We start from the raw sequence: 47,312 nt of genomic DNA, 5'->3' as shown, positions 1-47,312 counted from the left end.
TTAATCAAGTATCTTAACAATAAAACCAACATGATTAAAAATTAAAAGGTCGCCTAAATTGTTTTTAGACGACCTCTCTTATTACTAAATATTGATGCAGAGTGAAATGATTTTTAATTAGATCATTTCAATTCTACTTTAAATAAATTAAAGAGTTTAAGAATTGCTATTTTACCATTTCATTATAGGTTCGTCTTTCCAGAAAATCAGGCGAAAATCTTCATAATGGTTACCGGTTCCTATAGAATGGCTATCTCTAAAACCTTTATCTAATTGTAGTTTATGAAGCATGCCTGAAGCAGAACCCACCCACAAAGTATTTTCGTCTTCAGAGATAGTAATACTTGTAATTGTAGATCCTAAAAAGTATTTCCAAATGCAATGGCCTTGCTTGTCAATCGCTTTTATATACCCAAAGGCATCACCTAAAATATAATATTTTGAAGTTGCTACACCACAATACACACGCATGCCATCATCTATAGTTGTATAATCGTCACTTTCTTCGTAAGCCACTATATTAATGTCTTTTACATTTGAAGTATCTACTCCAATGGTTACTCCATTATAAAAATGACACGAATTGGTAATTAACTGTGTATCGTCTATAGAAAACAAACAAAAATCTGGATAAGAAGATTGTGGACCAACTTCACCAATTTCATTACCATTATGATCTAAAATTCTATGATCGCAACACTGATCGCCAACAACGATATATTTATTATCGTTAGACAGCGTGGCATTTTCCATATCCAAGTAAGGTTCCCATTCGTCATCTTCTAAATCTGGCAAAGGATGAATCCTATTTTCAGCATCGCTAGAAATAATAAAAATTCCATCAGAGGACACTAATAGAACTTTTAAGCCATCGTTAAAAGGAATCATTTCTGTAATCCCTATATTCTTTGACTTATCTAAATTAAAAGTTGCAATAATATCACCCTCCCAACCTTGTGTCGTTATAATGGTATTGTTTGAAGCTATAGCAAAAACATTCTGTTGTTTAGATTTACCTATAGCTGTAATAGATTCATCTAACTTAAGCGTTATATCCTCTGTTAATACATAGGCTTGTCGTTTTTGATAAGCAGTGCCTAAAACAAAGACTATTTTCTGTGCATCAATAAACTGTAATTGCTCAATACTTTGCCCGTGATCTTGCATAAACTTGATAAATGGCGTGTGTGCAGGTGGAAAATCGTTTCTAAATTGGTCAACGGTATGGTTTGTATTGGCTGCTTTTAAAAGTTGATATACAGCATCTGCCAAATGATTTCTTTCATCTTTAGGCTCCTCCCCTTTCCAGTTTTCCCAACCGTAAGCATCACCAAATTTCACCATGGTATTAACTTCAGTAGCATAGGTGCTTCCCAACGCATTCCATTCTTGTTTAATGCTTTCTATATTGTTATCTGTTAATTTCATGAGTGCTATTTAAAGGTTTGTATTGGGAAGAATTTGAAACTAAAAAAGGACTCAGTTTTAATTAAAAAGAATAGCGGTATGGTTATTAATACTAAATTTTGCAGCATCTATAAGCGTAACACACACTAATATTTCTATCCAAAAATCACTTTCATTTTTAATAATTGTGTTCAATTCATCGACATTAGTAATGCTGTTATTTTCGTCTAATCCGATACCTAAATGTGGTGTCAAACTTTTTAACTCTTTTAAAAGACTATAAGACGATCCAATCATGGCACCAGGAACAGGATTTTCATCGGTATCAAAAAGCACCTCTGGTAATTCTATAGGAAGATAAAAGCCTTCGGCATCTGAATGCGTTAACAGGTGACTAGACATATAAGAGTAATGATCTTCTAAAATAGCATCACCTTCTGGCTCTTCCTCAGGAGAAAAAGGTGTTGGTACCCAATTGTCATTATCTTCATTCTCCCAAGCATGTGCTAAAAAACGTCTTAAATGATGTAGAAAACGATAAGGAAAACCACCAAATTGCAAGGGCTCTGTTTCCATTGCATCTGGTTCTTGGTAAGGTTCTATATTATTTTCTGTCAATATTATATTTATATTATCAAAAATCACTTTATAAGCTTCGTAACCTTCTGGTTCGTTGTCTTTAAAATCTGCTAAAATTCCTGTTGAAATAGTTAATCCCATGATATCGTTGTTTTATTTTTACACGACAAAATTAGAATCTAGCTTTCATAATTTTATCCCTGAAACTAGTGAAAATTTAGAACCCTATCTTTTTTGTTTTTATAGAACACTTCAATTTAACTCATAAAAAAAACACGCTCATCTAGCGTGTTTAATTGTGTTTTTGTCTTTTATTTCAAAGCCATTCCGTTTCAATGCCCATTTCTTCAAATTCATCATAAGCTTTATCTGTAGCATAACATAAAGTTACTTTTTTTAGGTTCGGAAATTGTTTGGCATCAATAGCGGTTTCAATATCCCAATAGTCGACAGCACCACCCGAAAATGGAGATAAATTCATATAAATATCGTTTCCGCCATCTTGGTAAAAGTCGGTGATTTCGGAAGCCAAGCGTTTTGGTATGGGTAGGTCTTTAAAATATTGGGTGACTTCAGCAATAGTTTCGTAACCTTCATCATCAATATCAATCTCACGACCTTGATACCAATCTGCAAATTCATACAAATCAAATACGGGTTCCATTAGGCCTTTCGTATACATCAACTCTTCAATCACCGATAATTTAAATCCGAAATCTATAAATTCAATAACCTCCTCGTCCAACGATGTAATGCTGTATTTATCTTTAGGAATCCCTGATCCACGTACATAAGGTGTGTATTCACTAATTTCAATAGCGTTAATATTTTCTCTTCTTACAGAAAACCAAGCACTTATGTCATTGACCACCAAGGCACCACTTTTATCTCCTTTAAATAATTTAACGTGTTGCTGTTTATGCGACTTATAATAACGTACAATATCCTGATTGTTAAAATAAAATATACTGTCAAAAGTTTGCTTCGGACTAAATTCATAAGCTTCCAATTCTAAAGCGACCGTTAACGACTCTACCACCTCTCCATTTTTAGAGTAGGCTAATATTCCTAAATCGTCCCAAGTAAAAACCGTCGTGTTTTTTCCTTCTATAGTTCTGTAATTTTCATTCAGACATGCTTTTAACTGTGTTAAAGATGCTGGAAATGTGATGGTTTCTGAATTAATTTGAAATCCTTTAGACGATAAATGCAATACAATCATAAACTTGGTTTTAAGCGTTTTCAAAAGTAAGTCGCTTACTGAAATAAGTAGTGCCTGTATTCCGTGATTTTTTCTTCAGAAGTATTGCTCACAAATTAATATCACTGTTATCAGGGATAAAAACCAAGCCCTCGCCCACTAACTTTGTAAAAAACCTTTTTTATGGAAGATAACACAAAAACTGCTGCGTTTTTAGAATCTTTAAAACGCAACAACGATAAAATAAGAGACGACCGCGCTCACGCTATTGCAGAAGATGCACAATTGATGTACAAACGTGAAACGGAAGATTTAGCCTTGGCATTAAAACGTTTAAAACGCGAACAAGACAATATGCTAGATATGAGTCCTACAGACGCGAATAGTTTGGTATTGGCATCCGATTTTGACGCCAAAGAGTATGTGGCCAAAGATTTAGATATGTCTGTAAAGATTAGAAACTTAGAAATTAAATTAGAATTAGCCAAAAAGCGTTATACGCACTTATTTGGAGGAACTATAAACGAACTGTAATTATGGGAGGAGGAAGATTTAGTCATGATGCGTATGCAAAATTACGTCGATCTAAAGGCTACAGTAATAAGTCTAGAGAAGAAATATTTACATCTAGAGCAATAGATTCTGAAATGGATCCGTCTGAGGTGATTGTAAGAGAATCTAGAGATTCTGAAGAACATCCAGAAACCGTATCTATAATTGTAGCTTTAGATGTTACCGGTAGTATGGGTTTTGTACCCGAACATATCGTTAAAGAAGCCTTACCAGATTTAATTGGCTCTTTAATGGAAGCCGGAATTGAAGATCCGCAAGTGTTGTTTTTAGGTATTGGCGATTTTATATACGACAGAGCGCCTTTACAAGTAGGACAATTTGAATCGTCTGCAGAATTACTAGACCGTTGGTTAACCCGTGTATATCTTGAAGGTGGCGGTGGCGGAAACAATCAAGAAGGGTACAACTTAGCGCATTTATTTGCGGCGAGACATACAGCGATTGATTGTTGGGAAAAGCGACAACAAAAAGGCTTTTTATTCACCATTGGAGATGAACCTATGTTCCCTACCATTCCTGCAGAAATCATTAAACGTTATACCAGTGTCGATGAAGCTGCAACCATTACTACGGAAGCGATTATTGAAGAAGCGCAAGAAAAATACAACGTCTTTCATATGCATTTAGAACATAACGAATGGTCTAAACAAGAAAGTCGTAAAGGAAATTGGAAAGCACTTTTAGGAGATAACTTCCTAGAAATTGCAGATTATAAAACCGTTGCCAAACGTATTGCAGACGTGGTGATTCAAAACCATAAACCTAATGCAACACCATCTACAAATACAACTACAGGAAGTGCTTCTGTAGATGTAGAAAATATGTTATAAATGCCAAAGTGTAGCTTAGTTATAGATTTAGGATTTGGTGATGCTGGAAAAGGATTAACGACCGATTTTTTGGCATCGCAACATCCTGAACAGAGTCTTGTAGTTCGGTTTTCTGGAGGCCATCAAATTGGGCATACCGTTAGTACGGAAGCGCAAACCCACACCTTTAGTAATTTTGGTTCGGGAACGTTTTTGGGCGTGCCTACTTATTATTCGGAGTACACCACGCTTTTTCCTCCTGCTATTTTAAATGAAGGGGAATTTCTAAAAAACTATGAACCTAGACTGTATTGTCATCCTTTAGCGATGATTACTACCATTTACGATATTGCCTATAATCGGGCTTTAGAAAAGCTACAGCATCACGGCTCTTGCGGTTTGGGTTTCGGAACGACCATTGCGAGAAATAAAGCTGAAATTTTCTTTTACGCCAACGATTTACAGTTTAAGTGGGTGGTAAAACAACGTTTAAAAAGTATTAAAAACTACTACGAAACTTGTTTAAAAAGTCAACCAACAGAAATACAAGATTATTATAAAAACGAGCTCAAAGACTATAACGAAGATTATTTTATAGACAGTTGTTTGGCAATTCAGAAATTCTATAGTGTAGCCTCATTATCTGATTTAGAAGACAAATTCGAGCATTTTATTTTTGAAGGCAGTCAGGGGATTTTATTAGACACCCAACACGGTTTTCATCCGCATACCACCTGGAGTTATACCTCTTCAAAAAATGCGATTCAGCTAATAAAAACACATTTAAAAACGATTTCAGATATTGATATTTTTTATGTCATCCGTTGTTATCAAACCCGTCACGGCAACGGCCCGATGGCTGAAACGGAACCTGTAACCCTTCAGAATAATGAAAATGAAGCGAATGTGACTAACGAGTTTCAAGGCGTATTTAGAACACAAGCTTTAGATCTCGAATTACTGAATTATGCTTTAAGTTGTGATGCCATTCATCATCAAGATTTGCACAGCCACAAACATCTTGTAATAACGTGTTTAGATCAATTGCCTCATTTTTCTTATGCTAATTTGCTTCAAAAATTAGATTTTAAATTCAACACGGTGTATGGAAGTTATGGCCCTAGACGCGAATGTATACAGAAGCTGTTAGACTAAAGGGTTTAAAGAATTCAGCACAACGTTAAATGATTTCAGGAAAAAACACTAAAATTTATTATGACCAAAACAGACAACGACTCTGGGATTGAATTAAGTTCCAAAGCAAAATATAAACCTTTAGTTTTTGCACTATTTATGATAGGGCTTTGCCTAATTTCCCTACAAGATATATCTATAGAATCAGTGATTCCTTTAGTCGGTGCTATCCTATTTTTTGGTCTCTATGCCTTTAATAAAAAGCTTAAAGTTTTCATTTTTTTTGAGACCCATTTTGTGTTTCAACCAGGAGTTATAGGTAAAACAACGGTGCCTTATAGCGCACTTAAATCTTTTGCGGTTGAAAAAAAAGTCATCGTGATTACGTATGAGAATCCAGACGGAAAAGAAAAGAAAATTAAATGTCTTGTTAGTCAGATTGAAGCTAAGCAATTTCCGTTATTAGAACGTACTTTAAATAACAAGATTAACGATTAAACAGGTATTTCCTTTTACAAAATCACTAGTTTCAGTGATAAAAACCACGATGTTCCAAAGTACCTTAGCATTCTAAATTTACACGCGTAAAATGACCAATTATACAGCATATTCAGACGAGTTTAAAGATTTACAATGGACAGATTTTATTTTTGAAACCATTCAAATCGATACCTTTCCAGTCCTTGAAAATCCAAAACATCATAGTAACTCTTTTACGTTTAGAGATACACTTTTAGACGCTGTAGCCAAATTGTCTGGAAAGCCATTATTAAAGCTCATTTTTATTACACCAGATTATGAAACCATCCATAAATTCTATGCCGTTGGGTATTTAGAAGACAAAACGGTTTTTACTGTTGAAATAGAACATACTGCCGAATTTAAGGCTTGGTTTACCGTTATTCATGATGAACATTACAAAAGCGCCACAGTTTATAATTTTAGTGAGAATGGTTTTAGTTCGCACCCCACTTCAAACTTAAAAGACATTAGGTTTTTGGAACACACAGGAGCTTTTATAAATTACTTTATTCCGAATACATTTATAGCGGAACAATTGGCCAAAGAGAAATCAGATTTTCTAGCGCCATATATCCAACTTGAAGCGGAAATAGATATGAAAGCCTTGGTCGCCTCTTTTATCGGTTTAATTTCAGAAAAAAGATTAACGTTTCATCCGCCTACAAATAACGAGGCCATTTATGAAACATTTGAAAAAGAAGCAGGATACCCGTTTCCACAAATCATTAAAGATTATTTAAGCCTTCATAATGGTATAGACCGTTGTGCTATTATGGGAGCAGAAGCTATTTATAACGAATGGAAACAGTGGAAAGATATCTATGACGATTGGACGCAAGAAGACTTGTTAGACACCTACTCTACCAATCAAGGGAAAGCCATATTAATGTACACCACACCGTATTGGATTCCATTTTTCGATTTAAAAAACGGGAACTTTATAGCTTGCGATTTTGCGCCGAATACGAAAGGAAAAGCCGGACAAATTATTCGTTTTGGTGCCGACCAAGAAATAGGCTATATCGAAGCCGACGACCTTGTTTCCTTTTTTGAAAGTTTAAGAGGACCAGAAAGCGAAATTGAAGATAACGAATGGTTTTATATCGCTCAATAACATTCGTATAAACCTATAAATTTAGAATACCACCCAGCATATGTCTGCCATTTTTAAAACACATATTATCCCAAATCTAAAGCTCGATACTTTAGAAGCTTCAGAAACAAAAGGCCTACATCAGGTTTTAGAAATATTAGAAGCTACAGACACGGATATTTATAAAAACATACAAAACAACCGTGATTTCAGCGGAATTACTGCTGAGTTCTCAACGCAAATTGCACAACAAATTTACTTTCATCCTCAAGGCTATGCCAACACGACAGAAGGTATTGCTTTTGTAATCGCTTGGTTGCCTTTATTGAAAGAAGGGATTTATCTAGATGAAAAAAGCACAAGAAAACTAGTCGAATTTTTGACTTTTAACCTAGGGTATTTTCAGTCGGAAGCCTTTTCTGAAACCATAGAACAGCAACTTTTTCAAGTTATAAAGATTTTGGTTGAAAGTCCATCGGAAGCCGCACTGCCTATCGTTCAGTTTTTAATGCAACGTATTTTTGACATTCGTGATGTGTTGAGTTCTGAGTATCTCATTCAGAATTGCTTAAAATACGATTTACTTTCCGGAACATATGCCGTAAAACAAGACGACGAGACTATAAGTACGTTTCCTTACACTATAGATTCCAATTTTATTAATTACTTTTTTGAAGGGAATTGGGAACTGTTTATTCATAAATTCCATCAATTATTACCGGTTGGCCGTGTGTATGAGAAATCAGCTTACGATATTATAACACCTTGGTTAAGTAACGATTTGGCCGCTTTTTACGAAGCCAACCCAAACAGTGCTTTGACAGCAATTGAAGCTATAAAAGAGCGTTTAATTTGGGCAGATGCTCAAAGTGACGCCCTGTTACACTTAACAACTACGGAAGGCAACTACCCGTTAATGCAAGCATTGGCGAACAAGAAATGGGATTCTGGAGATGTGTTATTATTCAATACACGAGATACAAACCTTCCGAAGGAACAACTAGATGCAGGCTATATTAATTTTTTAGACTGGTTAATTGCCGATGGTGGCGCCAATTTAAACTCCGAAGCCTTTAAAGATTACGGTATTAAAATTTTAAGCGAAAATACCGCCAACAACTTACCTTTAGAATGCATTCCGTTTTGGTTTCAAATTGCACATCCGCAAACGGGATTTAAAAATCATTCTGAAACCTTCAACACCCTTTTTTCTAAATTATTTTTAGAAGATGACAGTTTCGAATTACTACCCACAATGCGATTGAAAGGAAAAGATGTTCAAGTTACAGGACCGTTTGTAATTCGCAGCATAGCACAATCGCATTCAAACGTATTGCTTTGGTTTGAACGATTACAAATGGAAGGTCTAAAAAACCCTTTAAATCAGTTTTTAATTAGAGCCTTTTGCGATGCTGGCGAAGCTTTATTAGAATTATTTACTGCGGAAGAACAAGAAAACTTACAACGCTTATTATTAAACTTAGCTTACGCTACACGTGATGCGAGCGCTATTGTTAAAGCAAAAAATATTCCGCTTATTGCAGAAACTTTAGGTTTTTTATGTGTAGAATCTGGAAATTTTACGCGCGTTAACGAAATTTGGGCACTTAAAGATTTAGATGCTAATGCGACTGATATTTGTAATCAATTTGCACGCAAGCATTACATCAACGAAAATCGTCCGCTAACCCTAAATACCATTCAAGCCTTGTTTAATTATTTAGGCGATTATTATTACAGTTTAACAAAAGAAGCCGTTTGGGTTCCTGAAGCCTTAACTACGCAAGGTACACGCATAGCGCAGTACTTTAACCTTCAGAATGAAGATGTTGGTTTCTTTATACACCGCTTGGTAGACCGTGTACTTAGTTTTCATAAACGTTGTAAAAGTAAGGAAGCCACCAATCCAATTTTTAAAACGATTTCCGCAGATATTGAAGTCTTTTTAATAGATTTCTTAGGCAAATTGAAAAACGAGAAACTTCACCTGAACACTATCACGCAACTATACGAATACAGTAATAGCGATGATTCTCGTTTTAGTAGTAATGATGCTTTATACGACCAAATTGAAAGTTATAGTCAGTATATTTTAGAAACCGAAATAGCTGAATCTAAAGTTGCAACAGAACAAGACGCTGAGGACACTCAAGAATCAGAATCCGAAAAAGATTCGATAGACACTGTTTCGACTTCAAAAATTGATATAAATGCTATTGAAGTGAATCAGCATTATGTGGAGGCGCTACTTATCAATTTAGAAACTTATAAAACGGCAGGTTACGAAATCGAATTGTTAGACTATTTCAACACGCATATCGAAGATTTAAAAATCTGGTTAACAAATGATGAAACAGGTTTAGAAATGCGATTTAGTCAAACGCTATATATGACTTTATTAGATACCGATTTAGCATTAGGAACCCCGTTAGAAACTTACGGTAACCTTAGCAAAAACATATTTGTACACTTGGTAAAAGACAGCAATTTAGCCACCTCTTACGCTATGGGATTAAAAGCGATTTCAAAATCTGGAGCGTATGCAGATCCACTAGCCAACGCATTATTACAAGTGGCGGACCAATTAAATGCTTAAAATAATGACACAAGATATCACACCCGAAATTCAAGACCAATTAAATTTATCGGCCTTGATTTTAAAGAAAAACCATAAGCAAGCCAACTTAAGCAGTTGGTCTGGCTTTAATTTAGAAGATAAAATGCACGTGAAGCAAGCCGAAAGATTATTAACCATTTTAGGTTTAAAATCAGGCTTACATTTGCGCAATAGTTTACAGCGTTACGAAAGTGGATTAATGGTCTCTCAAGCTTTTGAAAAACTAGCAGCTGAGTTTAGAACCGACACCACAAAAACTTTTGAAGCCAAATACCAAGCGTTAAATAATCCTCAAACCCAAAACACTTATAAAATGGTGTGGAAATACCGTTTTAGTTTAAAAAACCAAAAACTAATAGGGTATGAAATAGCAATGTATATTTTTCAAATGCGATTAGGCCTAGTGTTAGGGTTTATCACTACCGAAGAAATAATTTTACGCTTAGAAGAAGTCAATGCCACCGTAAAATCTACATTTTCAAGTTGGGGAGAATTTCATAGAAATGTGTGTATTGGAGATGAATACGTTTTAGGAGTTACAGAACAAGATGTTAGTACATTTCCTAATATGACCACCTTATGGGACCATTATCAACGCTTACATATAGAACACGCCGATTGGTTTAAAAACTGGAACAAATGATTATATCATCAAACGACATCATCACCTACATAGAACAAGCAGAAGCGCATTATAGAAATAATCAGTACCAGGCATTACAGTCGGTAATTGGTGACATTCAAGAATATGTAACTTTACTGAGTGAACCCGAAGATTTTGCTAGATATTACCGCATTTATATGTTGTATCTTGGAGTATATGAAGAAATGAATATGCCTGTATTAAAGTCGTATTTACAAGCTTTAATAGATTGCGGACAAGTACAAGCATCAGATTTTGAATATGTTTGTAGCTTTTTCAAAGACTGTGAGCAAAGTGTCTACGAGGATGCTTTAGTTCGTTATCCGTACAACGACACTTTACAATTACATTATGTTTTAAAATTACAAAATGAAAAGCGCTACCAAGAAGCCATTTTGGTTTTAAAGTATCTTTTAGAGTGCTATCCAGCCTTAACAGAAGCACGTTTTTTACTTTGGGATATCCAAGCCGCACAATTAGAACATATTTGTGATGCTGATGAAGAGGCAGACTGTAACGAATTGTTAGATTTAGCTTCAGCAACACACAATAAATCCGTTTTAAGAGGCTTACAACTCGATGAACGTTTAGATTTACCCAGCCAAACCTTGGCCCATATGCAAGTAGCGATGTGGGAAAATAAATCTATTGACAATAAAGGCTTGTGGAATTCAGAATGGAAACATTTAGAGATTACCGAAAGAACACGTATGCTGTTGGTAGATTACTTTCAGTCTTTTATGCGGAACGATATGGTGTCTCTAATTATAGCAAATCCTGGAGAACCTCAGTTTCCCGAAGAAGATTTTAGTAATTTTGAGGGGTTTAAAATCTATATGCAAGATTTTGCAAAGTCTGGATGGCAATTGGAGCAGCACTATTACCTACGCTATGGGGATTCAGCTTATTATCACTCTAAAAACAGAGATGTACTAAACCAATGTGTACAACAAGGTTTAGCGTTAAACCCTAAAAACCCGAACCTACTCGTTTTAAAAGCGAGGTCTTTTTTCTTTATTCAAAATTACAACGAGACCGGAGCAGCTTATCACGAAGCCTTTAAAAATGGGCTTAGAATGAGTGAGTATCTATTTTATTTACTAGAAGTGAATGGAAGAATAGAAAGCTGGCAAGGCATTTTAGATATTGTAGAACAGTTTCATAGAAGACAACCACCAACGCTTAAAACTTTATTTTTTAAAGCCCGTGCTTTGGTAAAATTAGCCCGTTTTGATGAAGCGTTAGTTGTTATAAATGAAGCCCTTGAAGATTTTCCTTTACCACCACATTCTTACGCGCCTTGGTTGTATAATTTAAGGATGATCGTCCATATGAATAACCAAAACTACACCGCATTTTTTGAGGATATGCAATCTGAAATCAATTATTACAAGATTGGTGATTCAGATTACTGCAGCACTATGAACTTATGTGTGGAAGCTCTTTTAGAAATGGAGGATTATAAAGAATGCCATAAATATGCCATTTATAATCACGAACAAGGCCAATTATCACCAGAATTGTATCCTGTATTTAAGTGGATTTGTTATTATGATTATTTAACCAAACCTGATGATTTAGCACCAGCCTCTGAAGCGGATTTGGTTAAAATGCCAACAACTTTTGTAGACTTTAGAAACAATGGTTTAATCCACTGGATTTTAAAGAATTTTGATGCCGCAATAGGCAATCTTAGTCAAGCTGCACATATGGCTAATAATAAAGCATTTTATCTTAAACTGGTAGCGAGTTGTGCAGAAGATAGTTTTAATAGTGCAGAAGCGTTATCGGCTTACAAAACCGTAAAAGAACAAGCCCCAGAAGCGAGCGATTACAAAACATTTTTTAAGCTTTATAATTTTTATAATGAAGAAAATGAGCCGAAAAAAGCCTTAGAAACACTTCAGCATTCCATGCAAAGTTATCCGGATTACACCTTTTTCGATTTTCCGAAAGATGAATATAATATGATGTTGAGGAGCCATAAATTACTCTCTCAACAATTAGAAGATATCGAAGGTTATATCAAATACAGCGCTATGTTTTTAAGTAAAGACCAACCATCAGTTCAGGCCTTATATGATCAACTAACACATATAAAAACCCATTTCTCGTCGGACGATTTTTTGCTACACAATGTATTAGAACAACTTTTACAATACGATGAAGATTTTGGTGAAGAGGAATTGGAATTGTTAAAAAATGTCAAATCTAGCATTATCACGTCTTATTTCACCTAAAGGTATTTAAGTTTACACCATTTAATGACGTTGTTCCCTAAATCTTTTATTGTCTCTGTCTGCCTTGTTTTAGGCATAACTTTGTCGACCTCTGCTCAAAATACAGATAGCATTATATTAGACTCATTATCTAATGTCTATGGTGCCCATGTGCATACTAAACCGCAAATAGCAAAGGAAGCAGCACTCCAATGGCTTAAAGAAAGTAGACGTTTAAATGAAAACCTTCAAGAAGCTAGAGCACTATATGCCTTAGGTAATTTGGGTAATATTACTGGCGATTACAAAAGCACAATAAAGTATACCTATGAAACCATTGCGCTACTTAAAGAATTACGTATCGAAAAAGGCTTAGCCGCTTGTTATAATATACTAGCCTCTGCCTATAAAAGTTTAGGAGATTACCCAAAATCCATCGACAACTATATGGAGTGTTTGCGGTATGCAAGACGAACTAGTAATCAAGTACAAGAGGCTAACGCTTATCAAAATATTGCGACTTTATATTTACTTCAAAAGGATTATAAAAAATCTGCCGAAAATTTAGATAGAGCTGCAGATTTGTACCGAACTATTGGCGATGATGATGGTGTACTCACTACCCTATTCAACTTTGCAAATATCCTCAAAGAAGAAGGTAAATTTGATCAGGCACGAAAACATTATCAAACTGTTTTAGAGTACAGATTAAAAGAAGGAAATAAAGCGGTTGTTGCCTATGTAAATATTAATCTATCCCAAATGTTAGTGGTAGAAGGTAAATGTAAAGAAGCCATAATGGCTTTAAAGAAAACATTGGGGCTATTAGAAGACGTTAAATTCAACTCAGACATTGCTATTGTATTAAACGATTTGGGGCTTTGTGAAAGTAAATTAGGGAATACCAAATCAGCTATAAATTATTTTCAACGCGCCTTAGCCATTGGAGAAGAACAATCATTATTACAATATAAATCTGATATTTATAAAAATTTAGCGCAACTCTATCAAAAAGAAAACAATTACAAAAAAGCATTAGAATTTTATAAAAAAGGAATTACAAGTGTTGCTGATCAGAATTCCTTAGATAAGGAGAAATACGTCGTAACAATTCAAGAACGTTATGAAGCAGAGTTAAAAGAAGCCCGAATTCAACTTTTAGAAAAAGAACAAAAATTAAGTGAAGCCGAATTACAAAAAGTAGAACTTACTGTAAAACGACAAAAACTCATTAGAAATGCACTTATTGCTGGATTTATATTTGTACTACTTACCTTAATAATACTAAGACTTTTCTACATTCAGCGCTTACGTGTGCAAAAAGAATTGAGTTTGCAACAAGAAGAAAATGCCAAACAGCAGCTAAAAAAAATGATAAATGATCATAAATTATCTGTTATAGAGCGGTACCAAGAAGGACAAGAAGAGGAACGATCGCGCTTAGCTCGCGAAATTCATGATGGCATTGGAAGTGATTTGGCAAGTATAAAAATTGCTTATGAGCATTATACAGAGCACCAGAAAGAAGATCCTAAATCTAAACGTATTGCAGCAGCCATAAACAATGCATGTATCGATGTGCGTAGTCTGTCGCACCAATTACACCCACTGCCCTTTTCAAAAATAGGTTTTACGAGTTTCTTAAGTGATTTTATTGATCAGATCACAAAAAGATCAGATATTAAAATTCAAACGTTTTTCTTTCCTGAAGAAGACATCGATTTGTTATCAGAAGAACTTTTGGCGGATGCTTATCGCATTGTTCAAGAATTAATTAATAATATTTTAAAACATGCAGAAGCCTCGCATGTAGATGTGCAACTCACCAAGCATAAAGATCATTTAAATATTGTAGTTAATGATGATGGTATAGGATTTCAAAAAAATAAAAAACAAGGCATAGGACTCCGAAATATTAAGGAACGTTTACAAAAAGTAAAGGGCACTTTAGATATTGATAGTAATTCTGGACATGGCACCTCAATAACTATAGACATTCCCATAAACTAATACATTGTGAAAAAAGCAAATATAATAATAGCAGACGACCACTTAATGTTCCTTGAAGGTATAAATACCATTTTAAGCGATATGCAAGAAATAGGTGACGTGCATTTAGCAACCGAAGGAAAGCAAGTACTTAGATTACTCAATCAGTTTGAAATTGATTTAATTATTAGCGATATAAGTATGCCAAAAATGGATGGCATACAGCTACTTACAGAATTAAAGAAAAAACATAGTAATGTGAAAATTATAATGTTGAGTATGTTAGACAATCATAGAACCGTGCATAAAGTGATACAAAAAGGCGCGGATGGTTTTGTCCCGAAATTTACCAGTAAAGAAGAATTACAAAAAGCGGTTAGGACAGTATTAAATGATGAACAGTATTTTTCGGAAATTATAAAACAACGCTATTTGGAAAGTGTGTTTGAGCGAAAAAAGTATAAAAACATAGAATTATCTCCGCGTGAAAAAGAAGTTTTAACCCTTTTAGGAGATGAACTGACCTCAAAGGAAATTTCAGAAAAATTATTTATTTCTGTCAATACGGTAGAAACACATCGGAAAAATATTCTCTTAAAAACAGGCTCTAAAACCACAACAGGTGCTGTAAAATATGCCATTGAATCTGGCCTATTTGATTAATGGAAGCATTGGCTTGTATACTAAAATTCAAGCCGATGTGATGTACTCTTAAAAACGTTTATTAGAACCCTGTTATTTTATTCTAATCCCTTCCGCTTCAACGGTGTCCAAGATTTGTCTTAATTCTTCACGGTAAGACATGGTATCATTCTCATCAGTTAATAATTCACCACGATAGATAAATTTAGTATCTAAATCAAAATACACAACATAAAGTCCTGTTTGTGGATTTCTCCATTTACCTTTTCCACTATTTACAATCCGTTTATCTTCTAAATACTGTACCCAAGCCCCTCTAGACAAAGTCGATTTATCCATATATATTTTACTGTGTTCCGTTGTTTTATAATAAGGATATGGTGTTTCTAATTTAGCCTGTATATTTTTTAGAATCATTGTTTTTAAAGTTTCAAAACCAACTGCTTTTTCGGACAATAACATTGGCTTAGCATGCCATTTACTGTCATCTACTTCTAACGGAATAATCATAAAACCTTCTGGATGACTAGTTGTTCTAATTCGTAAACTAAATTGATAGGCCGATTCTAACTCTTCAATAGATTGACTTAACCTATCTATAAAACGTGCCACGATAGCTTCCAGTTCATTTGGTTTTATATCTGTCTTAAAATTTAAATCAATAATTTCTGTAGAAAACTTTATTTCAGGGATTTCTTCTTTAAAATCGGCAATCACAGCTTGTTTGGTTTCATAGCGTGTTAGGGCACGTTTATATAAATCGTCCACAGTCATTGCGTCTGCAATAGGATACATGGGTAAAGTGTCGTTTTCTAATATATTTTTAAGATTAAGATGCGTATAAAATTCTATTTCCGGAATGTCCTTATCATAAATTAGCATCCCGTACATATTAGGATCCATAGTTGCGGCATTAAAAAATAGACTTAAATCACTATAAGCCAATTTTCCTTTGTATTTGTTTTGTAAATATGCTTCTAAATTACGTGCTGCTTTTTTTTTAGGAATTCCAATATATTTGGAGCATCCGGCTAAAATGAGTACTAATACTAGAAGACAAATAATAGATATAATTGTAATTTTCATTGTTTTTAAGTTTGAAACTTAAATGTAGAGCAATCTATTAGCAAAGCACTCACGGAATTCAGTGAGTTTTTTTATTCCCTTATTCAGGGTGTTTTTCAACCTATTACTTCCAATACCTTTGAAGTATTAATTAAATTAAAATAACGATTATGGGATTACAAGAAAAAAGAGCAGCAAAATCTATAGAAGATCAATATTTAGCTGATTACCAACAAGAGATTAATGAAATCGTGGGTAAAGAATTGCCAATACATATTAATTGGGACACCTTTGAATTAGACTTTATAAAATTTGTGCCAAGCGTATGTTTACAGCGTCTTACAGATGGTATAAAATTGGTTTGCAAAGACGATATGGGAAAAGAAGCGATGGCAGAAAGTGTTAACTCTATTGAAGTATACTGCATCCCAAATGAAGGTGCTGAAGCTAAAAAAGAATTAAAATTGGAGGATGGCGTATTTTCTTTAACAGCATGTTGGGGTGGTCACCACAGTGGTTATTTTATAGACTTAACAATCCGTGAATATTTAGAAAATAATTTATAGTTTTAAAGCTATGATCAGAAAACAAGGAGAAGCTAAGATTGGTTTTCTCCTTTTTTTATGAGATAATAAATGACTCTTGGTAGAATACATAAAAGCCTTTAAGTTAATTTCTTAAAGGCTTTTATGTATTTATATATGGGGAAACTTTTTACTAGTTTAATTTCACTGTATTAAACGTTACCCCCTTCATAACCATACTAAAGTACGCATCGCTATGCGCATTATATTCAGAAAAAGACTGACTAAAACTGACTACAGTCGCCTTATCAAACTCTATAACTACAGAAGCTGTTTCTTGATCTCTATGATAAACCTTAGCGCTACCAGACCATTCTCCAGGTTGGTTAGAAATCCATGCCATAAATAAAGGATCATTAACCATTTTTGTTGTCCCTGAAAAATTTACGTCTATCGGTTTTTTTTCTTCAGTATAATAATCATTATTAAAACTATAGTCACAATGACTTAAGACAAAAGCTTTTTCTGTATTATTATCTTTTCTTATTAATAATTCTATTCGGCTAACCACGTTAGAGTCTTGCATATTGATTTGTTTTAGTGTTATAAAAATTTTTCGATTTGATCTTGTAGCTGTTTCGCTTTAATAAAACTCTTTAAACCTTTAGAAGTATCTATTGTGACAGTAACAACCTCTTTATCTCTTATTAAGTTATTCTCGCTCCCCAAACAGAAATTGATAGTGGAAATGGCCTCTGCAAACGCAGCTTTTGCTAAGTGATCTGTTGCTATTTTAGAAAGTGTTTCTTTTAATAACGGTACAACTTTTGAAGCATAAAACTTATCCAAATCTTTTGGAGTTCCATCATGCACATAAACTATAGAAATTTCTTTATCTAAAGCGACTTTAATTTCTAATTCTAAATTTTTAATATCTTTTTTAAGCTGAAGTACCGTTGGTATATCATCAGCATCTGGAGTAAAAGGAATGCTTCCATCCGATAAAAGGTAGGCATGCTTATTTATGTTGCTCAAAGAAATAGAAGAAATAGAATGGACTTCTATATATTGAAATTGTGCATCGCGATCATAAATATCACATAATAAAACTACTTTTTTTCTGCATTATAGTTTACAAAAAATCCAGAAGCAGTATCAGAATGTGTAGAGATTGCAACCTTAGGCATGCGCGGTCTTTCTTCTTTTCTTTCTATATCTGCTATTTCTTGTACTATTGCTAAAACCTCATTAGTATCTAATACAGGTAACTGTAACATTGTTTTAAAATCCATAATTGTAAATTTTTATTCCTTACAAAATTGAACATTTAAACACATACTTTTCTAACCGTATTCAGGGATATTGTATCATTATCATTTTTTTTACAAACCATATCACACCAAGTAACATCTACAAAATTGGGTTTAGACGCTTTAAAGGATCGTAGTGTAAAGGTTAAGCGAAATTAAATGTTGAAATTTTTTAAAGCTTACTTTAGAACGAATAATTGAATGAGTAATGAAGCAAATAAAAGAACCATAAGCCTAATTAACATACGGATACATAATTTCAATGCTGTTCGGTTAACAATAGACTTGCTTTTTTTTTGCCTTCTAAGCAGGCGGACCTAAGTTCTAATCCTGGTGCGATCACAAAAAGCCTTAATGGCAATGTTGAGGCTTTTGTGTATTTAACAAATAGTTCCATATACCTTAATAATAAAGAGCTACGCTTTTTTAATACGCGTTAAAAACAGATCTCTCCCACCCACAAACTATGATCAAATATTAGTTAATAATTAAAATTATTTCATGCAAGTTTTCAGAATCACACACACTTTACACACACAAATTGTTTTTTTAATAAAATTTGATGCTCGTTATTAATGATCCATACTACTTCTTGTTTTTAAACAAAAATTGTATTTGATAATAATCTCGTTTTCCCTACATAATCAGCGGAGGAGAGTAAATAGATTTATTGTATAATTAATATTATCCTTACATTTATCTTTTACTAATGTTGGTCTATCCTAAATCCTATGCGTTTTTTTAGCAACTATTTTATATTATTTTTTTGCCCTTTACTATTCGCCCAAAACACTGCACAATTAGACAGCTTATTAAGGAAAGGGATTGAGGCTCGCATTGAAATGCAATATCCGTTATCGCTAGAGATACTAACTAATGTAAGAACTGTTGCCGAGGAAAATCAATGGTATAAACAGCAATTTTTGGCATTAAATAATATTGGTACCAACTATTATGCTATGTTGGATTACGGCGAAGCGCTAGACAATTATCTCGAAGCATATACCATTGCGTTGAAACATTTGGATAATAATGAAGAGATGATAGTTTTAAACAATATTGCCATCCTTTACAGTAAAGAAGGTGATTTGCCTAAGGCTCAAGAATATTTTTTAAAAGCATATGTACAAGCAAAAGAACATAATGAAAGTATTAAAATTGGTATTTATGCCATTAACTTAGGTATTGTTGCCAATCAACTTAACAGATTGGATGAGGCAACGAATTATTTGAAGGAAGCAAATGAAATGCTACAACATAAGCCATCAATCGCTATTATTGGTGACATTGCACTGGCTGAAAATAAATATAAAAGAGGAGAGTTTCTAGTGGCACAATCCTTAGCACAACAAATATTACCAAAACTAGACCCAATTGCCAATATTGAAGAACGCGTGTTGCTTATTATTCTACTATCCAACATTGCAAAAGATATTGATGAAGGCGAAAATTCAATTTTATATGCCCAACAAGCGCTGCATGCAGCAGAAAATTATGAAAATAAAATAATGGCATACGAGCAACTTGCCACTGTTTATGAAAAAAGCAAGTTGTACAGTAAAGCATTGCGAGCCAAAGACTCTCTGATTTCGTTGAGCGCATCGGTTAATAATATGAAGAACGGCAAACTATTTGAAACCAATAGGGTTAAATTTGAAATTGCAGATTACCAACGAGAATTAAAACTTAATAAGGAGCTAAACCAAAGGGAAACAACGACGCTTTACGGTCTGTTGGGTGCTGCTATATTGGTCATTTTTCTAATTGCTTGGGCATTAAGGAATATGTATTTAAAAAATAAGCAACGCAAAATACTTAATAAACGTAGCAAAGAAATAATAAATTTGGAACTTCAAAAAAAGGAGAGTGACAATTTACTTTTGGAAAAACAGTTAGTTGCAAAAGAAACTATGGCACTACTAGAGCAAGAACGGTTACGAAATGAAATTGAAAATCGGAACCGGAAACTTGCAACAAAAGCATTACAAATTTCAAGCAGAAATGAGTTATTAAAAGAAGTAATCAATAGTCTTTCAGGGCAAACAGAAGTGACCAAAAATGCATTGCTATCAAAAAAAGTAAAAGAGTTGAAAATGCTTTTGAAAGGTGATGCAGAATGGGAGAGTTTTCTAACACATTTTGAAGAGGTGAATCATGGTTTTCTTTCAACCCTTAAAAAAAATCATCCTGAACTCACTGTTAACGATATCCGTTATTTAAGTAATCTTTACATGGACCTCTCTAGTAAAGAAATTGCGTCACTTTTTAATATTACCGTAGAAGCTTCTCGTAAACGTAAAGAAAGAATAAGTAGTAAAATTGGCCTAAAGGACAGTCAGCAACTATACAGCTACATATCAAGTATTTAGCATTAGATGTCACACTTTTTATTTGAGCTGTCACAGTAATTATGTGGTAATTTCTAAGATTAAGAATTTTTGTGCATAGTATTGAATTCTAATCAAAATTAAAACCATGAAAAAATTAATTACTGCTTACCTTTTCTTTTTAAGCTTTTGTATTCAACCTATTTTTGCTCAATTCGGAGTATTAGGTTCTGAAGATTATGGGAGAATTTTTTCTCTCACTTATGATGCCAATGAACCTAATAAGGTTTACGCTCATACTTTAAAAAATCATATATTAGTATCTACAGATAATGGAGGAAGCTGGGATATTCTCTACTCTTTGCCTATTGGTGAATCTGCCTCAATTGAAGAGATGAAACTAACTGCAGATGGTACAGGCTTAAGTTTTATAGCTATAACACCAAACCGTCCATATGGTGCTATAATGATTTATAATATTACATCGAATGAAGTTTCAAAAACTTTTAATTTGCCTAATCAAAATTTAAACGGTAATGCAGTATCATATTCTTTTTACGAAGGAGATTCCGATATATTATTAGTAGACACTAATTTAGGTCAAACGTTTTACACCGCAGATAGCGGATTAAGCTGGGAAACAGTTTACGATGCTCAAGACTATGATGCCGTGTCTATATTTAATGTTGCTATAAGCCCTAATAATCCTGAAAAATTATTTCTTGCTAGAGGTATGGAAGCTGGCTTACTTATTTCAGAAGATGCAGGACAAACATGGGAGGTTAAGCTTGACGGTGTTAGTTTAGAAGCTATAGCTTTTGACCCTTCTAATACAGAAACCCTTTTAATTGGAACAGCTGGAACTTTTGATTCTACAATTGAAAATCTATATAAATCTACAGATGGAGGCGAGACTTTCAATATTGTACCAATAACATGGACTACGGGAGTTTTAGATGGTATAAATACAATTCATTACAATCCTCTTAATCCTTCACAGATTATTATTTTGGAAGAAAACGAAATTGTAATTTCTAGAGATTCTGGTGCTACTTGGCAAAATATAGTGTATTTGGAGGATAATCCTTTAAGTTATAGTTTCGGGAAACATGCTAGTTTCAACCCACAGAACTCTGAAGAAGTACTTATAACGAGTAATTATGTCCCATTATTTTCAACAGATGGAGGTGAGACCGTTACATGGTTAAAAAGTCCAAATTATGCAAGTGAAGGCAATTTGGAATTGTACTTGGACGATGAAAATGCTAATTTATATTATGGTGTGCGATTTGGTTTTGTGCATCGCGATTTGAATACAGAGTTAGAATTAGAATACAATGTTTTGCCATTTAATTATTCGTCATCTAACCCAGGCCCAACTATTTTAGCAGATAAAATAACAGCGAATAGAATATTTACTTTAACCCCAAGTTTCATGGGTTCTAATTTTGAAGTGAGCCATGACAATGGTGTTACAAAGCATTTTTTGACCTCCTTGTATATGAATGGGTTTACGGCGTTAGGCACCTACCCTCAAGCTAATGAAACGGTAATGGTTGCTTTTTCAGGCTTTTCGCCAAGTGATACTGTATTGAAAAAGTTTGATTTTACAGATATTAATAGTGTAGTGCAAACAGATATTACACTACCCTTTCTAGATATAATAAACGGTATCTTAATAGACAGTTCTGGTAAAATTACTTTATCTGTAGGGGTAGAAATATACTCTTCTACCGATGATGGTAACACATGGAGTAACGATAGTAACGGACTAGAAGTTATGACGTCAGATGATCTTATTTTCGATTTGCAAAGGGATCCTTTTAATGTTAATACATTAGCTATAGCAACTTCAAAGGGAATATTTATTTCTACAGATAGTGGAGAAAACTGGGTACAGAAATCTACCGATTTGGTTTTTAAACTCGGCTTTTCTACAGAAACAGAAGGAGCTATTGTTGCCACAACCTATACATCGGAAGTATCTGAGTTTTCTTTATATTTTTCTACAGATAGTGGTGATAGCTGGGACACTTTTAATAATGGACAATTGTTGAGTATCTCTAGCCGCTCTGCTGCCTATCAATTTTATGAAAATTCAGTTAAAGTTTATATAGGAAGTTTTGATCTAGGACTGCTTACGTACACTATAGATTTTACGTCGTTGAGTAATCCAGATTACGACAAAACAAACCAAGTTATGGTTTACCCTAACCCAGTTAATGATGTTTTAAACATAAAACTACAGGATAATGCAAGTTTTAAAGTAGCCCTTTATAATATGACCGGGCAGCAAATGCTAAATGCAGATGGTATTGAAAAATTAGACATAAGTCACCTCGCTCCTGGCATGTATTTGTTACGTGTAATTTCTAGTTCTAATAAGGTTTTCCTTAAAAAAATAATTATTGATTAATTATTTTTTTATACTTTTAAAAAGCCCTGGAATTCATTTTCTAGGGCTTTTTTGGGTTAGAACCAATATATAATTATAGTATGAATTTATATCATTTATAGAATTTCCTTTTGGATATATAATCTATCTCAAAAATCGGTTAAAAAGACGATCTTAACCTAAAGAAATTCAAAACATTATTAGGATTGTACTTTTCAAAAGCTACTCTTTAACCTTGGTGATAATTAGCTTTTACCCCTCGTCAAACCCTAACACACAACCAATTAAGACACCCCATTCCGCAAGAGTAATTTCAATAAATATCAAACCATTACAGTATAATTCATTTAGAAATAGAATAAACTTTTTTACTCTTTAAATTACATTTAAATCAGACAAAGAATAGATTTTACTTGTATTTATTCAGGATACTCAATCCTCAAATGATAAATATTAGCCAACTTAAACTTAAGTACTTTTTTAAGCGATTGAATTTCTTTAAAGGTGATATCAGCATTTAGAAACTGACCACCTTCCATCTGTTTATTGATTATGTTTTCAACAAAATCATTAATTTTAGTGCTTGTTGGTTCTTTTAAACTTTTAGAAGCTGCTTCAACACTATCGCACATCATAAGTATGGCTGTTTCTTTACTAAATGGAGTTGGTCCAGGATAAGTAAAATCTCTGATATCAACATTTTCATTGGTTGCCTTTTCCTTCATATAGAAATAATAAACCAAACTCGTGCCATGATGCGTTCTTATGAAATCTATAACACGATCTGGAAGATTATATTTTTTAGCGGTTTCAATGCCGTTTAAAACATGATCTATAATAATTTTCGCGCTTTCTTTATTCGATAATTCATCATGTGGGTTAATACCTGTACTCTGGTTTTCTGTAAAATACGTTGGATTATTCATCTTACCAATATCATGATACAAGGCTCCTACCCTAACCAACATGGCATTTGCTCCGATTTCGTTGGCTGATGCTTCTGCCAAATTGGCAACGTTTAACGAGTGATGAAATGTTCCTGGTGCTCTGTTAGATAATTCTTTCAATAATTTGGTATTGGTATCAGAAAGCTCTAAGAGTGATACATCAGAGACTAATCCGAATATTTTTTCGTAGATATAAATCAAAGGTTGAACAAATAATGTTGCCAAACCAGAAAGAATAAACATGCCAAAAATCTCAAATTTTAAACCTGTTAGTTGCCCTTCGTGAATTACAAAAAACGCAAAGTAGGCTATGATATATATAAACGTTATTTGTCCTACAGATATAAAAAGATTTGCGCGTTTATACAATTCAGAAACAGTTAATATAGTAACCATACCTGCAATAATCTGAAGGAACATATACTCGTAACTATTAGGCACTACAAAACCTAAAAGCAACACGGTAAGCACATGCGTAAACAACCCCAATCGCGCATCGAAAAAAGCCTTTAAAACCAATGGTAAAATACATAGTGGCACTACATATATATATTGAGAATTAAAGTTGATGACTAACGTACTTAAAAATATCATTAACGCGATATTAAAAAATATGAATGTAACTTTAGTGTTGTTTAAAAAAACTTCTTTTCTGTACTTACTAAGAAACAATAGTAGCATAAGAAGTGCCAAAGCCACTAACAAAGTATAGGCTATAAGTACCCAATTGTAATTGGTTGAATTCCATACTTGCGATTCATATTCAGATTTTAGCGAGCTTAAAATATCATATTGCGCTTCTTCAATAACCTGACCTTTTGAAATAATAAGCTGATCTTTCTCTACACGACCTCTTGTTAGGGATATTCTAGACAATTCTTCCTCTAATGCCTTCTCTGTTAGGCTTCCATTTAATTTAATATTAGGTTTTATAACATCGAAAAAAACAGATATCATGCGCTTTTTTACATCAATAGGAATTGAATTCCCCATATCAGACTCAACACGACTCCGTAAATTACTCAATTCAAATAAGCTGCCATATTGAATTTCTTTTTCAACTTTATTGGCTGTCGCTAATTTTACCGGTCTATCATCCGCATAATTGTAATCTAAATCTAAAACGCCAACGTTGTAAAGATTATTAACTATTGTTTTTCCCTTTTTATATAAGTCTGAGTTTTCACTAATAAAATTACTAGAGTCTTTAAACACCTGATTAAATCGTGCTAAATAATCAGAAAACACCTCATCTTTAACGTCTCTATTTATTTCAAAATAAACAAGACTTCGGTCTTTAATTTCATTTTTCTCGGCATCAATTTCCGCTTGAGACTTTTTAATAGCAAAATTAAAAGGAGCGTATAAATTTTCAGATTGCCAAGGTTTCCCTTTTTCAAATGAATATCTAAATTTTCCTGTTTTAGGAAACAGATATACTATAAACAATGTTGTTACAATGAACAACAAAATCTTATAGACTAAAGCGTGATTCTTATACCACTTATTGAAGAATACATTCATATACAATCAAATGTAATAAATATTAGAATTTTAGAAGGCTAATATCATTAATACATTCTCAAATCTCTCAAAAAATGTTTAATTTCGCATCAAATAACATCAAATATAATTACAATGAATAAGGACGTCGTTATAGTTTCAGCAGTAAGAACACCTATCGGAAGTTTTTTAGGTGGCCTATCTACAGTACCAGCACCACGATTAGGAGCTGCTGCTATTAAAGGAGCTTTAGATAAAATAAACTTGAAACCTGAATTGGTGGATGAAGTCATTATGGGAAATGTTGTTCAAGCTGGTTCAGGACAAGCACCTGCGAGGCAAGCGGCTATTTATGCTGGTTTACCAAACACCGTTCCTTGTACTACTATTAATAAAGTTTGTGCTTCTGGTATGAAAGCCGTAATGCAAGCTGCGCAAGCGATACAATTAGGTGATGCTAATATTGTTGTTGCCGGAGGTATGGAAAACATGAGTTTAATTCCACATTATTACCACGCAAGAAGCGCAACTAAATTCGGACCAGCAACATTAGAAGATGGCATGCAGAAAGATGGCTTGGTAGATGCATATGATAATAACGCTATGGGCGTTTGTGCAGATGCCTGTGCTACGGAATATGATTTCTCTAGGGAAGATCAAGATGCTTATGCTGTTCAATCTTATAACCGCTCAAAAGCGGCTTGGGAGAATGGAAAATTTAATGATGAAGTGATTTCTATTGAAGTTCCACAACGAAGAGGAGAACCTGTTATTGTAGATAAGGATGAAGAATATACTAATGTAAGGATGGATAAAATTCCTGCATTACGACCTGCATTTACAAAAGACGGCACAGTAACTGCTGCAAACGCGTCTACAATTAACGACGGTGCTGCCGCCTTAGTTTTAATGAGCAGAGAAAAAGCAGAAGAATTAGGCTTAAAGCCTATTGCAACTATAAAAGGATACGCTGATGCTGCACATGAACCTGAATGGTTTACGACTGCACCATCTAAAGCATTACCAAAGGCACTAGCTAAAGCAAATGTAGAATTGGATGCTATTGATTTCTTTGAATTTAATGAAGCATTTTCTATTGTTGGTTTAGCAAATATGAAGATCTTAGGATTAACTGATAAAAACGTAAATGTAAATGGAGGTGCTGTTTCTTTAGGCCATCCATTAGGTTGCTCTGGAGCTAGAATATTAGTTACGTTAATTAATGTATTACACCAAAACGACGCTAAATTAGGTGCAGCTGCTATATGTAATGGTGGTGGTGGTGCATCTGCAATGGTATTAGAACGCGCTTAACTAAACCCTATGCAATACGGCATTTGCAATCTTGGAATTGTACCAATACGATTAGAACCTACCGATACCAGTGAAATGGTAACGCAAGCTTTATATGGTGATTACTTTAAAGTCTTAGAACAACGTAAGCAATGGAGCCGTATTCGTTTTGCTTTTGATAAGTATGAAGGTTGGATAGATAATAAACAATATCTAGAAATTGAAGAATCTAACTATAATAATTTAGATAAGTCTGATATTAATTTATCTAAAGACTTAATTGAATTTGTTTCAGATGCTTCTAATAATTTATATCCTATTCCTGTTGGATCGGATTTAAATGGCTTGAATTTATTAAATCATAATTTTGATGGTGCTGCGTTAACTTCAAAACGTATTAAAGAGCATATTATAAAATCCTCTTTTCTATTTTTGAATGCTCCTTATTTATGGGGAGGAAAAACGCCCTTTGGAATTGATTGTTCTGGCTTTACGCAAATGGTTTATAAGCTTAACGGTTACAAGCTTTCTAGAGACGCATCAGAACAAGCTACCCAAGGTGAAGCCTTAAGTTTTATTGAAGAAAGCGAACCAGGTGATTTAGCCTTTTTTGATAACGCAGAAGGTAACATTACGCATGTTGGTATTATAATGGAAGATAATTATATTATCCATGCGCATGGTAAAGTAAGAATTGATCGCTTAGATCATAGTGGTATCTATAATATTGATAAAAACACACATACTCATAAGCTAAGGGTTATTAAAAAAATTGTATAAAAAAAAAGCGACTTTTCAGTCGCTTTTTTCTTTTATGGTTTACTGTAATTATTAATTACCGTTTGCTGAAGTTTCAATTTCCTCTATTTTAGCTCGCATTGCTTTGAATTTATCAGTTTCACCAAGTGCACTGTAAATATTCATTAATGTTCTTGCAGCATCAACATTAGTACTTTTCAATTCTAACGCTTTTTCTAAATAAGGAATAGCTTGTTGATATACTTGAGTACGCTTTTCTTTTAATTCATCATACTTTTTATTATCAGCAGAACTGGTTCCTAAATTATTCATTTGCTCAACTATTTCAGCCTCTCCATTTAAAATTACTACTGCTAAATTATTATAAGCATCAACGTAGTTTGGATTAATGGCAAGAGCTTTTTCATAATATTTTATAGCTGCCTCTGAATTACCACCTTCTGCAGCTAATACTCCTAAATTATATTGTAATTCTGCGTTAGTAGGATCCTTTTCAGTCGCTTCCTCCATTAAAGATCTAAACTTCTCTTTATTTCCCATTTTAAGGTAAACATTCGCTTCTGATAATAATAAACCAATATCATCTGGATTTTCAGCTCTAGCATCTGCCATAGCACCTAATGCTTTTTCATTATCCCCTTGAGAAACATATATTAAAGCAATGTTTTTTACAATCTCAGCTGTTTTAGATTCACTTTTTTCATTTCTAGGATCTTTATGTAGTTTCGCTTTAACTGAAAAATCTCTTGATGATTTATTAGCAAAGTTTTCTTCTTCGCCAGTTTCAACATTAGTTGCATAGTAATTCATTTGTGCACCACTATACCCCATGTTTTTAAGTTGCAGGTAATAATCTAAAGCCGTATTGTAATCTGGTTCTGTTACTGCAGAAGAAGCTGCATAATAAAGATACAGGGTATCTTTAGGTGACATTCTATATACTTTTTCAAAACCTTTTGCCGCTACTTTATAATTTTTATTAGTAAATGCGTCATTAGCTTTAGTTAAAAAAGTATTAACCATACCTGTTGTCATTTCATTAGCTTCTTGGGTGTACTTTAATTTCCCCATCTTAGATTCTAGCGCTTTCAAGTTGTCTAAACTTGTTATCGCCTCATCTACATTAGCATCTGTACCGTTGCCGTTTGCATACAATGCTTTTGCTTTCAATAAATAAAATTTAGCCTTAGACTTATCGTCCATACTTCCAATTAAAGCTTCCGCCTCAGTTGTTGCTGATTTAGCATCAGCAAAATTTGAATTTTTAAGTGCTTTCTCTATTGCCTTTATCTCATTTTTTTGTGCAAAAGACAATGACGTAATTGCTACAACTAGCACTAATGTCAGTAATTTTTTCATCTTGTATTAAATCGTTTTGTTGTTAATTATTCGCTTTCTGTGTCATTATTATCAATTGCCGTGCCATCTTCAATAGAGTCTTCATTGTCTAATACCTCAGCATCTACATCTATTATGATTTCCTCTTCGTCATCTTTCATTACTTTAGCCACAGCCGCAATAGAATCGTTTCCTTTTAAGTTAATGAGTTTTACACCTTGTGTTGCTCTACCCATTACACGTAAATCAGCTACAGCCATTCTAATAGCTATTCCTGATTTATTGATGATCATTAAATCATCCTCATCGGTTACATTCTTAATAGATACTAAGTTACCTGTTTTTTCTGTAATGGAAATAGTTTTTACACCTTTTCCTCCTCTATTGGTAATTCTGTAATCTTCTAAGCTAGAACGTTTTCCATAACCATTCTCAGAAACTACAAGAATATTGCTTTCCATATCATCTACAGCAATCATACCTATTACCTCATCTGTTTTTTCATCTTGAAGTCTAATACCTCGAACACCAGAAGCATTTCTACCCATTGGTCTTGTTTTAGCTTCCTCGAATCTAATAGCTTTACCAGACTTTAAGGCTAACATCACTTGGCTCTCACCTGTTGTTAACTTCGCTTCTAATAATACATCGTCCTCCTTAATAGTAATGGCATTAATACCATTAGATCTTGGTCTAGAATATTGCTCTAAAGATGTTTTCTTAACCTGACCTTGTTTCGTTGCCATAATGACATAATGACTATTAATGTAGGCTTCATCTTTTAAATCTTGCGTACAAATAAAAGCCATCACTTTATCATCTTGCTCAATATTTATTAAATTCTGAATCGCTCTACCTTTAGAGGTTTTAGAGCCTTCTGGAATTTCATAAACACGCATCCAGAAACATTTCCCTTTTTGCGTGAAGAATAACATGTATTGGTGATTAGTACCTACAAATAAATGTTCTAAGAAATCTTCGTTACGTGTTGTTGATGCTTTTTGTCCAACTCCTCCTCTATGCTGAGTTTTATACTCTGTAAGTAATGTACGCTTAATGTAACCTGCATGAGAAATAGTAATCACAACTTGTGCATCTGGTATCATATCTTCAATACTCAAGTCTCCACCTGCATATTCAATTATAGAACGACGCTCATCACCATACTTGTCTCTTACAACCTCTAGCTCTTCTTTAATAATAGCCATACGACGATCTTTTCGGTCTAAGATATCTTTAAGGTCTATAATTGTTTTCATGATGTCATCATACTCCGAACGTAATTTATCTTGTTCTAAACCTGTTAACTGACGCAAACGCATCTCTACAATGGCTTTTGCTTGAATCTCAGATAATTTAAAACGTTCAATCAAACTATTACGAGCCTCTTCTGCATTAGATGACGCACGAATAATTTTAATAACTTCATCAATATTATCAGAAGCTATAATTAAACCTTCTAAGATATGTGCACGTTCTTCTGCTTTACGCAACTCATAAGTTGTACGTCTAACCACAACATCATGTCTATGCTCTACGAAATAATGAATTAATTCTTTTAAGTTTAATAATTGTGGACGACCATTAACTAGTGCAATATTATTTACACTAAAAGACGTTTGTAAAGCCGAATATTTATATAATTTATTAAGAACGATATTTGGAATTGCATCACGCTTTAAAACGTAAACGATACGCATACCATTTCTATCCGATTCATCACGTATAGAAGCAATACCATCCATTTTCTTTTCATTAACTAAATCAGCAGTCTTTTTAATCATGTCTGCTTTGTTAACTTGGTAAGGTATCTCCGATACAATGATACATTCTCTACCTTGTACTTCTTCGATAATAGCTTTTGCACGCATTACAATACGTCCACGACCTGTATGGAAAGCTTCTTTAACACCATCGTAACCGTATATTGTTCCACCTGTAGGAAAATCTGGTGCTTTAATGTGTTGCATTAACTCATCGATTTCAATATCATTGTTTTCGATATAAGCTATAGTACCATCTACAACTTCGGTTAAGTTATGCGGAGGCATATTGGTAGCCATACCAACGGCGATACCAGATGCTCCATTTACTAAAAGCCCTGGGATACGCGTTGGAAGAACAGTTGGTTCTTCTAATGTATCATCAAAGTTTAATTTATGATCTACAGTTTCTTTATCAATATCTGCCAACATGTCTTCAGATATTTTACGCATTCTAGCCTCTGTATAACGCATTGCTGCAGGACTATCACCATCAACAGATCCAAAGTTACCTTGTCCATCAACTAACATATAACGTAAACTCCATTCCTGAGCCATACGAACCATTGCATCATAAACCGAGGTATCTCCATGTGGGTGATACTTACCTAAAACTTCACCAACTATTCTTGCTGATTTTTTATGTGCACTATTTGCTCTAATACCAAGCTCGTGCATACCGTAAAGCACACGTCTATGAACTGGTTTTAAACCATCTCTTACATCTGGTAACGCACGTGACACAATGACCGACATTGAATAATCAATGTAAGCCGATTTCATTTCATCTTCAATGTTAATTGGAATGAGTTTTTCTCCTTCTGCCATATATAAAATAAATTAGTTTTTTGTGAATTTCAATAACGTGCTAATATAACCAAAATACTACTGTTTATAGTCAAAATTAATCAGGTTTTTGGGAATTTTTATTAACAATCTTGGATATCTTTTTCGTTAATAAGTATCTCTTATTTTCCTTTGATTTAAAATGCTTTTTTACTCTCTTCGTTTCAAGCATTTGATAAATATCAAATAAGTATTAAAACGACACCAATAATTCGTTTCTATTGCACTCATATTTCACTAATAGACAAAACCTTAACAAACAAACCCTAAGGTTTTAATTATTCATTCAAGTACAATTAAATTCAAGTTATTTAGGACTCATTTTAAAATTCATTTGGTTTAGGTATAGTTTTTGACCTATAGTCAATATGTTTTTATTATTTTTAAAGCAGAAAGGAATATAATATGGATGATAATTTTTCCCCAAGAGTTAAAGATGTTATTGCTTATAGCAAAGAAGAAGCATTGCGTTTAGGTCATGACTTTATTGGTACTGAACATTTAATGCTAGGTCTTTTAAGAGATGGCAATGGCAAAGCGATAGATATTTTAAGCGCCTTAGATGTGGATTTAAACCACTTAAGACGTAAAGTAGAGATATTGAGTCCGGCTAACCCTAATATCGTAACAACATCTAACGAAAAAAAGAACTTACACCTTACCAGACAAGCAGAGCGTGCTTTAAAAACAACATTTTTAGAAGCCAAATTATTTCAAAGCACCTCAATAAATACGGCACATCTATTATTGTGTATTTTAAGAAATGAAAATGACCCTACAACAAAGCTTTTAAATAAGCTAAAAGTAGATTATGATAACGTTAAAGAAGAATTTAAATCTATGATAACTAGCGAAGATGATTATTTAGACACTCCCAAAGCAGAATCGTTTTCTGATGATGACATGAATGAAGAGGAAGAAACAAAACAGAATCCATTTAGTGGACAATCTAATAAAACGAATAAAAAATCAAAAACACCTGTTTTAGATAACTTTGGAAGAGACTTAACTGTACTTGCAGAAGAGGATAAGTTAGACCCCGTTGTTGGTAGAGAAAAAGAAATACAACGTGTATCTCAAATTTTAAGTCGAAGAAAGAAAAACAACCCTTTATTAATAGGAGAACCTGGCGTTGGTAAATCTGCCATAGCTGAAGGTCTAGCCTTACGAATTGTAAAACGTAAAGTCTCACGTACCTTATTTAATAAGCGTGTCGTAACTTTAGATTTAGCAAGTTTAGTGGCTGGCACAAAATATAGAGGACAGTTTGAAGAACGTATGAAAGCCGTGATGAACGAGCTTGAAAAGAACGATGATATTATTCTCTTTATAGATGAAATTCACACTATTGTTGGTGCTGGTGGAGCAACCGGAAGTTTAGATGCTTCTAATATGTTTAAACCCGCTTTAGCAAGAGGAGAGATACAATGTATTGGCGCAACTACTTTAGATGAATACAGACAATACATTGAAAAAGATGGTGCTTTAGAGCGTCGTTTTCAGAAAGTCATTGTTGAACCAACATCAGTAGAAGAAACGATTGAAATCCTAAACAATATTAAAGGCAAGTATGAAGAGCATCACAATGTGAATTATACCGATGAAGCGATTGAAGCTTGTGTAAAATTAACGAGTCGTTATATGACGGAACGTTTTCTGCCAGACAAAGCTATTGATGCTTTAGATGAAGCAGGTTCGCGTGTTCATATTACCAATATTGATGTACCAAAACAGATTCTTGAATTAGAAAAGAAACTTGAAGAAGTTAAAGAAACCAAGAATAGCGTCGTTAAAAAGCAGAAATATGAAGAAGCTGCAAAGCTTAGAGATGATGAAAAACGATTAGAAAAAGAATTGGCTACTGCCCAAGAAAAATGGGAAGAAGAAACCAAACAACATCGCGAAATTGTAACAGAAGACAACGTTGCTGATGTCGTTTCTATGATGACAGGTATTCCTGTAAATAAAATTGCGCAAAAAGAGATAACAAAACTCTCTAAATTACCAGAACTAATAAAAGGAAAAGTTATTGGTCAAGACCAAGCGGTTTCTAAAGTAGTTAAAGCCATTCAGAGAAATAGAGCAGGATTAAAAGATCCTAATAAACCAATTGGTTCATTTATCTTTTTAGGACAGACTGGTGTGGGTAAAACACAACTAGCAAAAGTATTGGCACGCGAGTTATTTGATAGCGACGATGCCCTTGTTAGAATCGACATGAGTGAATACATGGAGAAATTTGCTATTTCTCGTTTAGTTGGTGCACCTCCAGGATACGTAGGTTACGAAGAAGGTGGTCAATTAACAGAAAAAATAAGACGTAAACCTTATGCTGTAGTCCTTTTAGATGAAATAGAAAAAGCACATCCAGATGTCTTTAATATGTTATTGCAAGTTTTAGATGATGGATATTTAACGGATAGTTTAGGTCGTAAAATTGATTTTAGAAATACGATCATTATAATGACATCTAACATTGGAGCCAGAAAATTAAAGGATTTTGGAAGTGGAGTTGGTTTTGGTACTGCAGCCGCAGTTGCTCAAGAATCAGATCATGCCAAAGCTGTGATAGAGAATGCACTTAAAAAAGCATTTGCACCTGAGTTTTTAAACAGAATTGATGATGTTATTGTATTTAATGCTTTAGAAAAAGAAGATATTGGTAAAATTATTGATATTGAAATGACTAAGCTTATAGACAGAATAAAAGACTTGGGTTATGGACTAAAACTTACAGATAAAGCCAAGGATTATATTGCAGAAAAAGGCTTTGACAAGCAATATGGTGCAAGACCGCTTAATAGAGCGATTCAAAAATATGTAGAAGATGCACTTGCAGAAGAAATTATCAATTCTAAAATTCATGAAGGTGATACCATTATGATGGACTTAGATAGTGAAACAGGTGAACTTAGTATTAACATAACTTCATCTAGTAAAACGACTGAATCTTAAATCTAATTAAAAATTATAATTTTAAACTCCTTCGTAATGAAGGAGTTTTTTTTTATCTTAACAAAGATATTTCTATAAAAAAATATGATAAAAAAGCTAACTTTTATCTTTGGAGAATTAACGATTTACGACAATTATGTATTGGCCGTAATGAAAGAGGGCGTCACTATTTCTCCCAATTACAATGATGTTTTAATTGATATCAGTGCAACCTATTTCCATAATAAACAATTTATTTATATTACACACAGAGTGCATTCGTATTCTGTGGATCCACAAATCTATTATCAAACTGAAAAAATTAAAAACTTAATCGGTTTTGCAGTGGTTTCTCAAAATTATCAAGCAAAGTTAAATGCCCAAATAGAAAAAATGTTTTTCAAAAAGCCTTTCAAGATTTTTACTGAATTAGAAGATGCTGTGACATGGGCAAAAGAAACAACTCAAATGAATTAATAAAACCTATTAGGTTTAATCAGTTATTAAAATTCAATCTTATTTTAAATCGTAATGATTCAAAAACAATTCATCAATTTCAATATCTACATCTTTTAAAAATTGAATTGAAGCCTCTATAGAATCATGTAATACTTCATCTACTTTAATAAATGGCACCACTTTTCTGTATTGCTCTAAAAACGACTCTAACAAAGGAGATGTTTTTAAAGGTCTTCTAAATTCTAAGGCTTGTGACGCATTCATCAACTCAATAGCAATTACGCGTTCTACATTTGTAACTAAAGTATAAGCCTGTGTGGCAGCATTAGCGCCCATACTTACATGATCTTCTTGGCCATTACTAGACACAATACTATCTACACTTGCGGGTGTTGCCATTTGCTTGTTAGCACTAACAATACTTGCTGCGGTGTACTGTGGAATCATAAACCCAGAATTAAGACCAGGATTATCAACCAAAAATGCAGGCAAACCTCTTAAACCAGATACCAATTGAAAAACACGACGCTCAGATATATTACCAATCTCAGCCATTGCAATCTTTAAGTAATCTAATGCCAAAGCTAAAGGTTGACCGTGAAAATTACCTCCTGAAATAATTAAATCTTCTTCGTGAAAAATATTAGGATTATCCGTTACAGAATTGATTTCAGTTAAAATCACCTTCTCAACAAAATCTAAGGTGTCCTTTGTTGCTCCATGCACCTGAGGAATACAACGAAATGAATAAGGATCTTGTACATGTTCTTTTTCTCGCGTAATAAGCTCACTTCCTTTAAGAAACTCATTAAAACGCCTTGCCACTTTACGCTGTCCTGGATGTGGTCTTACCGCATGTACTAAATCATGGAAAGGATCCAAGCGACCATCAAAAGCATCTAACGATATACTAGCTATAATATCAGCTAAATAAGATGTTTTATGAGACATCAACAGTAAGTAAACACCGTAAGCACTCATAAACTGCGTGCCATTTAACAAAGCTAAACCTTCTTTAGCTTCTAATGTAATTGGTTGCCAATTAAACTCTTCTAAAATAGTTGCGGCATCGTACTCCTTTGAGTTATGCACCACTTTTCCTTTTCCTAACAGCGGCAAAGCTAAATGTGCTAATGGAGCTAAGTCACCCGAAGCCCCTAAAGAACCTTGGGTAAAAACGAATGGAAATATATCATTGTTAAAAAACTCAATAAGTCTATTTACTGTAGCTAACTGTACTCCACTATGACCATAACTCAGTGATTGTATTTTTAGAAGCAACATCACCTTAACTATAGATTCTGGCACACGATCACCTGTTCCACAGGCATGAGACATTACTAAGTTTTCTTGCAATTGACTTAAATCAGCATCTGAAATCTTTACATTATATAAAGAACCGAACCCCGTATTAATACCATACATTGGTTTTTTTTCACTAGCTAACTTTTCGTCTAGATATGTTTTACATTTCTGTATATTGTTTGCTGATGCTTCTGAAAGTTTTAGCTTTTTATTTTTATAAAAAATATTGTAAATCGTTACAATATCTAAAGCGTCAGAAGAAATGATATGATAGTTATCCATAAGGAATGATTTTAAGTTCTCAAAATTTGGGAATATAATTGGATTCTACAAGATTTTGTTAATAATTCATTCCAGCAAAGCATTAATTTTTTAATGTTTATTTTTGCATTCGAACAAAAAAACGAGTTATGAAACGATTATTATTACTTGGTATTGCTGCAACTTTATTTGCATGCAAAGGAGAACCTAAAGATTATGTTACACTTTCTGGGAAGATAGCAAATCCTGATGAAAGTAAAACTCTTAAGGTTTTTCAAGGAAGAGATTTCGAAAAAATTATTACCGTTAATGAGGATGGTACATTTAAAGATACTTTAAAAGTTGTCGCTGGTGATTATAACTTCCAACATGGAAAAGAATATGGTCAGATCTACCTAGAAAATGACAACACAACATCTTTTGAAACCGATTATGAATCGTTTATAGATTCTATGGTGTTTAAAGGTGATGCGTCAGATCTAAATAATTTTTCTGTTCAGTCTTTTTTAATCTCTAAAAACTATTTTACTGAAGATTTAGTAGGTACTAGTGATATGAAAAAAGTTGAAGAAGCTATTAAAGGTTATAAATCTGCATACGAAGATTTAAAAATTAAATATACTGATGTAGATTCTACTCATGTTGCCTCTATGGATAAAAACATAGATATGACGGTACAGCAACTTTCTAAATTTATGGAAAGCAAACAAGCCACACTTAACGCTTTCCCTAAAGGGTCAGCTTCTCCTGCTTTTGAAAATTATGAAAATTATGCCGGAGGTAACACTTCACTTTCTGATTTAAAGGGTAAATATGTTTATATCGATTTATGGGCAACTTGGTGTGGTCCTTGTATTAAAGAAATACCCGCTCTTAAAAAGGTTGAAAAACAATACGAAGGAAAAAATATAGAGTTTGTAAGCATTTCTGTTGATGAAGGTCGTGGTTACAAAGGTGATGCTGCTGAAGCCTATAAAGGCTGGAAAAAGATGGTTAACGAGAAAGAATTAGGTGGTATGCAATTAATTGCAGATAACGGTTTTAGATCACAGTTTATACAAGACTATAAGGTTAATGGTATTCCTAGATTTTTATTAATAGATCCTAATGGAAATATTGTGAGTGCAGATGCACCGAGACCTTCTAGTTCTGCTCTAATTGATTTATTTAACGAGTTGAATATCTAATTCCAACATCAGAGAATTAAAAGCCTGTTTAAATTTATTTAAACAGGCTTTTTTTATGTCATTATTTTTCTTGTTGCGCTTCTTCTTTTGGCTGCTCTGGTTGTTTGAATAAATCGATATAAGCTTCACCTAAAGCTTCAATTATATGACTCGCTATTAAACTTTGATAACCATAATCTTCCAAAGAAATATCAGCAGATTTACCATGCAGATACACACCAAAAATGCTTGCTTCCAAAGCTGTATAGCCTTGTGCTATTAAACCCGAAATGATTCCGGTTAAGACATCACCACTTCCTGCGGTTGCCATACCTGGATTTCCTGTGGTATTTATATACAGCTTATTTTTATTCACTGTGATGGAATGTGCTCCTTTTATTAAAACAATCACATTATATTTTTCAGAAAATAATTTTACCTTTTCTAATTTTTCAAAATCACTAGACCACTTTCCTATTAACCGCTCTAACTCTTTTGGGTGTGGCGTTAAAATGGTTTGTTCCGGCAACAATTTTAAAAGTGTTTTCTTTTGTGACAAAATATTTAAACCGTCTGCATCAATCACTAATGAAGCTTTATTTTTCTTTAAAAATGCTTCGAGTGTTTTTGCCGTTTCTGCAGAAGTACCAAGCCCTACTCCAAGACCAATTACAGTTGGTTCTATCTCAAAATTAATATTTGAAATATGCGTTTCATTTTCATCTGTAACAACCATTACTTCTGGTATAGCCGTTTGCAAACTGTGATATCCACATTTTGGAATGTACGCAGTTACCAATCCTGCACCAGCACTTAAAGCTGATCTACTCGCTAAATTAACAGCGCCTATTTTTCCGTAACTTCCACCTAAAATCAAAACATGCCCAAAATCTCCTTTATGCGCAAATTTTCTTCTCGGTTTATATATAGGTAAGACTTCATGTTTTGAAATCAACTCTACCTCCGTTTCGGTTTGCATTAAATAATCGCGATCTATGCCTATATCTAATGCTTCCCATTGTCCAATGTAATGTTCCGTTTCCGGCAAAAAGAACACCAACTTTGGAGATTGAAAACTCAAAGTATAACCCGCAGAAACAACGGCATTCTCGTCTTCTACGGCTTTATCTGTATATAATCCTGAAGGGATATCAATAGACAAGGTAAATGCTTTAGAGGCTTTAAACTTCTGAAATAATTTAGCTACCCAATCATTTGGTGGTCGGTTTAAACCAATACCAAAAATAGCATCTACAATTATGTCATCCACTCCAATTTCAATTTCGGTAAAATCTTCCTTGCAGCTCAACATTATTGGCCATTTCTTAGACGCCGATTTAATACGATCGTAATTAATCAAAAAATCTTTAGAACGCTTATCGCTACAATTCACTATGTAAGTTACCACATTATAGCCGTGGGTAATTAAATGCCTTGCCAAAACCAAGCCATCACCTCCATTATTTCCGATACCACAAAATACATGAATTGGCACTTGCGCCCCTTGCATTCGCATATGCATCCAATTAAATATCTGAGTTCCTGCGCGCTCCATTAAATCTGTAGAAGATATATTTTGGCGTTCTGTGGTTAATTTATCTCCTTCGTAAATTTGTGCTTTCGAAAATAATTTCATGTTATTATAAGTATTGTTTTATAGATGTTTAATGGCATATTCATAACGTAATTTTTCTTAAGCTTGAAAAATTTATTCATGAATAGCACTCGTATGATTTTAAAAGCGCTTGCAAACAGCAAGTTTCGTTTCATTTTTAATAATTAGAAGCGCTATTTTTAACAAATCCCTAAAAAGAAACGAATTGTTTTTTTATTGTTATAAAAATAATACATTTGAGATGTAATGAAGAAAAAAAATAACATATCAATAATTTCCAATTCACACGCTATGTGTGCATTTATGTTTTTTATTACAACGATTATTACCCTTTGGGGTAATTTATAATATGTTCTCCGTCCCTAATTGTCTATACAGACATTTTATTCTCTTAAAATATATTTAGTATGAAAGTTCTCAAATTTGGTGGAACATCAGTTGGTTCAGCCGAAAACATAAATAAAGTTATTTCTATTTTAGACCAACAATCTAAAACAACCAATATTGCCGTTGTGGTTTCTGCCGTTGGTGGCATTACAGATAAATTATTAGAAGCAGGAAACTTGGCTTGTAATAAAGATTTAGACTACAAAAATAAATATGATACCATTTGGTCTATTCACAATGCTGTAATTGAAGGTTTATTTTTAAATCCTGATAACGATAAATCAACACAAAAAAAGCAGGATGATTTACATGATTTAATTACAGAAAAATTAAGTGACCTAAAAAGTCTCTTAGATGGTATTTATCTTATTAATGAATTGTCTCCAAAAACTAAGGATAAATTATTAAGTTTTGGTGAAAAATTATCATCAACAATAATTTACTTTACATTAGAATCTAGAGCAATCGACGCGGCATTAAAGAACTCACAAGAACTAATAGTTACAGATTCAAATTTTAATAATGCTACGGTATATTTCGATATTACAAACACTAATATCCAATCCTTTTTTAATTCAAACTCTAGTCCTATTGTTTTATTGCCTGGTTTTGTATCAAACTCTATCAATGGTGAAATAACAACTTTAGGTCGTGGTGGTTCAGATTACACAGCGGCTATTATTGCAGCGGCCATGGATGCTGATGAATTACAAATCTGGACAGACGTTAGTGGTATGTACACCACTAATCCTAAATTAGTAAAACAAGCCGCACCTATTGTAGAATTGTCTTATCAAGAGGCTGTAGAGTTATCTCATTTTGGTGCCAAAGTATTGTATCCTCCTACAGTAATGCCTGTGCTTAAAAAGAAAATTCCTATTGTGATTAAGAATACTTTAGATCCTGATGCTATTGGCACTACAATTACTCAAAATGTAACTCCAAATGGAAATTCGCCTGTAAAAGGAATTAGCAATATTGATAATGTAGCCCTACTTACCTTACAAGGTAATGGTATGGTTGGTGTGCCTGGATTTAGTAAACGGCTATTTGAAACGCTTGCTCAAGAGAAAATTAATATCATTTTAATTACACAATCATCTTCAGAACATACTATTTGTTTCGGAATATCTGATCTCGATGCGCAACGTGCCAAAATAGCCATTGACTCTGTTTTCGAATATGAAATTGCGCTGCAAAAAATTGATCCTATTGTTTTAGAAACCAACTTATCTATTATCGCCGTAATTGGTGATAAAATGAAAAATCATCAAGGTATAAGCGGGAAGATGTTTAGTACACTTGGTAAAAACAACGTGAATATTAGAGCCATTGCTCAAGGGGCTTCAGAACGTAATATTTCGGCTGTGATTCATAAAAACGATGTTAAAAAAGCACTAAATAGTTTACACGAGCAGTTTTTTGAAATCAAAACCAAACAAATCAATCTCTTTATTACTGGAGTTGGTAATGTTGGAGAACGTCTGATTGAGCAAATTAAACAGCAGAAAACCTACGTCAAAGAGAATTTTAAAATCAACCTAAGAATTGCTGGGTTATCCAATTCTCGAACTATGGTCGTTAATGATGAAGGCATTAATTTAAAAAACTGGAAGGAAGAATTAGAGAACGGTGAAAAAGCAAGTTTAGATGGCTTTTTTGAACACGCTAAAAACTTGAACTTAAGAAATTCTGTATTTGTGGACATTACAGCAAATGAAGCCGTATCTAATATTTATGGCAACTATTTAAAACAAAGTATTTCTGTAGTCGCTTGTAATAAAATAGCCTGTTCTGGTAATATTGAATACTATAATGAGTTAAAAGCGCTATCGAGACAATACAATGCGTCGTTTTTATTTGAAACCAATGTTGGTGCAGGTTTACCTGTATTAGACACCTTGAGTAATTTGATTACTTCAGGAGATAAAATAAACACGATCCAAGCCGTTTTATCTGGAAGTCTTAATTTTATATTCAATAATTTTAATGCTGAAACTACTTTTTACGATGTTGTAAAACAAGCACAAGAAGAAGGCTATACAGAACCAGATCCTAGAATAGATTTAAGCGGAATTGATGTCGCTCGTAAAGTTTTAATTTTGGCTCGTGAAAGTGGTCATGCTATTGAATTATCTCAACTTGAAAGTGACAATTTCTTAACCGAAAACGCCTCAAATTCTGATACGGTTGATGACTTCTTCAAAACATTGATTGAAGACGAAGCCTATTATCAAGGCTTGTTTAAATCTGCACAAGACCATAACTGCCAACTAAAATTTGTAGCAGAATTTAATGATGGAAAAGCTAAAGTTGGACTTCAAGAAATTCCTGAAGGCCATCCATTTTACAACTTAAAAGGAAAAGATAATATTGTAATGTTTTACACGCAACGCTATCCTGAGCAACCCTTAATTATTAAAGGTGCTGGTGCTGGTGCAGATGTTACAGCGTCTGGGTTATTTGCTGATATCATTAGAATCGCTAATAACTAATATGATGACTGAAGAAATTAAAATATTTTCGCCTGCAACGGTAGCCAATGTCGCTTGTGGATTTGATGTACTTGGATTTTGCTTAGACACTATTGGTGACGAAATGGTGATTAGAAAAACGGATCAAAAAGGCATTAAAATCACTAAAATTGAAGGCTATGATTTACCGTTTGAAGCCGAAAAAAATGTCGCTGGAGTTTCGGCTTTAGCCATGTATGAAGCTTTACAACCCGATTGCGGTTTTGAAATAGAAATTTATAAAAACATAAAACCAGGCAGTGGTATTGGAAGCAGTTCAGCTAGTGCAGCGGGAAGTGTTTTTGGAATGAACGAACTCCTCGGAAGACCATTAGATAAAACTAAGCTGACGTACTATGCTATGAAGGGCGAAGCTTTGGCTAGTCAATGTGAACATGCGGATAATTTGGCTCCTGCTATTTTTGGAGGATTTACACTTGTAAAAAGTGCTTCTCCACTGCAAATATTAGAGCTACCGACTCCATCCGATTTATTTGCGACGTTAATTCATCCGCAAATTGAAATTAAAACTTCAGAGTCTCGCGCGATTTTACCTAAAGAGATTCCATTAAGCAATGCTATTGCACAATGGGCAAATGTGGGTAGTTTGGTGCATGCTTTACATACTTCAGATTACAACCTAATTAAGGACGCATTGCACGATGTGGTGATTGAACCATATCGTAAGCAATTGATTCCACATTTTGATGACGTTAAAACAGCAGCATTACAAGCAGGTGCTTTAGGATGTGCGATTTCTGGCTCTGGACCTTCAATTTTTATGTTAAGTAAAGGAGAAGTTACTGCAAAAAATGTTGAAAAGGCTATTAAAATGATCTATTCAAAAACAGATATAAAATTTGAAACTTATGTTTCTAAGATTAATACCGAAGGGATTCGGGTTTTGTAGAAAAAATGACGGAAGACTATTGACGGAAGACAGAAATGGAAGAGAATTAAAATTGAGATTATGAATAAATTCAAATTTGAAAAACTGATTATTTGGCAAGATACTATGGATTTCGGAGAAGTTATAAATGATGTTTCTCAACTTTTTCCAAATAAAGAAAAGTTTAATTTAACATCGCAAATTATGAGAGCTGTAGATTCTATTGCTCTTAATATTTCTGAAGGTTCAATTGGTCAATCAAATCCTGAACAACGTAAATTTATAGGATACTCAATTCGTTCTTTGGCTGAAGAAGTAACTTGTTTATTTAAAGCAAAACGACGAAATTATATCTCAGAAGAAATTTTTATCGAATTATACAATTCTGCTTTTCACTTAATGAACAAAATGGCAGCATTCAAAAGAAACATTAACTAAAAATGAATTCGGCAGTCTGTCCTCAGTCTCCCGTCTTCTGTCAAAACACTATGAATTACTATTCTTTAAATAAAAAAGCTCCCAATACAACCTTCGAAGATGCCGTTGTAAGAGGATTAGCACCAGATAAAGGTTTATACTTTCCTGAATCTATTACACCTTTAGATGCTTCATTTTTTGAAACCATTGAGGACAAGTCTAATTCTGAAATTGCTTTTGAAGCGATAAAGCAATTCATACTTCCTGAAATTCCAGAAGACGTTTTAAAAACTATTGTGGAAGAAACATTAAACTTCGATTTTCCAGTAGTTGAAATCAATGAAAACATTTCAACACTTGAGTTGTTTCATGGACCAACAATGGCTTTTAAAGATGTTGGTGCACGCTTTATGGCACGCTGTTTAGGGTACTTTAATAAAACTAACACTAAAGATGTTACCGTTTTAGTCGCGACTTCTGGAGATACAGGCGGAGCGGTTGCTAATGGCTTTTTAGGTGTTAAAGGTGTTAATGTCGTTATCCTCTACCCTAGCGGAAAAGTAAGTGATATTCAAGAAAAACAATTAACGACACTAGGTCAAAACATAACTGCCTTAGAAGTTGATGGTGTTTTTGATGATTGTCAAAACATGGTAAAGCAAGCCTTTATGGATACTGAATTAACGAGCAAAATGCAATTGACTTCAGCCAACTCCATTAATATTGCACGTTGGTTACCGCAACTTTTCTATTTTATGTTTACCTACAAACAGCTCAAGTCTAAAAACAAAGACCTCGTATTTTCAGTTCCAAGTGGTAATTTTGGAAATATTTGTGCTGGTATGGTGGCTCAAAAATTAGGCTTACCGATTAAACATTTTATTGCAGCCAACAATGCAAATGCTACGGTTGTTAATTATATGATTTCTCAAACGTACAATCCTAAGCCATCTGTTCAAACGATTAGTAATGCTATGGATGTTGGAAATCCGAGTAATTTTATCAGAATTCAAGAATTACACAATAATGACTTTGATACGTTAAAAGCTAATTTATCATCGTACAGCTACACTGATGATGAGACAAAAGCTGCTCTTTTAGAATTGTATAATGATTTTAATTATGTTGCAGATCCTCACGGAGCTGTAGGGTATTTGGGAGCTAAAGACTACTTAAAAGAAAATGAGGCTCATGTTGTATTTTTAGAAACGGCTCACCCAACAAAATTCTTAGATGTTGTTGAGGACGTAATTAGAGAAAACATAGATTTACCTCCACAAATTGAAGCTGTAATGCACAAAGAAAAAGTAGCAATCGCTATTAATTCTTATGACGCATTGAAAGCCTTCTTACTGCGATAATGACTGCATAATAACTAACTTAATTTTACCATAAATGAGACTTCACCTAACAACAAGTATTCTTTTAATTAGCCTTTTGGTATCTTGTAAAAACGAGAACCAAGTAAAACCTGAAAATAAAACTAGCACCGTAGAACAGGAACAGGCGCCGAAATTTCAAAACAAAGGACATGAGTTAGTTTTTAACATGGTTCAGAACGTAGGTAACTACGAAAAGTTAAGTCAACTTAAAGATGTTGTTTACACGTATACTTACCAAACACCAGATGGAAAAACAGATAGCTCTACTGAAAAATATATTTTTGACGGTGAATTATCATACGGAGCATATAATACCCATGAAAGAACATTAGCCAACCTTGAAGGGGTAATAGAACAAGGTTATGACGGCAACGCGTATTGGTTAAAACATAACGGTGACGTTTTAACGAATGAAGACTACTTAAAGAGAGTCGCTTTTAACAGACCTACAAATTTTTACTGGTTTACTATGTTTCAAAAATTATTAGATCCAGGAGTGAATTATGAATTTATCGAAGAAAAAACTATCGACAGCAAAACTTATGATGTTGTAAAGGTGAGTTTCGATTCAAAAAATGATAAACCTACAGACATCTACCAATTGTATATTAATAAAGACACTAACTTAGTTGATCAGTTTCTATTTACAGTAGCTGATTTTGGAAAAATGGAAACTCCAAATTTGATGGTTTTAGACTATGAAGAAGTTGACGGTTTATTAATGCCGACAAAACGAAAATATAAGCTTTCAACATGGAATGCAGACGTCGATGACAAGCCATGGATTATCGTAAGTTGGACTAACATAAAATTCAATACTAATTTAACCAAGGACGATTTCAAAAAATAAAAACCAAACATTTGAAACTAATTTAGCTTCTAGAAAACTATTAGAGCGTTTCGGTTTTAGTTAAAAAGGTATTGGCAGACTACCAAATAATGATAAAGAGTTACTCCATTATTATCGCGTACTAAGCGGTGACAAATAGAGTCTATACATCTAAAAATGGCAAAAACGCTTTACACCATATATGTTATAGAATTATCTAAGCGTGTCTTTACCGACAATGCTAAGTTCAGGAATGCCAATCCACAATTTAATGGTGTATTAGAATGTTTATATGTTGGCATGACAAGTAAAACTCCAAAAGAACGTTTTCTTCAACATAAAACAGGGCATCGAAATAAAAAAGGTTATAAAATATCTGCGAATATTGTCGAGAAATACGGCACCTATTTACGTCCGAGCCTTTTTAATCATATCGATCCATTTTTCACTAGAGCTGAAGCTTTAAAAGCAGAAGAACAAATAGCATTAGAATTGCGACGCGAAGGTTATGCTGTTTGGTTTAATTAATAAAAAACACTTTTAAATTAAACCTTTTGTCAGTGATGGAGTCTAACAAAAAATAATAGAATACATCATTTTGAATTTATTAAAAATAAACCCCCTAAAATCACCACTATATCTCGTTTTAGCACTCAGCTTTTTTATGAGTTGTAACAATACAAACTTAGATAAAAACATAGCAACTAAGGAAAATATTGACCTTAATGAGGATATTCCTGTTTATGATTTTAATCAATTTGAACCCTTAATTTATACGGAATCCGATAAAACCTATCTCGTTAATTTTTGGGCGATGTGGTGCGCACCTTGCGTCAAAGAATTACCATACATTGAGCAATTCGCTGCTCAGAATCCAGATGTAGAAGTCATTTTAGTGAGTTTAGATTTTCCTAAGGATATAGAAACGAAACTAAAACCTTTTTTAAAGGAAAAAAATATAAGCTCTAAAGTCGTGTTATTAGATGATCCGGATTCTAATACTTGGATAGACAAAATAGATCCTAATTGGTCTGGAGCCATTCCATTTACCATTATGTTCAACAAAGATGAACGCTTATTTTATGAACGTTCATTCGAGAATTTAGAAGACATAGAAAACCAAATACATAAACTTAATTAAAACAAACATGAAAAGAATTAGTGTCCTAATTGCCATTATTGGCTTATCTGCAAGTGTACTTGTATCTTGTAAAAATGAAGGAAATACAACAGGAGAACCTTCTGCTGAAAATCAATATAAAGATCATAAAGGAGAACACCCTCCACATGACGGAGACCGAAAAGGGCCACCACATGGAGGCGATAGAAAAGGACCACCTAAAGGAGGTAGTCCAGAACAAACAAAAACCCTAGAAGAAATTGGAGGTTACAAAATTGGTGATGTTGCTACGGATTTCAATCTTAAGAACGTTGATGGTTCTATGATTTCTTTAGCTAGTATTGAAAATGCAAAAGGTTATATCGTGACATTTACCTGTAACGAATGTCCATTTTCGGTATTATATGAAGACCGTTTAATTGCATTAAACAATGAATATGCACCAAAAGGGTATCCTGTAATTGCGATTAACCCTAACAGTCCTGAAAACGAAAAAGAAGGTTACGCAGCGATGCAAAAACGTTCAGAAGACAAAGG

The 47,312-nt window shown here is 33.6% G+C and carries 38 protein-coding genes (1 of these 38 only partly in view); 26 read left to right on the top strand and 12 right to left on the bottom strand.

Annotated elements, in window-relative coordinates; translation table 11 throughout:
* Positions 1–171: 171 nt before the first annotated feature.
* The 3 genes from HM984_RS14005 to HM984_RS13995 all read right to left on the bottom strand — a co-directional run bounded on the left by HM984_RS14005 (position 172) and on the right by HM984_RS13995 (position 3,208).
* Positions 172–1,428, bottom strand: coding sequence for a hypothetical protein (locus tag HM984_RS14005; RefSeq protein ID WP_179349593.1), 1,257 nt, complete (start codon positions 1,426–1,428; stop codon positions 172–174).
* Positions 1,429–1,485: 57 nt separating this feature from the next.
* Positions 1,486–2,127, bottom strand: coding sequence for a putative DNA-mimic protein (locus HM984_RS14000; protein ID WP_179349592.1), 642 nt, complete (start codon positions 2,125–2,127; stop codon positions 1,486–1,488).
* A gap of 175 nt (positions 2,128–2,302) precedes the next feature.
* The gene (locus tag HM984_RS13995) at positions 2,303–3,208 is read right to left on the bottom strand and encodes a DUF6892 domain-containing protein (protein WP_179349591.1); all 906 of its coding nucleotides are present in this window, start codon (positions 3,206–3,208) and stop codon (positions 2,303–2,305) included.
* Positions 3,209–3,370: 162 nt separating this feature from the next.
* Between HM984_RS13995 and HM984_RS13990 the strand changes: the two genes are divergently transcribed.
* From HM984_RS13990 to HM984_RS17760, 10 genes are all read left to right on the top strand, one after another.
* A complete protein-coding gene (locus tag HM984_RS13990) occupies positions 3,371–3,721 on the top strand; it encodes a hypothetical protein (protein ID WP_115811767.1) in 351 nt (116 codons plus the stop codon).
* 2 nt (positions 3,722–3,723) lie between these two features.
* The gene (locus tag HM984_RS13985) at positions 3,724–4,590 is read left to right on the top strand and encodes a hypothetical protein (protein WP_179349590.1); all 867 of its coding nucleotides are present in this window, start codon (positions 3,724–3,726) and stop codon (positions 4,588–4,590) included.
* Positions 4,591–5,724, top strand: a complete 1,134-nt coding sequence (locus tag HM984_RS13980) for an adenylosuccinate synthetase (protein WP_179349589.1) — start codon at positions 4,591–4,593, stop codon at positions 5,722–5,724.
* 60 nt (positions 5,725–5,784) lie between these two features.
* Positions 5,785–6,201: a hypothetical protein gene (locus HM984_RS13975; RefSeq protein WP_179349588.1), complete on the top strand. Its 417-nt coding sequence runs from the start codon at positions 5,785–5,787 to the stop codon at positions 6,199–6,201.
* Positions 6,202–6,292: 91 nt separating this feature from the next.
* The gene (locus HM984_RS13970) at positions 6,293–7,339 is read left to right on the top strand and encodes an SMI1/KNR4 family protein (RefSeq protein WP_179349587.1); all 1,047 of its coding nucleotides are present in this window, start codon (positions 6,293–6,295) and stop codon (positions 7,337–7,339) included.
* 40 nt (positions 7,340–7,379) lie between these two features.
* Complete coding sequence (locus HM984_RS13965; protein ID WP_179349586.1) at positions 7,380–9,914, top strand: hypothetical protein; 2,535 nt, start codon at positions 7,380–7,382, stop codon at positions 9,912–9,914.
* Positions 9,915–9,918: 4 nt separating this feature from the next.
* Positions 9,919–10,578 (top strand): DUF1266 domain-containing protein, encoded by a 660-nt coding sequence (locus tag HM984_RS13960; RefSeq protein ID WP_179349585.1) that lies wholly within the window; start codon positions 9,919–9,921, stop codon positions 10,576–10,578.
* Positions 10,575–12,818 carry a tetratricopeptide repeat protein gene (locus HM984_RS13955; protein WP_179349584.1) on the top strand — a complete coding sequence of 748 codons (2,244 nt, stop codon included), beginning with the start codon at positions 10,575–10,577 and terminating at the stop codon, positions 12,816–12,818. The genes HM984_RS13960 and HM984_RS13955 overlap by 4 nt, the downstream gene beginning before the upstream one ends.
* A gap of 81 nt (positions 12,819–12,899) precedes the next feature.
* Positions 12,900–14,807 (top strand): tetratricopeptide repeat-containing sensor histidine kinase, encoded by a 1,908-nt coding sequence (locus HM984_RS13950; protein ID WP_257018501.1) that lies wholly within the window; start codon positions 12,900–12,902, stop codon positions 14,805–14,807.
* 6 nt (positions 14,808–14,813) lie between these two features.
* The gene (locus tag HM984_RS17760; RefSeq protein WP_179349582.1) at positions 14,814–15,449 is read left to right on the top strand and encodes a response regulator; all 636 of its coding nucleotides are present in this window, start codon (positions 14,814–14,816) and stop codon (positions 15,447–15,449) included.
* A 72-nt stretch (positions 15,450–15,521) separates the two neighbouring features.
* Here the strand turns inward: HM984_RS17760 and HM984_RS13940 are convergent, their stop codons facing one another.
* Positions 15,522–16,514 carry a hypothetical protein gene (locus tag HM984_RS13940; protein WP_179349581.1) on the bottom strand — a complete coding sequence of 331 codons (993 nt, stop codon included), beginning with the start codon at positions 16,512–16,514 and terminating at the stop codon, positions 15,522–15,524.
* A 149-nt stretch (positions 16,515–16,663) separates the two neighbouring features.
* On the opposite strand from HM984_RS13940, the gene HM984_RS13935 reads away from it, so the two are divergent.
* Positions 16,664–17,059: a hypothetical protein gene (locus HM984_RS13935; RefSeq protein ID WP_179349580.1), complete on the top strand. Its 396-nt coding sequence runs from the start codon at positions 16,664–16,666 to the stop codon at positions 17,057–17,059.
* Between the two features lie 151 nt (positions 17,060–17,210).
* Here the strand turns inward: HM984_RS13935 and tssD are convergent, their stop codons facing one another.
* The 3 genes from tssD to HM984_RS13920 form a co-directional block, all read right to left on the bottom strand.
* Positions 17,211–17,603 (bottom strand): type VI secretion system tube protein TssD, encoded by a 393-nt coding sequence (gene tssD / locus HM984_RS13930; RefSeq protein ID WP_179349579.1) that lies wholly within the window; start codon positions 17,601–17,603, stop codon positions 17,211–17,213.
* A gap of 17 nt (positions 17,604–17,620) precedes the next feature.
* Entirely contained in the window at positions 17,621–18,052 is a 432-nt protein-coding gene (locus HM984_RS13925; RefSeq protein ID WP_179349578.1) for a hypothetical protein, read from the bottom strand.
* 74 nt (positions 18,053–18,126) lie between these two features.
* Positions 18,127–18,309 (bottom strand): hypothetical protein, encoded by a 183-nt coding sequence (locus HM984_RS13920; protein ID WP_179349577.1) that lies wholly within the window; start codon positions 18,307–18,309, stop codon positions 18,127–18,129.
* Positions 18,310–19,058: 749 nt separating this feature from the next.
* Here HM984_RS13920 and HM984_RS13915 point away from each other — a divergent pair.
* Together HM984_RS13915 and HM984_RS13910 are read left to right on the top strand one after the other, a co-directional pair.
* Positions 19,059–20,696: a tetratricopeptide repeat protein gene (locus tag HM984_RS13915; protein WP_179349576.1), complete on the top strand. Its 1,638-nt coding sequence runs from the start codon at positions 19,059–19,061 to the stop codon at positions 20,694–20,696.
* A gap of 106 nt (positions 20,697–20,802) precedes the next feature.
* Positions 20,803–23,070, top strand: coding sequence for a T9SS type A sorting domain-containing protein (locus HM984_RS13910; protein ID WP_179349575.1), 2,268 nt, complete (start codon positions 20,803–20,805; stop codon positions 23,068–23,070).
* 398 nt (positions 23,071–23,468) lie between these two features.
* On the opposite strand, the gene HM984_RS13905 is transcribed toward HM984_RS13910, so the two are convergent.
* Positions 23,469–25,520: an HD family phosphohydrolase gene (locus HM984_RS13905; RefSeq protein ID WP_115811797.1), complete on the bottom strand. Its 2,052-nt coding sequence runs from the start codon at positions 25,518–25,520 to the stop codon at positions 23,469–23,471.
* Between the two features lie 114 nt (positions 25,521–25,634).
* Here HM984_RS13905 and HM984_RS13900 point away from each other — a divergent pair, with 114 nt between their 5' ends.
* Together HM984_RS13900 and HM984_RS13895 are read left to right on the top strand one after the other, a co-directional pair.
* A complete protein-coding gene (locus HM984_RS13900) occupies positions 25,635–26,813 on the top strand; it encodes an acetyl-CoA C-acyltransferase (protein ID WP_115811799.1) in 1,179 nt (392 codons plus the stop codon).
* Between the two features lie 9 nt (positions 26,814–26,822).
* Entirely contained in the window at positions 26,823–27,572 is a 750-nt protein-coding gene (locus HM984_RS13895) for a C40 family peptidase (protein ID WP_179349574.1), read from the top strand.
* 51 nt (positions 27,573–27,623) lie between these two features.
* Here HM984_RS13895 and HM984_RS13890 read toward each other — a convergent pair whose 3' ends face one another.
* Positions 27,624–28,910 (bottom strand): tetratricopeptide repeat protein, encoded by a 1,287-nt coding sequence (locus tag HM984_RS13890; RefSeq protein ID WP_115811803.1) that lies wholly within the window; start codon positions 28,908–28,910, stop codon positions 27,624–27,626.
* 26 nt (positions 28,911–28,936) lie between these two features.
* Positions 28,937–31,480, bottom strand: coding sequence for a DNA gyrase subunit A (gene gyrA / locus HM984_RS13885; RefSeq protein WP_179349573.1), 2,544 nt, complete (start codon positions 31,478–31,480; stop codon positions 28,937–28,939).
* Positions 31,481–31,903: 423 nt separating this feature from the next.
* On the opposite strand from gyrA, the gene HM984_RS13880 reads away from it, so the two are divergent.
* Together HM984_RS13880 and HM984_RS13875 are read left to right on the top strand one after the other, a co-directional pair.
* On the top strand, positions 31,904–34,453 hold the full coding sequence (locus HM984_RS13880; protein ID WP_115811807.1) for an ATP-dependent Clp protease ATP-binding subunit: 2,550 nt from the start codon (positions 31,904–31,906) through the stop codon (positions 34,451–34,453).
* An 84-nt stretch (positions 34,454–34,537) separates the two neighbouring features.
* On the top strand, positions 34,538–34,909 hold the full coding sequence (locus tag HM984_RS13875) for a hypothetical protein (protein ID WP_179349572.1): 372 nt from the start codon (positions 34,538–34,540) through the stop codon (positions 34,907–34,909).
* 39 nt (positions 34,910–34,948) lie between these two features.
* Here HM984_RS13875 and hutH read toward each other — a convergent pair whose 3' ends face one another.
* A complete protein-coding gene (hutH, locus tag HM984_RS13870; RefSeq protein WP_115811811.1) occupies positions 34,949–36,478 on the bottom strand; it encodes a histidine ammonia-lyase in 1,530 nt (509 codons plus the stop codon).
* 128 nt (positions 36,479–36,606) lie between these two features.
* Between hutH and HM984_RS13865 the strand changes: the two genes are divergently transcribed.
* Complete coding sequence (locus tag HM984_RS13865) at positions 36,607–37,644, top strand: TlpA family protein disulfide reductase (RefSeq protein WP_115811813.1); 1,038 nt, start codon at positions 36,607–36,609, stop codon at positions 37,642–37,644.
* A 61-nt stretch (positions 37,645–37,705) separates the two neighbouring features.
* Here HM984_RS13865 and HM984_RS13860 read toward each other — a convergent pair whose 3' ends face one another.
* Positions 37,706–39,259 carry an NAD(P)H-hydrate dehydratase gene (locus HM984_RS13860; RefSeq protein WP_179349571.1) on the bottom strand — a complete coding sequence of 518 codons (1,554 nt, stop codon included), beginning with the start codon at positions 39,257–39,259 and terminating at the stop codon, positions 37,706–37,708.
* Between the two features lie 386 nt (positions 39,260–39,645).
* On the opposite strand from HM984_RS13860, the gene thrA reads away from it, so the two are divergent.
* From thrA to HM984_RS13820, 8 genes are all read left to right on the top strand, one after another.
* Positions 39,646–42,120 carry a bifunctional aspartate kinase/homoserine dehydrogenase I gene (thrA, locus tag HM984_RS13855; RefSeq protein ID WP_179349570.1) on the top strand — a complete coding sequence of 825 codons (2,475 nt, stop codon included), beginning with the start codon at positions 39,646–39,648 and terminating at the stop codon, positions 42,118–42,120.
* A 4-nt stretch (positions 42,121–42,124) separates the two neighbouring features.
* Positions 42,125–43,048 (top strand): homoserine kinase, encoded by a 924-nt coding sequence (locus HM984_RS13850; protein WP_179349569.1) that lies wholly within the window; start codon positions 42,125–42,127, stop codon positions 43,046–43,048.
* Positions 43,049–43,108: 60 nt separating this feature from the next.
* On the top strand, positions 43,109–43,465 hold the full coding sequence (locus HM984_RS13845; RefSeq protein WP_179349568.1) for a four helix bundle protein: 357 nt from the start codon (positions 43,109–43,111) through the stop codon (positions 43,463–43,465).
* 50 nt (positions 43,466–43,515) lie between these two features.
* A complete protein-coding gene (gene thrC / locus HM984_RS13840) occupies positions 43,516–44,805 on the top strand; it encodes a threonine synthase (protein ID WP_179349567.1) in 1,290 nt (429 codons plus the stop codon).
* Between the two features lie 34 nt (positions 44,806–44,839).
* Positions 44,840–45,676: a DUF6503 family protein gene (locus HM984_RS13835; protein ID WP_179349566.1), complete on the top strand. Its 837-nt coding sequence runs from the start codon at positions 44,840–44,842 to the stop codon at positions 45,674–45,676.
* Positions 45,677–45,832: 156 nt separating this feature from the next.
* On the top strand, positions 45,833–46,183 hold the full coding sequence (locus HM984_RS13830; RefSeq protein WP_115811823.1) for a ribose-5-phosphate isomerase: 351 nt from the start codon (positions 45,833–45,835) through the stop codon (positions 46,181–46,183).
* A gap of 70 nt (positions 46,184–46,253) precedes the next feature.
* Complete coding sequence (locus tag HM984_RS13825; protein WP_257018500.1) at positions 46,254–46,796, top strand: TlpA disulfide reductase family protein; 543 nt, start codon at positions 46,254–46,256, stop codon at positions 46,794–46,796.
* 7 nt (positions 46,797–46,803) lie between these two features.
* A protein-coding gene (locus HM984_RS13820) for a thioredoxin family protein (RefSeq protein WP_179349565.1) crosses the window boundary here: on the top strand, positions 46,804–47,312 show its 5' portion. 259 nt of this gene lie beyond the right edge of the window; only the first 509 of its 768 coding nucleotides appear in the window; it begins with the start codon at positions 46,804–46,806; the stop codon falls past the right edge of the window.

The sequence above is a fragment of the Winogradskyella pacifica genome, from assembly GCF_013403915.1.
In the GTDB taxonomy this organism is placed as follows: Bacteria; Bacteroidota; Bacteroidia; order Flavobacteriales; family Flavobacteriaceae; genus Winogradskyella; species Winogradskyella pacifica.
This window is presented reverse-complemented; position numbering and strand designations above follow the sequence as displayed.

Bases quoted from the DNA above. Each gene is read 5' to 3' on its own strand.
- HM984_RS13975 (WP_179349588.1), top strand. From the start codon at position 5,785: ATGACCAAAACAGACAACGACTCTGGGATTGAATTAAGTTCCAAAGCA.
- HM984_RS14005 (WP_179349593.1), bottom strand. From the start codon at position 1,428: ATGAAATTAACAGATAACAATATAGAAAGCATTAAACAAGAATGGAAT.
- HM984_RS13835 (WP_179349566.1), top strand. From the start codon at position 44,840: ATGAGACTTCACCTAACAACAAGTATTCTTTTAATTAGCCTTTTGGTA.
- hutH (WP_115811811.1), bottom strand. From the start codon at position 36,478: ATGGATAACTATCATATCATTTCTTCTGACGCTTTAGATATTGTAACG.
- HM984_RS13990 (WP_115811767.1), top strand. From the start codon at position 3,371: ATGGAAGATAACACAAAAACTGCTGCGTTTTTAGAATCTTTAAAACGC.
- HM984_RS13850 (WP_179349569.1), top strand. From the start codon at position 42,125: ATGACTGAAGAAATTAAAATATTTTCGCCTGCAACGGTAGCCAATGTC.
- HM984_RS13865 (WP_115811813.1), top strand. From the start codon at position 36,607: ATGAAACGATTATTATTACTTGGTATTGCTGCAACTTTATTTGCATGC.
- HM984_RS13875 (WP_179349572.1), top strand. From the start codon at position 34,538: ATGATAAAAAAGCTAACTTTTATCTTTGGAGAATTAACGATTTACGAC.
- thrA (WP_179349570.1), top strand. From the start codon at position 39,646: ATGAAAGTTCTCAAATTTGGTGGAACATCAGTTGGTTCAGCCGAAAAC.
- HM984_RS13985 (WP_179349590.1), top strand. From the start codon at position 3,724: ATGGGAGGAGGAAGATTTAGTCATGATGCGTATGCAAAATTACGTCGA.
- HM984_RS13895 (WP_179349574.1), top strand. From the start codon at position 26,823: ATGCAATACGGCATTTGCAATCTTGGAATTGTACCAATACGATTAGAA.
- HM984_RS13890 (WP_115811803.1), bottom strand. From the start codon at position 28,910: ATGAAAAAATTACTGACATTAGTGCTAGTTGTAGCAATTACGTCATTG.
- HM984_RS13960 (WP_179349585.1), top strand. From the start codon at position 9,919: ATGACACAAGATATCACACCCGAAATTCAAGACCAATTAAATTTATCG.
- HM984_RS13845 (WP_179349568.1), top strand. From the start codon at position 43,109: ATGAATAAATTCAAATTTGAAAAACTGATTATTTGGCAAGATACTATG.
- tssD (WP_179349579.1), bottom strand. From the start codon at position 17,603: ATGCAAGACTCTAACGTGGTTAGCCGAATAGAATTATTAATAAGAAAA.
- HM984_RS13965 (WP_179349586.1), top strand. From the start codon at position 7,380: ATGTCTGCCATTTTTAAAACACATATTATCCCAAATCTAAAGCTCGAT.
- HM984_RS13830 (WP_115811823.1), top strand. From the start codon at position 45,833: ATGGCAAAAACGCTTTACACCATATATGTTATAGAATTATCTAAGCGT.
- HM984_RS13980 (WP_179349589.1), top strand. From the start codon at position 4,591: ATGCCAAAGTGTAGCTTAGTTATAGATTTAGGATTTGGTGATGCTGGA.
- HM984_RS13860 (WP_179349571.1), bottom strand. From the start codon at position 39,259: ATGAAATTATTTTCGAAAGCACAAATTTACGAAGGAGATAAATTAACC.
- HM984_RS13970 (WP_179349587.1), top strand. From the start codon at position 6,293: ATGACCAATTATACAGCATATTCAGACGAGTTTAAAGATTTACAATGG.
- HM984_RS13955 (WP_179349584.1), top strand. From the start codon at position 10,575: ATGATTATATCATCAAACGACATCATCACCTACATAGAACAAGCAGAA.
- HM984_RS13920 (WP_179349577.1), bottom strand. From the start codon at position 18,309: ATGGATTTTAAAACAATGTTACAGTTACCTGTATTAGATACTAATGAG.
- HM984_RS13915 (WP_179349576.1), top strand. From the start codon at position 19,059: ATGCGTTTTTTTAGCAACTATTTTATATTATTTTTTTGCCCTTTACTA.
- gyrA (WP_179349573.1), bottom strand. From the start codon at position 31,480: ATGGCAGAAGGAGAAAAACTCATTCCAATTAACATTGAAGATGAAATG.
- HM984_RS13880 (WP_115811807.1), top strand. From the start codon at position 31,904: ATGGATGATAATTTTTCCCCAAGAGTTAAAGATGTTATTGCTTATAGC.
- HM984_RS14000 (WP_179349592.1), bottom strand. From the start codon at position 2,127: ATGGGATTAACTATTTCAACAGGAATTTTAGCAGATTTTAAAGACAAC.
- HM984_RS13905 (WP_115811797.1), bottom strand. From the start codon at position 25,520: ATGAATGTATTCTTCAATAAGTGGTATAAGAATCACGCTTTAGTCTAT.
- thrC (WP_179349567.1), top strand. From the start codon at position 43,516: ATGAATTACTATTCTTTAAATAAAAAAGCTCCCAATACAACCTTCGAA.
- HM984_RS13900 (WP_115811799.1), top strand. From the start codon at position 25,635: ATGAATAAGGACGTCGTTATAGTTTCAGCAGTAAGAACACCTATCGGA.
- HM984_RS13910 (WP_179349575.1), top strand. From the start codon at position 20,803: ATGAAAAAATTAATTACTGCTTACCTTTTCTTTTTAAGCTTTTGTATT.
- HM984_RS13940 (WP_179349581.1), bottom strand. From the start codon at position 16,514: ATGAAAATTACAATTATATCTATTATTTGTCTTCTAGTATTAGTACTC.
- HM984_RS13935 (WP_179349580.1), top strand. From the start codon at position 16,664: ATGGGATTACAAGAAAAAAGAGCAGCAAAATCTATAGAAGATCAATAT.
- HM984_RS13995 (WP_179349591.1), bottom strand. From the start codon at position 3,208: ATGATTGTATTGCATTTATCGTCTAAAGGATTTCAAATTAATTCAGAA.